At 40.3% G+C, this 41,243-nt stretch carries 38 protein-coding genes, 1 rRNA gene and 1 other annotated feature; of the genes, 10 read left to right on the top strand and 29 right to left on the bottom strand.

Features of this window, described 5'->3' with window-relative positions:
* Positions 1 to 232: 232 nt before the first annotated feature.
* Entirely contained in the window at positions 233 to 1,504 is a 1,272-nt protein-coding gene (tyrS, locus tag LF817_RS17490; RefSeq protein ID WP_253937103.1) for a tyrosine--tRNA ligase, read from the bottom strand.
* A gap of 50 nt (positions 1,505 to 1,554) precedes the next feature.
* Positions 1,555 to 1,761: a binding site (T-box leader), on the bottom strand.
* 121 nt (positions 1,762 to 1,882) lie between these two features.
* Between tyrS and LF817_RS17485 the strand changes: the two genes are divergently transcribed.
* The 4 genes from LF817_RS17485 to LF817_RS17470 all read left to right on the top strand — a co-directional run bounded on the left by LF817_RS17485 (position 1,883) and on the right by LF817_RS17470 (position 7,793).
* A complete protein-coding gene (locus tag LF817_RS17485; RefSeq protein WP_253937102.1) occupies positions 1,883 to 5,176 on the top strand; it encodes a transglycosylase domain-containing protein in 3,294 nt (1,097 codons plus the stop codon).
* 144 nt (positions 5,177 to 5,320) lie between these two features.
* Complete coding sequence (locus LF817_RS17480) at positions 5,321 to 5,971, top strand: GNAT family N-acetyltransferase (RefSeq protein ID WP_253937101.1); 651 nt, start codon at positions 5,321 to 5,323, stop codon at positions 5,969 to 5,971.
* A gap of 2 nt (positions 5,972 to 5,973) precedes the next feature.
* Positions 5,974 to 6,621: an acetoin utilization AcuB family protein gene (locus LF817_RS17475; protein ID WP_253937100.1), complete on the top strand. Its 648-nt coding sequence runs from the start codon at positions 5,974 to 5,976 to the stop codon at positions 6,619 to 6,621.
* Complete coding sequence (locus LF817_RS17470; protein ID WP_253937099.1) at positions 6,618 to 7,793, top strand: acetoin utilization protein AcuC; 1,176 nt, start codon at positions 6,618 to 6,620, stop codon at positions 7,791 to 7,793. The genes LF817_RS17475 and LF817_RS17470 overlap by 4 nt, the downstream gene beginning before the upstream one ends.
* 34 nt (positions 7,794 to 7,827) lie before the next feature.
* Here LF817_RS17470 and motS read toward each other — a convergent pair whose 3' ends face one another.
* The 14 genes from motS to LF817_RS17400 form a co-directional block, all read right to left on the bottom strand.
* Positions 7,828 to 8,637 carry a flagellar motor protein MotS gene (motS, locus tag LF817_RS17465; protein ID WP_253937098.1) on the bottom strand — a complete coding sequence of 270 codons (810 nt, stop codon included), beginning with the start codon at positions 8,635 to 8,637 and terminating at the stop codon, positions 7,828 to 7,830.
* Positions 8,627 to 9,460: a flagellar motor protein MotP gene (motP, locus tag LF817_RS17460; protein WP_253937097.1), complete on the bottom strand. Its 834-nt coding sequence runs from the start codon at positions 9,458 to 9,460 to the stop codon at positions 8,627 to 8,629. The genes motS and motP overlap by 11 nt, the downstream gene beginning before the upstream one ends.
* 49 nt (positions 9,461 to 9,509) lie before the next feature.
* Positions 9,510 to 10,511, bottom strand: a complete 1,002-nt coding sequence (ccpA, locus tag LF817_RS17455) for a catabolite control protein A (protein ID WP_253937096.1) — start codon at positions 10,509 to 10,511, stop codon at positions 9,510 to 9,512.
* Between the two features lie 185 nt (positions 10,512 to 10,696).
* Positions 10,697 to 11,755 carry a bifunctional 3-deoxy-7-phosphoheptulonate synthase/chorismate mutase gene (locus tag LF817_RS17450; protein WP_253937095.1) on the bottom strand — a complete coding sequence of 353 codons (1,059 nt, stop codon included), beginning with the start codon at positions 11,753 to 11,755 and terminating at the stop codon, positions 10,697 to 10,699.
* A gap of 206 nt (positions 11,756 to 11,961) precedes the next feature.
* On the bottom strand, positions 11,962 to 12,282 hold the full coding sequence (gene ytxJ / locus LF817_RS17445) for a bacillithiol system redox-active protein YtxJ (RefSeq protein ID WP_253937094.1): 321 nt from the start codon (positions 12,280 to 12,282) through the stop codon (positions 11,962 to 11,964).
* Between the two features lie 58 nt (positions 12,283 to 12,340).
* On the bottom strand, positions 12,341 to 12,772 hold the full coding sequence (locus LF817_RS17440; protein WP_253937093.1) for a YtxH domain-containing protein: 432 nt from the start codon (positions 12,770 to 12,772) through the stop codon (positions 12,341 to 12,343).
* Entirely contained in the window at positions 12,769 to 13,212 is a 444-nt protein-coding gene (locus tag LF817_RS17435; protein ID WP_371925092.1) for a DUF948 domain-containing protein, read from the bottom strand. The genes LF817_RS17440 and LF817_RS17435 overlap by 4 nt, the downstream gene beginning before the upstream one ends.
* Positions 13,213 to 14,241: 1,029 nt before the next feature.
* Positions 14,242 to 15,534 (bottom strand): UDP-N-acetylmuramate--L-alanine ligase, encoded by a 1,293-nt coding sequence (murC, locus tag LF817_RS17430; protein WP_253937092.1) that lies wholly within the window; start codon positions 15,532 to 15,534, stop codon positions 14,242 to 14,244.
* Positions 15,535 to 15,741: 207 nt separating this feature from the next.
* Entirely contained in the window at positions 15,742 to 16,854 is a 1,113-nt protein-coding gene (locus tag LF817_RS17425) for a nicotinate phosphoribosyltransferase (RefSeq protein WP_253937091.1), read from the bottom strand.
* Positions 16,855 to 16,956: 102 nt separating this feature from the next.
* Positions 16,957 to 19,473 carry a DNA translocase FtsK gene (locus tag LF817_RS17420; protein ID WP_253937090.1) on the bottom strand — a complete coding sequence of 839 codons (2,517 nt, stop codon included), beginning with the start codon at positions 19,471 to 19,473 and terminating at the stop codon, positions 16,957 to 16,959.
* Between the two features lie 147 nt (positions 19,474 to 19,620).
* Positions 19,621 to 20,226 carry a YtpR family tRNA-binding protein gene (gene ytpR, locus LF817_RS17415; RefSeq protein WP_253937089.1) on the bottom strand — a complete coding sequence of 202 codons (606 nt, stop codon included), beginning with the start codon at positions 20,224 to 20,226 and terminating at the stop codon, positions 19,621 to 19,623.
* Between the two features lie 3 nt (positions 20,227 to 20,229).
* Complete coding sequence (locus LF817_RS17410; protein ID WP_253937088.1) at positions 20,230 to 21,048, bottom strand: DUF1444 domain-containing protein; 819 nt, start codon at positions 21,046 to 21,048, stop codon at positions 20,230 to 20,232.
* 132 nt (positions 21,049 to 21,180) lie between these two features.
* Positions 21,181 to 21,498 carry a thioredoxin family protein gene (locus LF817_RS17405; RefSeq protein WP_253937087.1) on the bottom strand — a complete coding sequence of 106 codons (318 nt, stop codon included), beginning with the start codon at positions 21,496 to 21,498 and terminating at the stop codon, positions 21,181 to 21,183.
* A gap of 33 nt (positions 21,499 to 21,531) precedes the next feature.
* Complete coding sequence (locus LF817_RS17400; protein ID WP_253937086.1) at positions 21,532 to 22,548, bottom strand: PTS sugar transporter subunit IIC; 1,017 nt, start codon at positions 22,546 to 22,548, stop codon at positions 21,532 to 21,534.
* Between the two features lie 804 nt (positions 22,549 to 23,352).
* Between LF817_RS17400 and LF817_RS17395 the strand changes: the two genes are divergently transcribed.
* The gene (locus tag LF817_RS17395; protein WP_253937085.1) at positions 23,353 to 23,793 is read left to right on the top strand and encodes a YtoQ family protein; all 441 of its coding nucleotides are present in this window, start codon (positions 23,353 to 23,355) and stop codon (positions 23,791 to 23,793) included.
* 263 nt (positions 23,794 to 24,056) lie between these two features.
* Here the strand turns inward: LF817_RS17395 and LF817_RS17390 are convergent, their stop codons facing one another.
* Together LF817_RS17390 and LF817_RS17385 are read right to left on the bottom strand one after the other, a co-directional pair.
* Positions 24,057 to 24,563, bottom strand: a complete 507-nt coding sequence (locus LF817_RS17390) for a DUF84 family protein (protein ID WP_253937084.1) — start codon at positions 24,561 to 24,563, stop codon at positions 24,057 to 24,059.
* 118 nt (positions 24,564 to 24,681) lie between these two features.
* Positions 24,682 to 25,749, bottom strand: a complete 1,068-nt coding sequence (locus tag LF817_RS17385; RefSeq protein ID WP_253937083.1) for a M42 family metallopeptidase — start codon at positions 25,747 to 25,749, stop codon at positions 24,682 to 24,684.
* Between the two features lie 147 nt (positions 25,750 to 25,896).
* Here LF817_RS17385 and LF817_RS17380 point away from each other — a divergent pair, with 147 nt between their 5' ends.
* On the top strand, positions 25,897 to 26,214 hold the full coding sequence (locus LF817_RS17380; RefSeq protein ID WP_253937082.1) for a PepSY domain-containing protein: 318 nt from the start codon (positions 25,897 to 25,899) through the stop codon (positions 26,212 to 26,214).
* A gap of 54 nt (positions 26,215 to 26,268) precedes the next feature.
* Here the strand turns inward: LF817_RS17380 and LF817_RS17375 are convergent, their stop codons facing one another.
* The gene (locus LF817_RS17375) at positions 26,269 to 27,126 is read right to left on the bottom strand and encodes a YtnP family quorum-quenching lactonase (RefSeq protein ID WP_253937081.1); all 858 of its coding nucleotides are present in this window, start codon (positions 27,124 to 27,126) and stop codon (positions 26,269 to 26,271) included.
* A 64-nt stretch (positions 27,127 to 27,190) separates the two neighbouring features.
* Positions 27,191 to 27,832, bottom strand: a complete 642-nt coding sequence (gene trmB / locus LF817_RS17370; protein WP_253937080.1) for a tRNA (guanosine(46)-N7)-methyltransferase TrmB — start codon at positions 27,830 to 27,832, stop codon at positions 27,191 to 27,193.
* Between the two features lie 267 nt (positions 27,833 to 28,099).
* On the opposite strand from trmB, the gene LF817_RS17365 reads away from it, so the two are divergent.
* Entirely contained in the window at positions 28,100 to 28,258 is a 159-nt protein-coding gene (locus LF817_RS17365; RefSeq protein WP_253937079.1) for a hypothetical protein, read from the top strand.
* A 53-nt stretch (positions 28,259 to 28,311) separates the two neighbouring features.
* Here LF817_RS17365 and LF817_RS17360 read toward each other — a convergent pair whose 3' ends face one another.
* Positions 28,312 to 29,112: a phosphotransferase family protein gene (locus LF817_RS17360; RefSeq protein ID WP_253937104.1), complete on the bottom strand. Its 801-nt coding sequence runs from the start codon at positions 29,110 to 29,112 to the stop codon at positions 28,312 to 28,314.
* Positions 29,113 to 29,277: 165 nt separating this feature from the next.
* Positions 29,278 to 30,207 (bottom strand): diacylglycerol/lipid kinase family protein, encoded by a 930-nt coding sequence (locus LF817_RS17355; protein ID WP_253937078.1) that lies wholly within the window; start codon positions 30,205 to 30,207, stop codon positions 29,278 to 29,280.
* A gap of 86 nt (positions 30,208 to 30,293) precedes the next feature.
* On the opposite strand from LF817_RS17355, the gene LF817_RS17350 reads away from it, so the two are divergent.
* On the top strand, positions 30,294 to 31,301 hold the full coding sequence (locus LF817_RS17350; protein ID WP_253937077.1) for an EAL domain-containing protein: 1,008 nt from the start codon (positions 30,294 to 30,296) through the stop codon (positions 31,299 to 31,301).
* Here the strand turns inward: LF817_RS17350 and LF817_RS17345 are convergent.
* Genes LF817_RS17345 through LF817_RS17325 form a run of 5 tightly spaced genes read right to left on the bottom strand, consistent with a single transcriptional unit; the run spans position 31,296 to position 36,355 of the window.
* Positions 31,296 to 32,198, bottom strand: coding sequence for a nuclease-related domain-containing protein (locus LF817_RS17345; protein ID WP_253937076.1), 903 nt, complete (start codon positions 32,196 to 32,198; stop codon positions 31,296 to 31,298). The two genes, LF817_RS17350 and LF817_RS17345, sit on opposite strands and share 6 nt — an antisense overlap.
* Positions 32,182 to 32,754: an RNA 2',3'-cyclic phosphodiesterase gene (thpR, locus tag LF817_RS17340; RefSeq protein WP_253937075.1), complete on the bottom strand. Its 573-nt coding sequence runs from the start codon at positions 32,752 to 32,754 to the stop codon at positions 32,182 to 32,184. The genes LF817_RS17345 and thpR overlap by 17 nt, the downstream gene beginning before the upstream one ends.
* Positions 32,751 to 33,932 (bottom strand): MFS transporter, encoded by a 1,182-nt coding sequence (locus LF817_RS17335; RefSeq protein WP_253937074.1) that lies wholly within the window; start codon positions 33,930 to 33,932, stop codon positions 32,751 to 32,753. Before LF817_RS17335 ends, thpR begins: the two co-directional genes overlap by 4 nt.
* Positions 33,933 to 33,958: 26 nt before the next feature.
* Complete coding sequence (gene pepV, locus LF817_RS17330) at positions 33,959 to 35,332, bottom strand: dipeptidase PepV (RefSeq protein ID WP_253937073.1); 1,374 nt, start codon at positions 35,330 to 35,332, stop codon at positions 33,959 to 33,961.
* On the bottom strand, positions 35,333 to 36,355 hold the full coding sequence (locus LF817_RS17325) for a potassium channel family protein (RefSeq protein ID WP_253937072.1): 1,023 nt from the start codon (positions 36,353 to 36,355) through the stop codon (positions 35,333 to 35,335).
* Positions 36,356 to 36,494: 139 nt separating this feature from the next.
* Between LF817_RS17325 and LF817_RS17320 the strand changes: the two genes are divergently transcribed.
* Positions 36,495 to 36,734, top strand: a complete 240-nt coding sequence (locus LF817_RS17320; protein WP_371925091.1) for a DeoR family transcriptional regulator — start codon at positions 36,495 to 36,497, stop codon at positions 36,732 to 36,734.
* 37 nt (positions 36,735 to 36,771) lie between these two features.
* Here the strand turns inward: LF817_RS17320 and LF817_RS17315 are convergent, their stop codons facing one another.
* Both LF817_RS17315 and LF817_RS17310 read right to left on the bottom strand, forming a co-directional pair.
* Positions 36,772 to 37,497: a pseudouridine synthase gene (locus tag LF817_RS17315; protein ID WP_253937070.1), complete on the bottom strand. Its 726-nt coding sequence runs from the start codon at positions 37,495 to 37,497 to the stop codon at positions 36,772 to 36,774.
* A 13-nt stretch (positions 37,498 to 37,510) separates the two neighbouring features.
* A complete protein-coding gene (locus tag LF817_RS17310; RefSeq protein WP_253937069.1) occupies positions 37,511 to 39,130 on the bottom strand; it encodes a putative polysaccharide biosynthesis protein in 1,620 nt (539 codons plus the stop codon).
* Positions 39,131 to 39,233: 103 nt separating this feature from the next.
* Between LF817_RS17310 and LF817_RS17305 the strand changes: the two genes are divergently transcribed.
* Positions 39,234 to 40,493 carry a BaiN/RdsA family NAD(P)/FAD-dependent oxidoreductase gene (locus LF817_RS17305; RefSeq protein ID WP_253937068.1) on the top strand — a complete coding sequence of 420 codons (1,260 nt, stop codon included), beginning with the start codon at positions 39,234 to 39,236 and terminating at the stop codon, positions 40,491 to 40,493.
* 624 nt (positions 40,494 to 41,117) lie between these two features.
* Here LF817_RS17305 and rrf read toward each other — a convergent pair.
* Positions 41,118 to 41,231: ribosomal RNA gene (gene rrf / locus LF817_RS17300) — 5S ribosomal RNA — on the bottom strand.
* Positions 41,232 to 41,243: the final 12 nt, after the last annotated feature.

The raw sequence follows: 41,243 nt of genomic DNA, 5'->3' as shown, positions 1-41,243 counted from the left end.
GTGAGACCCCGGAGAGCGAAGCTCGAGGAGGCTCAGCGCCCGCCCCCCGGAAAGCGATCCGTTTCCCGGAGCTCCTAGATTCTCATTATGTCTCGAAACTGAGTTTTCCACTAAAGGGAGCTTTAGTTTAAAAGACCATTCAACAAACAAAAACGCTTGGAAAGAAAATTCCAAGCGTTTTTATTTATTATTTATACTGTTTTTTTGAAACTATACATATCGTTTTATTAAATTAAACAGTGTAACGGATTAAAAAATATTTCTTTTTCCCACGACGGATGATTGTGAATTTATCTTCAATTCGATCTTCATCAGTAAGGTGATGCTTTAAGTCCTGGTTTCGCTCCCCGTTGATGTAGACAGCACCATTGCTTATGTCTTCCCTCGCCTGACGTTTTGAAGATGAAATACCCGCATTCACTAATAGATCGATAAGTGTCTGCTCTTTATCTTCCGTGAGGTAAGCAGGAACATCTTTAAATCCTTGTTCTATTTCCTCACCGGTCAATTCCTTAATATCCCCACTGAAAAGAGCTGCAGAAATTTTTTCTGCTTGTCTTAAAGCATCTTCATCATGAACAAGCTTTGTCATCTCTTCCGCCAATCGTTTTTGCGCGACACGTTTCTCTGGCTGACTCTTTACTTCCTCCTCAAGCTGGGCAATTTCTTCGTGACTAAGAAACGTGAAGAAATTCAAGAAGCGAATGACATCGCGATCATCAGTGTTAATCCAGAATTGGTAAAACTCATATGGAGACGTTTTATCACGATCTAGCCAGATAGCCCCTCCTGCGGTTTTCCCGAATTTAGAACCGTCCGCCTTCGTAATCAAAGGCATAGTCATTCCGTAAGCTTCAACTTCTCTTTCTCCTGCTGCCGAGCGACGGATAAGCTCGAGGCCAGCAGTAATATTTCCCCACTGATCACTTCCGCCGATTTGTAAAGTGCAGTTTTCCTTCTCATTCAGCTTTTGAAAATCCAACGATTGAAGAATCATGTACGTAAATTCAGTGAAACTGATTCCACTCTCAATTCTTGACTCGACGGAATCCTTGGCAAGCATGTAGTTAATGCCGAAGTGCTTGCCTGTATCTCTTAAAAAGTCGATTACTGTCATTTGGGATAACCATTCATGGTTGTTCCTTGCTACTGCGGAATTTTCACCCTGATCAAAGTTAAGAATTTCAGCTAATTGACCTTTTAATTTTTCACTGTAACCGAGAACAACTTCAGCAGAATTCAACTGCCGTTCTGTTGATCGGCCACTCGGGTCGCCGATCATCCCTGTACCACCACCTACTAAAGCAATGGGACGATGACCTGCTTGTTGGAACCGTTTTAGTGTTAATACAGGAAGTAAATGTCCTATATGCAGACTGTCCCCTGTAGGATCAAACCCACAGTATAGCGTAACCTGTTGTGCGATTAAATGTTTGCGGAGCCCCTCTTCATCCGTCATTTGGTTGACGAGCCCTCTTTTTTCTAAATCCTGTAAAATATCCAAATTCCTTCACTCCTTACTATTTTCTCAACGCAAAAAAGACCTCTCCCCTATAAAGGGACGAGGTCTTTTCGCGGTACCACCCTTGTTGCACACTATGTGCCACTCTGTTTGATAACGGTTTATACAACCGTCTTCTGATTCACACCAGAAGATTGCTCCCGATCGTAATTCGAAAATTATTTTATGCTGACTCACACCATCCGTCAGCTCTCTTTGCCAGGGAATAATTTTCTACTGCAATCCTTCATCGCTCATTCATTAAACTGTATACAATTAATATCATAACCCTTTTAAAAAAGCAACTTAATTTTTTAACGAATCATGTCCGTTATACGAGCATTATGTTATAATATAGGCTGTAATTTAGGAGGTTTTTTAATGGCAAACAGCCCGAATAATGGAAAAAAAATAGATTGGAAAGCTTTATGGCGGACCGGGAAAATTCAAAGATCCACTCGAATCGGCTATGATGTAGTTTGGAATGTGATTTTATTCTTTATTATTATCGGTGTGGTAGGTTTGTTTTTTGCCGGAGGTGTTGGGGCTGGATATTTTGCCTCCCTTGTGAAAGATGAGCCCACAAGATCTCAGGAGGATATGGAAGAGGAAATTTATAATTATGAAGAAACTTCCCAGGTTTATTTTTCAGAAGAAAAATTACTTGGCAATGTGCGAACCGATTTATATCGGCAGGGGGCCTCCCTCGATGATATTAGTGATAATTTGGAAGAAGCCGTGATCGCTACGGAAGATGAGTACTTCAATAATCACGATGGAATCGTACCAAAAGCTGTCCTTCGAGCGATGGTACAGGAAGCAACCAATTCTTCGACACGGACGGGTGGAAGTACACTTACCCAGCAAATCGTAAAAAATCAAATCCTCACGAGTGAGGTGTCCTTCGAAAGAAAAGCAAAAGAAATGCTTATTGCCATGCGTGTCGAACGCTTTTTTGAAAAAGATGAAATCTTAGAAGCATACTTAAACATTGTGCCATTCGGCCGAAATGCCAATGGAGATAACATAGCAGGTGCTGAGACGGCAGCAGAAGGAATTTTCGGCGTTAGTGCTGATGAATTATCCATTCCTCAGGCAGCCTTTATAGCTGGTCTTCCTCAAAATCCATACAGCTACACTCCATTTCTTAATAACGGTGAACCTAAATCTGAAGAACAGCTCCAGCCAGGATTGGATCGGATGAATGAAGTGTTGAAACGTATGAATGACGCTAATTATATAACAGATGAGGAATATGAAGAAGCACTGGAATTTGATTTGCCCGAGAGTTTGACAGAACCGAAAAGTAAGTCAAGGGACAAGTACCCATATTTAACAGATGAAGTGCAAAAGCGCGCTAAAGAAATCATAGTGGAACAGCTGGCTGTAGAGAACGGAGATTCCCTCTCTGATTTAAATGAAGATGAAGAACTTGCCGAAGAATACAGTACGTTAGCTGATCGTCAGCTCAGCTCGGGTGGGTTTAAAATCCATACCACCATCGACAAAGAAGTTTATGATGTAATGCAGGAAGTTAAAGATAATTATAATAATTATGGAAGAAACAAAGTTGTTTCAGTAGAGAATGCAGAAGGCGAACTTGTAGATATGGAAATTCCCGTCCAAGTCGGAAGTACGCTTATAGAAAACACCTCAGGTAAAATTATTGGATTTATTGGCGGGCGAGACTTCGAGGAGCAGCAATTAAACCATGCCACCCGGGCTTCACGTTCACCGGGTAGTACAATGAAGCCTTTGGCAGGTTATGGTCCTGGTATCGATATGGGTGAAATTCACCCTGGCTCTGTGTTTGCTGACGTACCTTTTGAATACCCAGAATCCACAGGCGGCGGTAAACTCAGAAACTACGGGGATGGTTATAATGGTTTCACTTCTTCTAGAGAAGCTTTGAAAAAATCGTATAACATACCAGCCGTCGAAGCGTACATGGATATTTTAGATGAAAACCCAGGTGAAAATTATTTAGACAAAATGGGATTCTCCAGCTTTAATGAAAATGATTATACCAACCCTTCATTCGTTTTGGGCACCTCTGATGTGACTAACGAAGAAAATACGAACGCGTATGCTACGTTTGGCAACAACGGGGATTTTGTAGATGCGTATATGATTGAAAAGATCGAAACCAAAGATGGAGAAACGTTCTACGAGCACGAATCTGAAAAAGAAGAAGTGTTCAGTCCACAAGCCTCATATCTTACGGTGGACATGATGAGAGATGTTCTTGATTCCGGAACTGCGGCCGGTGTATCAGGTCAATTAACAAACCCTGATGTCGACTGGGCAGGCAAAACCGGTACTTCCCAGGAGTATAAAGATGCCTGGTTCGTAGCTACTAATCCTAACGTAACTATGAGCATGTGGATGGGATATGATTTCGAAGAACAATTGGATAGCAATGGTTACAGCAGCAGAAATACCGGGCTATGGGCGGAAGTAGTCAATGCAGTTTCTGAAATCCGCCCTGATCTTATGGTACCTGAGAATGATTTCGAAGAACCAGATGGGATCGAGACGAACTCTTATTGCGCAACTTCAGGCCTTTTAGCATCCGACTTATGTGAATCTGTCGGTATTACAAAGAGTGACCTTTATATTTCCGAGTTCGCACCTTCTGAAGAAGATGACAGCTTAACTGATGGCGGTGATTTTGTTGAAATCAAAGGAAAACAATATCCTGCCGGTGATGACACGCCAAGCGAATTCATAGTAGAGGAAGGTTCGGGAGTGACCATTAAACCCGAGTTCCTCGAAGAAAATGATTTAGATACGGAAGAAAAATTAGAACATTTGCTACCCAATTCAGACGCGTGGGACGATGTTTCCCTTCCTTCTTCCGATTCCAGTACTTCGTCTAGTGAAATAGAAAACGATGGAGAAAGTCCATCGCCGCCTGGATCTGTGTCAGCCGACTCTTCATCAATCAGCTGGTCAGAGTCATCCAGTGATGATGTAGTGGGTTACAGGGTATACCGTGCTTCTTCACCTGGAGGTTCTTTTTCAAGAGTGGGTAGTACTAGAAGTACAAGTTATTCCTTCTCAGGACAAGACGGCATATATGCTGTCAGGGCTGTAGATTATTTCGGAGAGTCCTCCAGCCTCTCCTCTACAACGGAGGTCAGTAGTCCTGGCACGTCCAGTAACAGCAGCGCAACTGAGAATAATGATTCAGAAAGATCGGTTTCCTCCAGTAATGAATCTGACTCGAGCGGAGATAACTCAGGTTCGTCCAGCGATCAGGACGGAAGTGAATCTGACTCAACCGGAGATAACTCAGATTCATCCAGCGATCAGGACGGAAGTGAATCTGACTCAACCGGAGATAACTCAGATTCGTCCAGCGATGAGGACGAGAGTGAATCTGACTCAACCGGAGGTAACTCAGATTCGTCCAGCGATCAGGACGAGAGTGAATCTGACTCAACCGGAGGTAACTCAGATTCGTCCAGCGATCAGGACGAGAGTGAATCTGACTCAACCGGAGATAACTCAGACTCATCCAGCGATGAGTCTGACAGTGAAAACGAGTCGAATGAAGAAGATTCATCCTCCACTAACAGTGATGAAAGCGATAGTAACGAATCAGAGGATGATGAAAATAATGAAGAAAACGATTCTACTGAAGGCTCTGAAGATAACATCTCTGAAGAATAGTCACTAGAATAATGAAAAAATCCCTTGAAAACTCCAGTCCAAATTAAGACTGGAGTTTTTTTCCTTAGTTAATTTAAATTCTATTCTCTTCATGTATAATGAAGACTATACGAAGTTCTCATCTTTTCAATAGGTGGTGAAGCAATGGAACATGTAAAAACCTTTAATCAACAAACATTTGACACAGAATATGGTCCTATGGAAGTTCTGGGGCCTTTATCCTCAGAAGAACTGGCTCAGTATAGCTTTCATGAAAAACTGAATGCATTCCGACCTCCAGCTAAGCAATTTGAAGCGCTTCAAAGTATAGCTGACTTTGACGAAGGAAGGATTATCGCAGCAACCCACGAGCAAACAATCGTAGGATACGTTACTTATTTGCACCCTGACCCTATGGAACGATGGTCTGAAGGAAAAATGGAAGATCTAATTGAATTAGGAGCCATAGAAGTTGCTCCAGAATTCCGAGGATTTCGTGTAGGCTCTAGACTGCTGAAACTTTCCATGTTGGATCCCTTTATGGAAAATTACATTATTATTTCTACCGAATACTATTGGCACTGGGACCTTAAAGGCACCAAACTGAGTATATGGGATTATCGTAAAGTTATGGAAAAAATGATGGGCGCTGGTGGTCTTACTCCTTCCCCCACAGATGATCCAGAAATCATTTCTCATCCAGCAAACTGTTTGATGGTTAGGATCGGTTCTAACGTATCAGAAGCCTCCATTGAAAAGTTTGATGAACTACGCTTTTTAACAAGAAACCAATATCGTAAAGCCCGGGGGGTTTAACCATGTTAGTAGAAGAAGTCATGAAAACAGAAGTCCACACATTGACGCCTGACGACCCCATAATAAAGGCACTTCAACTCTTGCACGAGCATCATATCCGTCATATACCGATTGTGGATGAAAGCTATTGCGTCCTTGGGATTGTCTCAGATCGGGACGTTCGTGATGCTAGTCCATCAATTCTTGATGAGCCTTCCGAGTCGGAACAATTGAAAAGTCCTATCCATTCCATCATGACGACACCTGTTACCACGGTTCATCCCCTTGATTTCGTAGAAGAAGTAGCCTCAATTTTTTACGAGCAAGAAATTGCATGTGTTCCGGTTATGAGAAACGATAAACTAGTTGGAATCTTAACTGAAAAAGATATGCTGCACACTATGATACAGCTAACAGGAACTCATGTGCAAAGCTCTCAAATTGAAGTCAAAGTATTAAATAAACCTGGAATGTTACCTCAGGTTATGCAAGTGTTTGGAAAAAGAAAAGTAAATATAAGTTCTGTGCTCATCTACCCTTATAAACCTGATGCGAATTATAAAATTATTGTGATTCGTATTCAAACCATGAATCCTTTACCTACTATTAAGGATTTAAAAGAATCAGGCTACGAAGTGCTATGGCCGAAAATGCCGGGGATGACTTCATGAGCTGCCGTTCAAAATTCGTTTTCTCGGATGATGTATTGAAGTACAAGTTCAAGGACGATCATCCGTTTAACCAACTGAGAGTAGCCATGACGAAAGATCTCCTTGAAAATGAACATGCTTTATCAGATGAGCACATTTTAACACCGAGAATTGCCACAGAAGAGGAGCTATGTCTCTTTCATAGCAGTAAATATGTAGAAGCCGTAAAAAAAGCTGGCGGAGAAAGCTTAACAGAAGAAGAAGGATTGGAATATGGAATAGGAACTGAGGATACACCAATGTTTGAAGGGATGCATGAAGCGTCTTCTCTTTTAGTAGGGAGTACGCTGACAGCTATTGACTCTGTCTTAAACGGCGAGACTGACCACGTTCTTAATCTGGGCGGAGGACTTCATCACGGTTTCGAGAGAAAAGCCTCTGGCTTTTGTATCTATAATGATGGAGCAGTAGGCATTAAATATATACGAGAAAAGACGGATTACAAAGTACTATATGTCGATACAGATGCTCATCATGGCGACGGAGTGCAATGGGCCTTTTACGATGACCCGAATGTCTGCACATTTTCAATACATGAAACGGGCCGCTACTTGTTCCCAGGTACAGGTAACGTCAACGAACGAGGGCTGAAAGAAGGCTATGGATATTCTTTTAACTTGCCGATCGATGCGTTCACAGAAGATGACTCTTTTCTAGAAGTATATGAATACGCTTTCAAACAAATTATGGAGTTTTTCAAACCTGACATCATTATTACACAAAATGGTGCTGACGCTCATTTCTTAGACCCCTTAACCCATTTATGTTCAACTATGAAAATTTATGAAAAGATTCCTGAAATCTCTCATAAATTCGCTCATGAATACTGTGGTGGTAAATGGGTCGCTTTAGGCGGAGGCGGCTATGATATTTGGAGGGTAGTCCCAAGAGCATGGGCACAAATTTGGAATGTAATGTCTTCTGGTGTGCCTTTTCAAGGAGACTTGCCACAGGGTTGGATAAAGAATTGGCAAGCTCAATCCCCTGTTGAACTGCCTAAGCAATGGAGCGACCCAGACGATGCCTATGAGGCTATCCCCAGGAGGCAGGAAATCACCGAGAAGAACAAAAAAGTACTTGAAAGCTGCATGAAACTTATCCACAATCAACAAAAATTTGATACACACTCATAAAGAAAGAGACTTCTTTGGAAGTCTCTTTCTTTATCTATGAAGAGTATTCAGGGTCTAAAATGACAATTTCAACTCTTCTATTCTCTCTCATGTTTTCTGGAGAATCATTAGGTACTTCCGGTCTTGTATCAGCATAAGCTACAGCTGACAACCTGCTGCCTTGAAGCGATTCATTATCGCTTGTCAAAAATCTGATTACGCTTCCTGCACGAGCCGCTGACAATTCCCAATTCGAAGGATATTGGAAGGTAGAGATGGGTCGATCATCTGTATGTCCTTCTACTTCCACATGGTTAGGTACGTTTCCTAAAAGCTGCCCCACCTTACTTAAAAAGGGCTCACCTGAAGATAGTATAGTCGCTTCACCGGTTTCAAAGAGAAGCTGTTCCTGTAAAACAAGCACTACTCCCTTATCTGTTCGAGAAGCGGATATGATATCCTGAAGCTCATTATTTTCTAAAAATTCATCAACCTCGTTGAGTAACTCATCCAAATCACCTTCTGATTCTGAGTCACTTATTTCCTCATCTTCTTCTTCATTTTCGTCGGCTGCTACATTATCAGGTGTTTCAGCTGGGTCTTCAAATTCATTACTTTCTTCTCCATTTTCCTGAATTTTTGTTTGTTCAGTAGGGTAGTCATTTTCGACTGTGGAGGGATAAGAATCGAAGATCATACGGTTTCGAAAGGATTCTGCAACCGCGTCGAATTTAACTAAGTTGATTTGGGACATCGAAAACAATAATATGAAAAATACTAATATTAAAGTTATCATGTCGGCGTATGTCGTCATCCACTTAGGAGACCCCTTTGAATTTTTAGGCTGGCCTCTTCTAAGCTTCATTTGCTGTTTCCTTCATCTGCTCTTCTTCGTTTTTCTCTTTTTCCTTTGCGGCTTGTATTTTATCTTTTTCAGATAAAAAAGCGCTCAGCTTTTCTTCTAACAACTTAGGATTCTGACCAGATTGGACTCCGATGACGCCTTCGATTATGACTTGTTTTGAGAAAATTTCTTTATCCGTTCTGTTAGCAAGTTTACCGGCCATCGGAATGAATACGAGGTTAGCCAGCAGCGTCCCGTATAATGTTGTAAGCAAAGCTACTGCCATCTTTGGACCAAGTGTCTCGGGGTCGGTCAATGATTCGAGCATCAATACCAATCCTATCAAAGTTCCGATCATCCCCCAGGCAGGTGCATACTCCCCTGCCTTTTCTACTAGAGAACGCCCACGATAATGTCGTTCTTCCATTGCATTAATTTCAGCAGACATGATTTCATTAATAACTTCCGGCTCTATACCGTCTACTGCCAGCAGTACACCTTTTTTAATAAAAGGGTCATCTACTTCTTCTATCTCAACTTCCAATGCCAGCAGGCCTTCTCTACGAGCTCTCTCAGACAGTTTGACAAACAATTGGATCAACTGCACTAGGTTAGCATCACTTCTCTTAAAGGCCTCTCTGATCACTTTGAAGCTCAGTTTCAATTCTGCAAAGTTGAAGTTGACTAACAGCGCAGCTATAAGTCCGCCTATCACGATAAAAATTGATGCTATATCTATAAATGAAACCGCGCCCCCAACTCCTGCGTTAGCTACGATTCCGAACATTACCATAATAAACCCAAGAGTTATACCAATTGGAGTCAATAGATCTCGTTTCCTCATTTATCTCTCTCCCCGATTAATAAATACCATGATAGTATTTATATCGGCACTATTTTCTTTGAGTTGAGTTCCTCTCGACAATTCGGTGAGGTAATGTCACGTTTTGTTCCTCTACTTCTTCTTTGTCCATTAATTTCGTCAGCAGCCTCATAGCTACCGCTCCTATATCATACATCGGCTGCACCACAGTTGATAATGTCGGACGGATCATCGTTGCCAGCCGGGTATTATCAAAACCAAATACTTCGACATCCTCTGGAACGTTTAAACCACGGTCCTGAGCACCATGGATAACACCCAGGGCCATTTCATCTGAAGCTACAAATATGGACTGAGGTTTCTCTTTAGCACTCCACAGCTGTTCAAATGCTTCTAGTCCTGAATCATAGGAGTAGTCTCCTGTTGTAATCAAATTATCATCAACTTTCAGGCCTTTATCACGCAAAGCTTTTTTGTATCCTTCCTCTTTTTGATAATTAATTTCCGTATTCTCTGGCCCTGACACGAAAGCTATGCGGGTATGGCCATGAGAAAGAAGAAGTTCTGTAACTTCATAAGAAGCTTTTTCATAATCAATATTCACAGAAGGCGTTTCCCCTGACTCATCGATAGTTGCCGCCAAAGCCAAAGGTACTGAGGCATTCTTGAATTCACGAGTGTGATCCTCCGTTATCTTTCCTCCCATGAAAACAAGGCCGTCCACTTGTTTTCCAAGCATGGCATTAATCAAATGAAGCTCTTTTTCTTTATTCTGATCTGAATTACTCAAAATAATATTGTAATTGTACATAGTGGCTATATCTTCAATTCCCCGAGCCAGTTCAGCAAAGAATATACTGGAGATATCAGGTATTATCACACCTACGGTTGTAGTTTTTTTACTAGCAAGCCCTCTCGCTACTGCATTCGGGCGATAACCCAGACGTTCTATGGCTTCGTGTACTTTCTTTCTCGTTGCAGGCTTTACATTCGGGTTTCCGTTTACTACACGAGAAACAGTGGCCATGGAAACATTTGCTTCTCTTGCTACATCATATATTGTTACATTCATACTGCATCCTCCTTCGTCGATTGACAGACTACATATTTGATAAAATAATCATACGATAGTTATTCTCGTTCCGCAATGTTCGACTATTTATACTTCTATATGCATACCTTACCTATTATAACGGATTTTCATTCAACAAAAAAATAAGTCAGGCTGATTTAATAGCCTGACTTTGAAATAAATGCTTATTTCTTAAGCTCTTTCATGAAATTCTCAAAGGTTGGGATATCCATTTGCTGAGCTGAATCGGACAATGCTACGGCTGGATCAGGATGTACTTCAGCCATTACACCATCTGCACCTACAGCTAATGCTGCTTTTGCTGTCGGGAGCAGTAAATCTCTTCTACCCGTAGAATGTGTTACATCCACAAGGACAGGCAAGTGAGTTTCTTGTTTAAGAATAGGGACCGCTGAAATATCTAATGTGTTACGAGTCGCTTTTTCGTAAGTGCGGATTCCTCTTTCACACAGGATGATATTCTCGTTACCTCTTGAAATGATGTACTCTGCTGCGTTGATGAATTCAGAAATCGTGGCAGAAAGTCCTCTCTTTAAAAGCACGGGTTTGTTAACAGAACCTGCCGCTTTCAATAATTCAAAGTTCTGCATATTTCTTGCACCAATTTGAATAACATCGAGATACTCAACAGCTTTTTCTATATCTGCAGGGTTTACTATCTCACTCACTACTGCTAAGTCATGTTCATCCGCTGCTTCCTTTAATATCTTAAGGCCTTCTAACCCAAGGCCCTGGAAGTCGTAAGGTGAAGTTCTCGGTTTGAAGGCTCCTCCACGAAGCAGCTTGATTCCCTGTTTTTTAACTGCTTCAGCTACTTGAGATACTTGCTCATAGCTCTCAACCGCACAAGGTCCCATAACAAAGTGAGGGTTGCCATCACCGATACGATCTCCTTTAATGTCAACGATCGTATCTTCAGGCTTTTTCTTACGGGATACAAGCAATGCTTTTCTATGATCGTCTTCTTGAAGTTCAAGACCTGCTTTGAAAATTTCCTTGAATAGAGAAGTAATCGTAGAGTCCTCAAATGGCCCGTCATTTTTCTCTGTCAACTGATCAAACATGACACGCTCACGAACTGGGTCAAAACGATTCATCCCTTGCTTTTCCTTGATCTGACCGATATCCTTTACCAGTTCACCGCGTTTATTGATTAAATTCAAAAGCTGCAAATTAACCTCTTCAAGCTGACCGCGCAGCTCGTCTAATTGTTGATTACTCATATTTAGTCCTCCTAAAAGATGTGTGTAAAATATTATGTTTATAATTCAAAGATAATTAGGGACAATTATAGCTAAAATAATGGAAGTTGTCACCCTTTTAAGGGATATTCATTGAGATTTATTTTTTAAAAAGTATAAAAGCTTTCTTTGACAGGATGTCAGCTCTACCCTTCAAAAGAGATCAGCCGTTCAAAAATGAACGGCTATTAACTTGATACGGCTTTTAATACATCCGTTTTTATTTGGTTGTGGCTGTCATGCCATTTCACTTCTTTGTCTTCAAAATATAGAGCCTGAGGAGATTCATGGCGTACATTAAACTCTTCAGCGATAAAATGACTGAGTTCTCTCGATTCTTGCACATGAAGGACATAACAGACAGCAGAGGTTTGCTCACTGAACTGATCGAACTCTTTTTTCGCCATGGCACTAATCGGGCACGTGAGACTATGTTTCAGCAAAAAAAATCTATCTTCCGATTGATTCACTTTATTAAACTCTTCCTTGCTATTTACTAAAATACTCATTTTCCAGCTCCTTTACTTATATTAAAAAAACAGAGGCCCGTAAGCCTCTGACGTAAGATTAAATATTGGAAGATGATGTCGAGCTTTGTTGTTTTTCAAGCTCCTGAGCAGCCTCTTCAATTGCTTCGGCTACTTCTTGGGCAGCTTTTTCAGCTTCTTCATCTTCATTGCTCTTATAGCTTTTAACCTTTTCTTGTATACCTTTTGTAGATTCTTTCACCTTAGAACCAAGTTCTTGGGATTTTTCGCCGACGTTTTTAGAAAGTTGTGAAGAAGATTCAACCGCGCGGTCTTTCCACTCTCCAGCGCGCGCTTTCCACTCGCTTGAACTTTCGTTGATATTACCTCTAAGTTCACGGCCTGATTTTGGTGCAACAAGTAGAGCGACTACCGCACCTACGATACCTCCAATAAGGGAACCTAAAACAAAATCTCTTCCTGCCGTACTGTTCTCCTGGTTTTCTTTAGTTACTTGATTAGTTGTACTCATAATACCTTACCTCCTGTTTGATTTACGTCTTCTTTCCTAGCTTTTTTCCACAAGTTAATCGCCACCTGCCCCCACTTCATGGCTTGAGCCGCTGAATCTGTGTGATTGTGAGCAGAACGAGTTAAACCTTTTGATATGGAGCGTATGGAGTGGTTAAATTCTTGAACAGTTTCACCGATTCCTTTCACACCGTCTACTAAAGGGTTCAAACTTTGTGACTTTACACTCACATCTTCTGCTAATTTGTTCGTCTTATTTAGTAATGCGGTCGTTTCCAGGGTGATGCCCTCCATTTGCTTTTCCACCCCTTCAAGAGTATCGGCTACATTATTCATTGTGCGGCGGACCGCCACGAGCGTTCTTGCAAGAAATATAACTAAGACACCAAATGCAAGAGCCGCAATTAAAGCTGAAACGTACAAGATGATAACCATATCCATGGTAATACACTCCTCCACATATGTATTTACCACATTAGTATTTACCCAAAACAGTAAATTCTAAACTTATTTGGGTATTAAATTTAATATTCGATAAGAAAAGAAGAAATCCTTTTTATTTTTAACTCTATATAAAAATTTTGTAAATTATCACATAAGCTCTCTTTAGTGGAAAACTCAGTCTCGAGATGTTAGAGCCGTTTCCGTGACTAATAATAGTGCTTGAAGGTCCGGGAAATCACTCGCTTTCCATGGGCGTATGGTGAGCTTCCTCGGGCTAACGCCCTGTGGGATCTCACCATGTACTGTTCTCCCAGCTCTTACACGTAAATTAGTCTAGAGCCTTAAATCAGTCCATAAATCTTATGGGGGACTATCCAGCTCCAGCGCTTAGCGGCTATTGAGACTTCCTTCACTTCTGTACGATAAGTCAACATCGAATCACTCCGTTCTTCGTGTCTCCTTTATCTCCGTCAGCTCAGTCCAGTCCATACGCCGTTGAACGAAGCGCTTCCGCTTTTACAAAAGGGGTCTCGCAATTTCCCGGACCTTCTTGCTTTTGTGAGGAGAGCGGAATCAATTTATCCGGATCCACTTTAAAAAATAATTACTCTTGAGTGATAACCAGCGAGACTGTGGTATGCAAAAATGTTTAGAACTACCTTAACGTGCAGGTTTTATAACTAAAATGCTATAGCCATACCACTGAACTTTAAGATTTCGAGAAGCACAACTTTAGTAAGGGCGGCGGGGAATGGTGAAGACTCCTGTGGGAAGAGAGTGCTTGGTGAGATCCCGCAGGACGGGACGTCCGAGGAAGCTCACCGCGCTCCTACGGAAAGCGAGCCATTCCCCGCCGCCCTGATCCACTCACCACATATCTCGAAATCAAGTCTTCCACTATCCGCCATATTGTTGAATAACACTTTATTGGAACACTGAGTCAACGTTTATTAGAAATAATAAAGAAAAAGCACGGGAAACATCCTCGCGCTTTTTCATAGACTATAATCGTTTAACAGCTATTCCTCAGCTAATTTCTTCATAAGCATCCTGGAATTTCTGTATATCACCTGCACCCATAAACAACATGATACCTTCCTCATGCTCTGAAAGGTGATCTGTTTCAGCTACGTCCAAAATTTGTGCCTGAGGAATAAGTTCCTGAAGGTTCTCTATCGTAAGCTTTCCGCTATCTTCACGTGCAGAGCCGAAAATATCACATAAGTAAACGGCATCAGCAAGCTTCAGACTTTCAGCGAACTCTTTCAAGAAAGTTTTAGTCCTCGTATAAGTGTGCGGTTGAAAAATAGCTACGACTTCACGCCCTGGATATTTTTTTCTGGCAGAGTCAATTGTGGCTGTAATTTCAATGGGGTGATGAGCGTAATCATCCACTAACACTTGTTTTTTCCAATTTTTTTCTGTGAAGCGGCGTTTCACACCAGAGAAAGATGATAATTTACTGATCTGTTCGATCGTCATCTCCTCATAGTGACAAATAGCCACTACGCTTAAAGCATTCAACACAGTATGGGTTCCAAACTGAGGAATAGTGAAGGTTGCGTAAAACGTATTTCTCACAAACACATCAAAGGTAGTGCCATTTTCATCTTCTGTAATATTCTGTGCCTGGAAATCATTCGTATCAGCCAGTCCATAATATAAGACAGGTACATTCGCCTGAATATGCTGCAAATGTTCATCATCACCGCAAGCTATGATTCCTTTTTTCACTTGTTTTGCCATCTGCTGAAACGCTTGGAATACATCTTCTATGCTCGTGAAATAATCAGGGTGATCGAAGTCAATATTTGTCATGATTGCATAATCTGGATAATACTCAAGGAAATGTCTGCGGTATTCGCAAGCTTCAAACACAAAATATTGACTATTTTCATTTCCTCTGCCTGTTCCGTCCCCAATTAAATAGGATGTAGGATAATTTTCCTTAAGAACATGAGAAAGCAGGCCGGTCGTTGAAGTTTTACCGTGAGCACCTGTTACAGCAATACTTGTGTATTGCTTCAACCATTCACCAAGGAACTCATGATAACGATAATAAGGCAGACCCAATTCCTTCGCCTTAACAATTTCCTCATGATCGTCTTTGAAGGCATTACCGGCGATGACCGTTAAACCTTCCTGGATATTTGCGGCGGAAAAAGGCATCACTTCGATGTTCTGAGCCTCTAAAGCAGCCTGCGTAAAGAAATATTTATCTATATCTGAACCTTGCACACGTTCTCCAGAATCATTCAATATTTGTGCTAAAGCACTCATTCCTGTTCCTTTTATACCAACAAAATGGTAAGTTGTCATAAAAACCGAACCTCCAAAATAAAGTGGAACACTTTAAGTATTATATGTATTGATTCTTAGCATGCGAATGCTTCTTATACATATTCATAGTTTCGTCAATCAATAATTAATTTTACCATGTTCTCCGCTCAAGAAAAAGCGCAAAACGACATGAAGCTTACTCCCTTTAAAGATTCCAAAAAGAGCAAGCTTCTGCTATAACATTCTTTAATTTCCACTAAGATAAGGTACCTTTTCCAATCGAGGATTCGGTTTATAACGTCGTCCTTCCTTAGCCTCGTGATCTCCATTCATGATCACGTTATCTCCAGTAAATCCGATACCGATCTTAAGAAGGCTCCCTCCTACGCCGTACATGTCTACAGGTACACCGAGCTTTTCAAAAGAACGTATCCGATCTTCTGTAAATCCGCCACTTACTACGATCTTTACATGTGTAAACCCTTCTTCATCCAGCGCACGTCGCAAAGCGAATACTAGTTCAGGATTTACACCTCTCGGATCAAAAGTCCCCATCAAATGCTGGTTTCTTAAAAAGTATTTATCCACAAGATTACGAGACGTGTCGAGCCGCACGCCTTTTAATTCGTCTCCGAACTCCCTGGCTACCTTTAAAGAGTCTGTGATCACATCGTTATTATAATCAACCAGTGCCATCAAGCTGTCATTAGGATATTGGCTTTGATACGCTTTGGAAGCAGCTACTACGTCTCCCCTAAACATTTGGATCAAGGCGTGAGGCATCGTTCCCATACCCTGTTTTCCCCACCATTCGTTCATAGCTTGAGTAGCTTGTGCCGTAGAACCTCCTATAAAAGCGGAGTAACCATCGCCAGCCTGCTGGGTGAAGTGGTCGTCACGATCTCCCATAAAAATAATCGGCTTTTGCTTGCCAGAGGCCCTTGCAGCTTTAACGACATTATACACATTCGTAGCCACAGAAGTCCTTCTAGCTAATATTCCATCTATGATTCCCTCTAAATAGCCGAAATACTGGTACGGCCCAGTTATAGTCAATACGGTTTCGTAAGGTTCGATTTTATCTCCATCTTTAAGGGAATGAATCTCCAGTTCCTCGGGATGGTCCGAGAACTCATGAATCAAAGCTATCGCTTCATCAGAACCGCACAGCACTCCATGATCTTTCTGGAAAAACTGCATGGTAACGATATTGTCCTCTAAATGATTCTCAACGATTTCTTTAGTCTTTAAAAAATAAACCGCTGAGAACCAGCCTTCTTTTACTCGTTCATCAAATTTGAAAGTGGTATTCGTTAAACGAGATATTTCTCCATTTAACTTTCTTTCTATTTCCTTCATGACGTAACTCCTTAGACATTTAGGTTCAATCGCCCATTAATATATTCTTTGTTTATCATATAGAATCGGGAAGTATTTAACAAGCCCTAACTCTATTCTACTTTAACGCACCATCATTTCATCAACTTGCTGCTTCGTTAATAGGATATCTCTAGGTTTACTGCCCTTTGATTCAGATATGATACCGTAGTCAGCCATTTGATCGATTAAACGGGCCGCTCGATTGTATCCGACTTTGAAACGGCGTTGAAGTAAAGAAGCACTTGCTCCGTTATGCTCAAGGACAAAGTGGACCGCTTCATCAAAAAGTTCGTCCGTATCTTCCTCACTTGAGACTTGATGGAGTAACTCTTCCTGTTCGAACAAATAATTAGGCGGAGCTATTTTTTTGACATACCCTGTAATTCTTTCAATTTCTTCATCCGACACGAAAGCTCCTTGTATTCTCACAGATTGCCCTGAACCATTTTCGATAAAGAGCATATCGCCTTTTCCTAAGAGTTTTTCTGCACCGCCCGTATCAATAATCGTTCGAGAATCGACTTGAGAAGATACACTAAAAGCAATACGCGTAGGAATGTTCGCTTTAATTAGCCCTGTAATTACATCAACTGATGGACGCTGGGTAGCAAGAAGCAAGTGAATGCCACAGGCTCTTGCCTTTTGAGCAATCCTGCATATGGCATCTTCCACATCCTGCGGCGAAACCATCATTAAATCGGCCAGTTCATCAATGACGATGACGAGGTAAGGGAGCTTTTCCGATGATCTTCCTTGTTGAATCATTTTTTCATTGAACCGTTCAACATCTCTTGCGCCTTCAGCTACAAATTTCTCATAACGTTCTTCCATTTCTTTCACAGCCCACTTCAACGCACTGGTAGCAGCTTTCACATCTGTAATCACAGGAGATACAAGGTGCGGCAGTCCGTTATAAGGAGCGAGTTCGACCATTTTTGGATCAATAAGCAGGAATTTCACATCATCATGATGAGCTTTATAAAGCATGCTAATAAGAATAGTATTGATACATACACTTTTACCTGATCCCGTTGCACCTGCAATAAGCCCGTGGGGCATTTTCTTCAAATTGGTCACGACAGAATCTCCGCCGATATCAAGTCCAAGTCCCACGGAAAGAGGTGAGGACTCCTTCGTAAACTTGTCAGATTCAAAAATTTCCTGAAGACCTACCATTTCAGGGTGACGGTTCGGTACTTCGATTCCTACCGCCTGCTTCCCTGGAATAGGCGCCTCAATTCGAATATCGCGAGCAGCCATACTCAGTTTTATGTCATCAGACAAATTAGTGATTTTACTCACCTTCACGCCTGGTTCAGGCTGGACTTCAAACCTGGTTACAGACGGTCCCTTCATGGCGTGGACTACTTTTGCTTTCACATGGAATTCACGAAGGGTAGTTTCAAGTCTCTCCATCTGTTCTTGAACCCATTGATCGTCATCACTCGATCGTTTAGCCTTATCATTCAGCAAATGAAGAGGAGTGGCATAAGTTTGCCGTTTTCCTTCAGCTTGTTGATGGATTTTGCTTTTTTCAGTTTCAGAACCCTTATTTAGAGTTTTTTTTTGATCGCGCGTTCGCTTATCTCTGGGGGTCATCACCACATTGAACGGAACACTTTTCCTTTCCGAATTCCGCCCTCCTGAAGGTCGGGTAGGTTTGTTTTCTTTTCTTTTTACAGGTTCAACTGCAGTCTTACTTTCTCGGTCTGATGTAGAAACTTCCGCCGGCTCAGGTAACGGGACAACATCTGCTGTATTACTCTCTGTAGTTCTCTCTTCCTCCGCAGTAGGGTGAGCATCAACATCTTCAACATGCTCCTCGGTAGTCGCCTCCATAGCCGACAGTTCTCTTTCACCTCTTCCCTCTTCTAGCTCAACTTTTTTTTGAGAAAAAGACGTAACATCCTCTGATTCTTCATACAGTTCTTCTGCTGTTTCATTAGCGAAAGGGTGTTTTTCAAAAGAAGTTTCTTTTTCGCTTTCCATTTGTGAATTAGAACTTGCTTCTTCGTTTTCTTCACGCTGACTTTCTTTATCGACTTGCTTGCTCGATTCAATTTTACCCAATACACGCTGACGTACTCTCTGCCAATGCTCTTCGTCGTATCTGGCCTGCTCCATAATTGAAGTATGGGTAGACTTATCATTCATTTCTGCAAGTTCCTCGAAGTTAGTAGCAGGCTTAGCTCTTGGATGATAGCCGTATACAGGTGAAGGAACATCCGACGGCGTAAATGGTTCAGGAGAAACGGCCGGTTTCTCTTTTTTCTTATGATTCACTTCTTCCTTATCCCAACTCCTGTTCCTTTTTCTGCGATAAGATGGTTTGAATTGATCATCGTCATCCATAGGTTGAGCACGTTTTACCCTCCTGGTTTCATGCTCCTGCGAATCACTTTGTTCTTCCTGAGTGATTCTGTCTGGAATGACAGGGAAACGGAAATTCCCCTGCTTTGGATATTTATAAGTCATTCTTGTATTAGCATGGGACTCTTTAGCCTCTTGCTCCCTGGACACACTCTTCGTGTTGTCTGAATAAGTTTCTTCCTGATCGTCAAAAAGATTTTTGAATTTATTCTTAAAATTATTCCACATGTTTTCTCACACTTTCCTTTTATCTCTATATAAGTATTGTTATATACCATTTTAACAGGTTTGGCAGAATAATTGGTTTACATTCTATTTAAAATAAATAAAAAGAAGCAAAGGACTTAGTTCATAAGTTCTCTTTGCTTCTATCAGCTAAAGTTCAAACGGCTTCCCAGGCTCTTGATTACCTTCTAAAACAAGAATCCCTTTCTTCTCAGAGGCAATGTCCAGACCCAGCTCTTTAGCAGAGCAAATCATCCCGCTTGAAGGTACTCCCCTCAATTCAGCGTCTTTAATATTCATGCCGCTTGGCATTGTGGCACCAACTTTTGCTACGACCACATATTGTCCTTTATCGATATTAGGGGCGCCACAAACGATTTGTAAAGTTTCTTCTCCAACATCCACCTGGCAAACGCTCAGTTTATCTGCATTTTCATGCTGCTCTTTCTCTTTGACGTAACCGACCACGAATTTAGGTGTAAGGTCAAAGTTTAAAGAGTCATCCAAGTTATTTTCCTCGAATAAACGTTTCACTTTGTTCAACAAGTCTTCGGTCAGTTGGATCTTCCCATGTTCTGCAAGCTGGAAGTGAGCTGATGCATTAAAAATATTGTAACCAAGAATAGATCCGTCTTGTTGATCGCTAATTCTTACAATATCGCCTTTCCTTTCAAAAGTCGTAGTCAAACGGCCGCCTTGTTTTACAGGTACGATAAGCACGTCGCCGACACCTTGAGGATTATAAAATACGTCCATTTCTTAATCTTCCTTTCCTTTTTCCTTTGGTTTTTTCTGAGCAAGTATAAATATAGGTTCTAACGTTTTGTCTTCATACAAGAAGGATAAAGAAGTGACCGGCACGGTACCCTCCGCAAAAAACTTCATAGCCATTTGAGCTAAAATATCATAGCCTTCAGGGTTTTTGATATCCGCAAAGATAATAACATCTTGATGAGGAATACTGACCGCCAGTTCCCCCTCACACTCAGCTTTAAGCTTTTCAAGAAGTACTTCGTTTAATATTCGGCTGGCGTCATAGCCATCTTGAGTCGAGTGGAAATAAAAATCGTTGCCATATACCGTATCTTTCTTCATATCTACAGGGAGAGAACGCACATTAAAACTCGCAATTTCCTTCATACGTTCTATGGACCAGTTTTCTTTCTCAACCATTTTTTCGTCAATCAGTTGATAAGACTTACCTAAATCTAACGCGTAATAAACTCTTGTTTCTGCAGTATGCTCCGTATGAACAAGCTTTTTTCCATCCTCTGTTTCAGTAGGAAAGGAACCGGCTCGAATGACAGGGATGATGTTTTTCTCTTTGCCAGTCAATTGGTGAGTTTCGTTCATAATGCGCAGCGCTTCCTGAACGTGATCCTCCAATTCGTCCAAAGCAGGTTCACCGCGATTTTCATATTTAGCTACTACATTAGGAAGCGTAATCGTTATTCCTTTACCTGATTCCTTCCATTCTATACGGAAGGTATCTTTATCACGGTTGAAGATTGTTTTCCATTCATCGTTTTGAAGACGATCCTCAAGCATTTTTTTCATTTTGATACTAGTCATTTTCATTGCTGATGTTCCTCCTTTATAAATGGAAGAAGTTTATTCCGCTGTCTATTTTAGCACATCTTCAAGACAGAAACTAAAAGTAAGGGTGTTTTATATTAGAAACAAGAAAACAAGCTGTGGTTCCACAGCTTGTTACAAATTAATGCTATTCATAAAATCTTCTATTTCTTTTTGTGTTTTTGCTTCTTTACTTACAAACCGACCTACTTCTTCACCTTCGTCGAAAGCCAGAAAACTCGGTATGCCGAATATATCATTTTCCGCACATATGTGAATGAACTGATCGCGATCTACATATACAAATGTCCAATCACTGAATTCACCTTCAACTTCTGGAAGGATCGGTTCAATAATCCTGCAATCCGGACACCATTGTGCCGAAAATAGCAGCACTGTTTTCTTATCGTTAATCAATTCTTTTAATTGGCCATCTGACTCTAAAGTAATCATGGAACCACCTCCGCCTGCTATTTTAGCACAACTTTATTCATAATCAATTTTCATGTCTCCAGGTTGAATCCATCCTTTATTTCTGAACCATAAGGCAATAAGAAAACTAATAACAGCTGGCCCGATGAAATGAAGAAATAATATAGCCAGCGCTACTTCCATAGAAAAACCAAGAGTTTCAAAAGTCATAATCTGACCAACGAGACCACTTGTCCCCATTCCAGCCCCAGGCGCGTTATTTTCTAATTGCAGCCATACGCTTGCAAAAGGAGCGAGTATCGCACCAGCAGCAGTAGGAGGAATAAGGATGATTGGTTTTCTAACAACGTTCGCAACTTGAAGCATAGAAGTTCCAATGCCTTGAGCGATGGCCCCTCCAATCCCATTATCCCGGTAGCTTATCGTTGCAAAACCGATCATTTGCGCCGCACAGCCTACTGTCGCTGCGCCGGCAGCTATGCCATCTATAGAAAGCATAAACGCAATGGCTAAACTTGATATTGGGGCTGTCAACGCAAGCCCCATCAAAACAGCTACAATGACCCCCATAATGAATGGCTGCTGAAAAGTGGCCCAATTAATAATCTCCCCCAATCCTGTCATGAAGCCGTTAATAGGAGGACCAATAAATGACCCTACTACAAAACCAATGACTATGGTCGTAAAAGGCGTAAGGATGATATCAATTTTCGTTTCTTTACTGATGACTTTCCCGAATTCTGTTGCAATTAATGCAGACACATAACTTCCTGCAGGACCTCCTAATTCCGCACCGAAAGCTCCACTGAATAATGCAGCAAAAATGACGAGGGGTGGAGCTTTCAACCCATAAGCAATCGCTACACCGATGGCCCCGCCCCATATTTTAGTATCCATGGCGAATTTGCCCATCTCTTTTAAGTGATCTAAATTCGTCTGGTTTCCGATGGTTTCGATAATTAACCCGATAATCAAAGATGAAAACAAACCTAACGCCATATAACTAAGCGCCGTTATGAAATATGCATGTACGGAAATATGTACTCCTTTTCTTTCTAAAAACCTTCTCATAGCGTAACCTCTCCTCCTTATCGACGTATACATATTACATTATAGTTTTACATGTGTAAATACACTAGTTGCGTTTCAATAATAAATCTTCCCATTCCCTTTGATTTATTAAATTTTAATTTCGCTTTTATAGTAGATCTTTAGATGCACTTAAAGGTAAACCGAGTGAAGAATATTGTGAACAGGCAACAGCATCCATATCAAAAGTTATAGAATCAGCAAATACATATAATAAATCTTTCTAATGAACATCATGAAATTACAAGTCTATTCAACCAAAATTCCGATAGAGCTAGAGGTAATGAGAAAGAACTTGAATCTCACGTAAGCAGCTTTTAATTACTCACCTTCACAGAAAATGAAAGGATGAAGAAGTTCATTAATGAATCGAGTGGAAAATTAACAGACCTCATGGAATCTGCTGAGGGCCCAACCTTGGAAAGTCAGCTTTTTGAAATGAAAATAGCGGAATAAAGCTTTCTTGAGGACCCTTCTACAGAAAACTTAGGAAGTAAATCCATCGCATTTTGGACTTGTTAGGGGGATAAATAAACAAGTCATTAAAGTTCAATAATCTGTAGATGGAGTAGAAAATGTTTAAAGAAGATTGAAAATAAATGATTTTACTCATGAAGAATTAATAGATGAAGTGTTTATAAATGCAAAGGTTACGAGAGAAGGTTAAAATAATACTTATAAAAGCAGACTTTCATACTGACCATACTGACCTAAATGTAAATGATTGGACAGATTTACTAAAATATGAACATACTGAACTAAGAATATTTAGAGGAGGCTATCAATATGGAATTGACTATTTATTTGGCAGGCCAGATCCATGATGACTGGAGAAATGAAGTTAAAAAAGCGGCTGAAAACCGAAATCTTCCTGTTAATTTTGTAGGACCGCAAGAGAATCATGATCGTTCCGATCAAGTGGGAGTTGATATATTAGGGGAACAGCCTAATAAATTCATGACCGATGATGCAGCTTCGTCCATCAATAACTTCAGAACTAAACTTTTACTCGAAAAGTCTGATGCAGTCATAGCTCTCTTTGGTGAAAGCTATAAACAATGGAATACAGCTATGGATGCTGGATTGGCCATCCAAGCGGGTAAACCAATTATTCTCATTCGGCCGGAATCACTGATCCATCCTTTAAAAGAATTATCCAACCAAGCAACAGTCACTGTTGAAACTATCGACCAGGCCCTTGACGTGCTAGGATATGTATACGAATGACTGCAGATGGGGGATATACACAAAGCCTTTTTATGTAAGAATACGATATTCTAGATGAAAACAGTTAAAATTCACTCATAAAAAATCGCTCCTTTTCGTTTAGTGTTAAGTTGAATGGCTTACATTAAAACGAGCGGAGCGATTTTTATATAAAGGATTTTTTATCATAGTTTTTCATATAGATCACGACAGTTGAAGACTCGATTACGAAACAGAGGGGGGCATTACCGTAAAAACCATAGGCGTTTAGAAACCACCGTTTTCTAGTTCTGGTTATCATGCTCCCACTGCCCTTTTAATAACTTGACGACATGAGAGAACATTTCCGCTCTTTTTATTTGACCTTTGGTGAAAACACCGATAGCTCCTTCGTCTTTACTGACATTTGCTTTCTTTGCGTATACGTCCATCAGTTCACCTAGTTCACGGCCCGTTTCTAATCCTTTTTGAATTTCTTCCGGCAGCGGTATTCTTGCTCCACTGGCTCGATACAAGTTTTCTTTTCGATCGACAAGGGCGCCCCAATTACATAAAAATAGGTCCCCGTCAATTTCCATGACTCCCCCCTCGAGTCCGATGCCGACTTCGCTTTTTTTCATAAAAGCACATTCTCGTGCACGATTGACTGCTCCTTCAAGTGTTTCTTCGTCAGAAAAAGGCTGAGCTGCAACTTTAGACTCTACCTCTATACCTGTCACATCATCTTGAAAAAAAACTTCCTTGACTGCCTCAACTTTCGTTGGATTCAATGAACCTATATATACCTTCACTAGCCATCCACCTGCCTCTACCCAATTTCTTAATTTTATCTCCTAAGGAGTCTTTGATTTTTTGTTTGTTTATCATAACACAAAGCCGCACAGGATATCAGCCATGTGCGGCATCTTATCAAACTTTCGATTTGATGTAATCTACTGTATTCTGGTCAGTGGACTTCACTAAGCGCACAATCAGTTCTTTAGCTGCTGCATAATCATCAACATGAATAATTGAGGAAGAAGTATGGATATATCTTGAGCAGATACCTACAACAGCTGAAGGGACTCCATCGTTCGTAATATGAACTCTGCCCGCATCTGTACCTCCCTGAGAAATAAAGTATTGATAAGGAATGTCATGTGTTTCTGCAGTGTCTAAAATAAAGTCTCTCATCCCGCGATGTGTGACCATAGACTTATCCAAAATCCGCAGCAAAGCTCCTTTTCCAAGCTGTCCAAACTCTTTATCATCACCGCTCATATCATTGGCGGGAGAAGCATCTAACGCGTAAAAAACATCTGGATCTATCATCTGTGAAGCAGCCTGTGCTCCTCGCAACCCTACTTCTTCCTGTACAGTGGCTCCAGAATATAACTGATTAGAGATTCTCTCGTCTTTCAGCTCTTTCATTAATTCAATGGCCAAACCGCACCCATATCTATTATCCCACGCTTTAGCTAAGATTTTTTTCTCATTTGCCATCGGTGTGAATGGGCAGACAGGAACAATTTGCTGACCCGGCTTTATTCCAATAAGTTTTGCATCTTCTCTATCATCTGCTCCGATATCAATAAGCATGTTTTTAATTTCCATAGGTTTTTTTCGCTGCTCAGGTGTAAGGTTGTGCGGAGGGATCGATCCAATAACACCTACCACTGGTCCTTTATCGGTAATGACCTGGACGCGCTGGGCAAGAAGTACTTGACTCCACCATCCGCCTAACGTCTGAAATCGCAGCATCCCGTTTTTTGTAATTTGTGTCACCATAAAGCCTACCTCATCCATATGACCAGCCACCATCACTTTAGGACCCTTGCCTTTTCGAACGCCAAAAACACCTCCAAGTCCATCCTGAATCGTTTCGTCTGAGTATTTATCTAACTCCTGTTTCATGAAATTCCTGACAACATGTTCATTACCTGGAGCTCCAGGCAGTTCTGTAAGCGTTTTAAAAAGATCTTTAGTTACTTCATTCATTTATGTACATCTCCTTTTTTCCATCTTCTTATAGTTTATCGAAAAATAGCCTCGTTTTCTACAATAGAGATTAAAGGTTTTAATTTCCCTTTAAACGGTAATTCTAGTATACTGATAGATAGTATATTGATTAGAGGTGAGTGAACTATGAATTGGAAAAAGGTTGCAATAGCTGCAGGTGTTGGAGCACTCGCAGGCTATGTCGTAAAAGAACAAGTAGCTAACAAACAAGGCGTCACTCCAGAAAAAGCTCTGAAAATTGCCAAAGAAGCTTTTAAGAAACAAGGTCCGATCAGTGGTTCTTGGATCTACATGAAGCCTGAAGAGTTAAACAAAAATGGTATCAATTATGATGTTTACCGTGGAGGCATTTCTAAAAATCAAGATGGAGAAACCTCACAATTTGAATTCTTCATTGATTCCGAAACAGGTACTATCATCGATGTAACTGAACAAACCGCGTAAACGTCATATGAAGCATAACGATCCCCCGTCCTTTAAAACAGACGGGGGATCGTTTTATTTATCATAAACGGATGGAGCTTTAGTTATACGGTCAACTACTTGACCTTCTGCATCATATTTTATTGCTCTATAAATCGCATCGTGGTAAAAAATGTACCATGCGCTATTTTCATAACCATAAGCCATCCACTTTTGTTTTTCGTGCACAGAAGTCACTGGATAGTCATCAAAAGCTAACGCCCAAAGTGGATTCTGATGAGCATGGGTCGGCATGATGTCCGCCATGTGAACGAATGTTTCTTCCTCTCCTTCAAACAAAATGATTGCATGACCGTCACTGTGGCCGCTCGTATGAATCATTTTCAATCCTTCAGCGATTTCCACTTCGTTCTCATACGTATGTACATCTGTCTCGATTGGTTTCCAATTATCTTCCCAATATGTATTCGCCGAGCGAATATTAGGATGTTTCATTTCTTTCCATTCCACAGACTGTACAAAAATTTTGGCATTCGGAAAAGTCGGAGTCAGCTCACCGTTTTTCCAGGTGGTCAATCCGCATGCATGGTCAAAGTGAAGATGGGTCATACAAACGATGTTGATATCTTCAAGAGACAAATTTAGCTCAGAGAGATCACTTGCCACATTGGATTCTTCTTTAATACCGAAATTCCTTCTTTGTTTATCGGTCACTTTTTCATTGCCGATACCTGAATCGATCAGAATGTTCAAACCATCGATTTGCAGAAGGATTGGATCAGTCCGAAGTTCAATTTGGTTTTTCTCATTGACAGGATACTTTTTGCTCCATAAGGCTCTCGGTACTACACCAAACATAGCTCCCCCATCCAAGTGGGTCACCCCGCCATTCAGCCAGGTGAGCTTCGCACGATCTATTTTCATACTTTCCATAACTTATCCACCTCCGTGTTATGTTCATAGTTTAGCACAACACAACAGATGATTGTAAGCGTTATCAGGACTTGAACCTTGCTTTACATCTATAAATCGGCTGACCTTTTGCTGCAAATTTCTCTTCATATTCTGTCGGTACGTTCAAAGGGTCCTCTACTGCATGTAAGTCCAAATTCACTTCTTCAATAATCATTCCGTATTGAGAAAAGCTGGCAAGCGAGTATTCAAACAAACCTCGATTATCTGTTTTCAAAGTCAGCTTTCCATCATCTTTCAATACGTCTTCATACTGTTCCAAAAATGCTGAAAATGTCAGTCTGCGTTTTTCATGCCTCGTTTTAGGCCACGGGTCTGAAAAATTCAAATAGATATGATCTATTTCGCTTGTACCGAACAAATCACGTAAATCTGCTGCGTCTTCATTTATTAAACGAACATTGTCCGTTTCAGCATCCAGTACTTTTTTCAAAGCACCTACAATTACACTTTTCACCCTTTCAAGTCCGATAAAATTATATTCTGGGTGTTGTTTCCCCATTCCTGCTATAAATTGGCCCTTTCCAGAACCAATTTCTAAATGTAATGGCTGTTCTTTTTTAAAATTAGCCTGCCAATTCCCTTTAAAATCAAATGGTTTTTGAACAACTACATGATCATTCTCCTTCATGTAATCGTCTGCCCATGGTTTATGTCGTAAACGCATGTACTCGTCCTCCTTTTTCACCTTGTAAATCTTATCACGAAACCTTAGTTGTTAAAAGTTTTTATAAAATATGAAGGATATCGATGCATTCGGCCTTATATTTGCTTATATATAACCATTCGTCAGTTTTACATACTATGATTACTTGAAGTGAGAGGTAGATGGTTAATACAAGGAAAATCGGGTGTTGGGTTGTAAGCGCTTTCTGGTTTAAGATTATCTTTGTGCAATCATATACTATTCATTTTAGGAGTGAGTTGTAAATTTATGAATCTTTTCCGTCAAACAATTGATGTAAGTGTAGTAGCCGTTTTCTCTGTACTATTTGCAGGTTATGCGGTGTTTATATATCCATTTGAAAAATTAAATGAAAAACTCAGTTCTGAAGTCCGAGAGAAAAAAGTAAAATATGCTACATTCTCATAAGGCTAAGAAATGGACTAAAAAATGCGTTGCTGATTATATCGGCAACGCATTTTTTATATATTGATTTTATGACGTGTCATCATATCGTATAACTTTTGGATCCTTCGGTCTGCTTCAACATGTTCACCGCGCATCATATGCCATTGGATGAAGGACAGGGATTGAGAAACGGCATACCATTTCATTCGCTGGAATAAGTGATCATCAGCTGTTACACCATATTGCTTCATCCAACTATCCCAGCTTCCCTTAGGTATATAGGTGTGTAACAGCATCCCCAAATCTAAAGCAGGATCTGCAACCATGGCATTATCCCAATCAATTAGATAAAGCTTTTGATCAGAAGACAGCAGCCAGTTATTATGGTTCGTATCACAATGACATACAACGTGATGATCGTGTGCGACATGCATTACGTTTTTCTCTAGATATTTGACTGCATGATGCACTTCAAAGCGAACGTTTATGTGCTCTAACAACTTTTGATTTTCTTTGATATCCAGTAAAATTTCTTCTGGGGTCAGCGGGTGCTTGCCTAGCCTCATCAGCATGTCTAATAGTTCACTGGAATGATGGATTTTACTCAATAAAGAGGCCACTCTTGGATGCTGCATTTCTTCAGTAGTAAGTTCTCTGCCTTCAAGCCACTCTTGAGCAGTAATTACGTCTCCATTCTCCAGCCTTTTGGTCCAAACGAGCTTAGGTACAATGCCTTCAGCAGAAAGAACGGCAAGAAATGGGGAAGAGTTACGCTTTAAGAATAGACGTTTCCCTTCATTTTGAGCGTAATATGCTTCTCCTGTAGATCCTCCTGCAGGAGTAATTGTCCAATTTTGACCTAGTATATGCTCCAACCAATTCACCTTCAATTCCTCAAATCTCTCTGTGAGGGGCTCACGTTTTTTTATAAATAAGTATAACGCACTTTCCTGCAAATCTGTAGCCAATACTACACCGTTCGATAAAACACCTTCCCATAGAGTAACTCAAATAACAACAACCTTTCAAGCAAAACATTTCTAACCTATTAAAATCGTGCGTGGATGTTGTGACTTTTCGATCTTACATTCTTTGTACTTAAGCGTTTGACCGTCGACCTGGAAGACCCCTTGTTCTTTCACTTTCAAAGTAATGGAGCGGCCTGTTACTTCATGAACCTCTTTTAATACTGTATGTTTTCCTAAGAATACCGATAAAAAAAGCAAAAGGATTTTCCATTTTGCTAAAGGCTGTATAATAATCACGGAAAAAGAAGAATTATATATATCTGCTTTAGGCGCTATTTTCATTCCTTTTCCGAAAAAAGGGTGATTAGTAACCGTAACTAAAGTAATGCGTTTGTATTTGACTTTCTTTCCATCAATTTTCATTTCAACAGCTATGGGATTATATTGTTTTAAAACTTTGGCCAATCCCACAACGTAATGCAGTGAATCGAGTCGAAACTTTTTTAATTCAGCTCTGAAAATTGGATCATTCGATATATGAACAACCTCACCATCCAAACCTGCCCCTATACTGTTTAAAAAGCACCTTCCCGTATGACCTTCCCCTCCATGTTCTATAATTAAACCAGGATAGATAGACACCCGATCGGGATGATCTATAATGTGGCGGAACAGCTCCAACCCTTGTTTCTGAATTCCTATTCCTCTTGAAAAATCGTTTCCTGAACCAGCGGGGATCAAGGCAATCGGTATTTCATGGTGTTTACTAAGACCATTTATAACTTCATGAATAGTTCCATCTCCACCTATTACAATGACAGCCTTAATTTCCTGATAGTGAATCGATGCAATCGATTGTATTAGTAATTCCGCATGTCCTTCGTATTCCGTATGGAACGACCGACATTTATGCCTCTTAAACCTTTGGTCTTTCTGAATGGAGTCATAAACCTTTAAAGCTTTACCATTTCCAGCTTTTGGATTTGTTAAGACGATATACATAAGTCAATTCTCCTATTTAACAGATCATATTATTATACAAATATGGTATTATATTATTATACTATTAAAAAAAGGGAGGAATTAGTTTGGGTGCAGATTGCCAATTTTGTGGAACGTCAGTACTTTTACCTGAAAAAGGAGCTGTAATAGTCAGCAAAAATGCTCGTCAGGAAGTTTTTCGGCTGCCTGTCAGTTATGAAGATCAGGAGGCTCTCATTTACGATTATCAAACCTTGGCTGAGCTTTTGGAAGCTATGGGCGATAACTCTATGAAAAATAATGATTGGGTACATATACTTAACAAAGAAAGCTCGCAGTCTTTTCCAATCTCCATAGGGAACTTATACGAAAGGTTAAAACATCCTGATTTAGCTGCCATAATTCACAAGGAAGATTTCACAGCCCACTTACAGCCCATTATCGAGGTCACTACTAATGAGATTTTCGGTTACGAATCTTTATTGAGAACTTCCAGTCAGGAAGTGAATCCTGGTCAGCTGTTTTCATTTGCCCATCAGTCAGGTCTTCATTCGATGTTAGACCAAAAAGCTCGTCGAGCGGCAGTGAAAGCAAAATCTAAATATATAGAAAAAGGCAAAAAGGTCTTCATCAACTTTCTGCCTTCAACGATTTATGTTCCTGAATTCTGTTTAAAGCACACGTTTCAAATAATAGAAGAATTCAATATCGACCCTGCGGACATCGTTTTTGAAGTAGTGGAAACGGAAAAAATTACAGACGTTGCTCACTTGAAGTCTATCTTTGATACATATAAAGCATCTGGTATGAAAGTAGCTTTAGATGACGTTGGATCTGGTTATAGTACCATCGAAATGTTGTCCTTGCTAAAACCTGACTATGTAAAAGTAGACCGATCTTACATTAAGGATTGTCATATTAATGAAGAGCATCAATCATTTTTAAACGAAGTGATTGGACGGGCAAACCACCTCGGCATCAATGTGCTGGCTGAAGGAATTGAAAAAGAAGAAGAATGGACTTGGCTCCAATCTGCAGGCATTCATTTTGGTCAAGGTTATTACTTAGGTCGTCCTAAGGAAATTCCTGAAAAAGAAGCTATTATCCCCTCATAAGGTTTCTTCTGAGTCCACGTCCCATTCGGGCCTTTTCACAGCAACAGTTTTTGTGTGTTGAAGCAGCTTTTCCGCTGCCCGGAGCTGATCATGTTTTAATGGTGTGGTCAGCTTCCTTTTTTGTTGAAGCCACGCCTCCAGTGAATGCTCGTCTACGAAAGTCGTCAAATAAGGTTCCTGGACGGCTGTTATAGTTGAATGTGGAGCAAGCAGTACGTGTTTGAATGTGCACGAAAGGCCATATTTTTTTATTACACTTCTCAAAAAGGTTTCTGTCCTTTTCAATCCAAGCAGAGGATTTTTATATCTGCGCTGCACTTCCTCACTCTCTATGTACCATTGGTTATGAGCATCGGAGTACAGGCGATCAGCTTTTTCATCGATAATTTTAACAATTTCGATTTCATAGGGACCGATAAGGAGAATTTCGGCTTCCATTGGAGCATTCTTTACTTCGACTACGGGCTTATACATGACAAAATAGTGATCGGGAAGACGCTGGAGCAATAGTTTTAGATGGCTGTCTTTTAGCAGTTTCTGATCAATGAATGATTTTTTGAACATCGTCGTACTTGCCCATTTGATTTGGAAGGGAAATAACTCATCCAGAAAATACTGTTTTAAATTTTGTTCATTTTCAGGTATCCATCCCTCTTCCTCAGGATCATCTTCACTTATCGCCGGTTTATTTCTTTTAAAACGCCATGACCACTTTGACTTCTTTCTCTCATGTTGCTCTTCAGGCTCATTTTCAGTAGTTTTAAATTCGCCCTTCTCCCATAGTTCTTTCATCTTCACCCAGTTGTTCTGTTTAAGACGAATATATTTAGACGGATACTGATACATATCAGTTTCATACCTGGAAATGTAATCAAACAACTTAATGAGCTGAGCCATCCTCCATTCCTCCCCTTAACCTTATTTCACTGATACATTCATACTTTGCTTCTCGCTGAGGGTATATTTTATACAGATGAAATTTGTTTATAGTCATAATATATGAGTCAATCATGATGTTTTCTTTATTGAAAATAGGAGAAACGCCTGCGATATGCTTCTTAGCAAGTGTAACATGAGGTGCATACTTTCTTTTATCAGGGGGGGAACCAACCAAACTTGCAGTAAGCTCTACTTTTTCCTTCATTTTCATCAGAGGATTGTTTAAAGACACTTCTGCAAAGAAAACTCTAGGTTTCTTTTCATCTCCGAAATACCCTGCCGGGCCAATCCTCACTTGGAAAGCGCTCGGCCAATTTTCAGCATCCAGTTGTTTCACCCATTCCTCCACTTCTTCAAGACTACTTGCCCCTAGAAATTTCAGAGTGATGTGAAAATCCTCGGGATGCGTCCAAACCTTGTAGTCCATGTGTTTGCTCAAAACTGCCTGCCATTCTTCCATCTTAAATTTCAACTCATTAGAGAGTGGAATCCCTATAAAATAATGGGAAGTCATGTAGCGAACTCCTTTACTTCAGAACTTGTCCATTTACGGACTAATAATATCAATAACATACCGATAAATGACATGAACGAAAAGAAACCATACATGCCATTCACATTCCAAACATCAATCAGGACTCCTCCTATAAAGGTAAAGAATGCATTCCCAATTCCATTGCCGACCGCTGAGTAAAGCCCTACTGCAGTAGCCCTCACCTCTTTTGGTGCCAGTTCACGCACGAGGATCAGAGCTGCAGGAATATAAAGACCCACAGATATACCTTGAGCAATAGTAGTAACATAAACCACCGTAGTCGACGGATCAAAAAAATAAAGAAGCCATCTAGCCGCAGAAACAGTACTTCCTATCATAATTACCTGGATGACCCCTAATCGGTCTATTACTGATTGTGAAAACTTCATAAACGGTGCCTCGCTGCCAGCCGCTAATAAAAAAGCTACTCCAATTCCCGCCAACGTCCCTCCGACAGCTAATATAAAAGTACCGAAGTAATAATTGTTAGCTAAAATTGGCCCGAATATTAGAAAGTTAGAAACTAAAAATAATAAAAAAGGTTTCTGCTTTATTAATGTGGTCATTCCAGAACGAAAGGATACAGTTACCTCATCAGCACTCTTAGGAAACCGAAAAAGTACAATAAATGAGAAGAGGAGAGCGATAGAAAAGAAATAAAAAATCCAACTTAAGGATTCTGTCGACTCTGTCACCCTTCCTAAAACGAATACAGCCACCGCAAACCCTACAGCTCCCCACAGCCTAATATTCCCGTATTCTTTTCCGTTTTTCTGAACAAAAGCTAAGCTCAAACTATCCGACAAAGGTACAATCCCTGATTGAAAAATAGCAATCGCTGCGATCCCCGCCAGTAAGATGGGAAAGATCTGCAGTATAGGATAAAATAACCCTAGAACTGCAGCAATAGATGCAGCGATCATCAAAAGGATTCTTGGTTTCCTCGTATAATCACTGAGCATCCCCCAGATCGGTTGTATGAAAATAGTGATTATGGGAAGTGCAGCGATCACAAGACCGATCTGTGTATGTGTCAGCCCTTTTTCTTCCTCCAAGAAGACAGAGAGCAGGGGGAAAAGAGAGCCAAAAGCAAAAAATGTAAAAAAGTAAAAGCTTTGGATATATCGATACGTTTTATCAGGCGCAACTTCTTTCATTATAATGTACCTTTCTGCTATCACAATTATTTAGTCAACTCGTATATGGAGCGAGCATAGATCAACATCGCTTTTTTCATATCTTCCATTCTTACATGTTCATTTTTTTGGTGGGCAAAGTCAGGACTGTCTTTAAAAAGAGCACCAAAGGCTACCCCGGAATTCAATGAGCGTGCATATGTAGCTCCCCCCATTGATAACGGCTCCGCGCTCTCGCCGGTCACATCATTATAAACTTTCAGCAATGTTTGGACATTAGGATGTTCCTTTTCAATATATAGTGCTTGTAAGTGGTCATGAATGATAAGTTCTGCCCCCTCTTTACTTGCGAGTAGTTGGAGTTTCCCTATAACATGATCAGACTCATATGTTACAGGGTAGCGGATATTAACACCTGCTTCACACTTCTTGCCATTCACCCAGTGTACAGATCCGAGATTACATGTTAACACTCCTGAAGGCTCATCATGAATTGCACAGTCAATTCCCTCGCCAGTTACAGAATGGAATGAAGCGACCAGCTGTTGCACCGCAGCTTGATGTTTTTTGTTCAAACCGGCTTCTAAGAGAAACTCCAAAAGGTAAAGAGCTGCATTTACCCCTTTTTCCGGTGTGCTCGCATGAGCCGCTTCTCCATTCAATGTCAAATGAATAAAAGACCCTTCTACAAAGAAATCTCCTGTCACAGCTTTTTCCTTTAAAAAGTTGTTGTACTTAGAACTAACATCACTGGATAAGTGCAAGACGGCTTTCGCCACATCAGGAACCATATTCAATCGATCTCCACTTGTAAAAGAATGAACATAATCTGTATGCTCGTACGCTGCTGGAAAGTTGATGTAAGCATCAATCAACCCTTTTTCAGCATGAATGACGGGAAATGAAGCGTCCGGAGAAAAGCCGAATTCAGGCATCTTTTCATGCTGGAAATAATGCTCGATCCCCTTCCAGTCCCGTTCCTCGTCAGTTCCAAGGATGAGACGGACTTTCTTCTTAGGAAGAAAACCTTGGTCTTTTAACATTTTCATAGCCATATATGAAGCCATTACCGGTCCTTTGTCATCTTGGACTCCACGTGCGTAAATCTTATCTTCCTTCAACACGGGTTTAAACGGATCGGTCTCCCAACCGTCACCTGCAGGCACCACATCTAAATGACCAAGGATACCAATTATTTCTTCCCCTTGTCCAAATTCAATATGGCCCGCATGACCGTTTACGTTTTTCACAAAAAAACCGTCTTTCTCTCCAAGGTCAAGAATATAATTTAAAGCATCATCTATTGGTTTTCCATATGAAAACTGCGAACCTTTTTCATACACGCTCGGAATTTCAAGTAAAGGAAAAAGCTTTTCAACGTATTCTTTTTGATAACGCTCAGAAATCGATGCAATATACATTCACTGGCTTCCTTTCCTTAGCAGCTTTTTATAGGTTTCATCGTCGCAAATAACGTACAACTCGGCTTGATCTGTCAGCTCTTCGTCTAAACGGCGGTTTACGTTTAAATCATTGCGGTCGGCAATTAACGTGGCCCCTTCTTTTAATAAATCTTCAAAGGCATCACGAAAAGTAGTCCAATGCTTTTGAGTCGGAACGTAATAAAGGTCATCGCCTACAGAGCGACTTAGAAGCTGACTGAAAATCCCTGAAACGCCTTTACGAAATGCGGAGCGAACAGCCAGAGAAGAGATGGTTTCATTGGATACAATAAACTCATTAACTTGGGCATGCTGGAAATTCTTTATGTGCCGTTCTTCCATTACTTCCACAACAGTATGAACGTGAGGTGCCGAGGATTCGATGGTAGAAGCTATTAATAATGTCTTCCCATCAATCATCTGCCCGCTTCCCAGCGTGTCATCTGCAAATACCAATACAGCCCTGGCCTTTTCCAGATTGGCTTTTTTTAAAGTTTCTGCATCCGAGGCGTCCCCTTTAATATAATGGATATTCTCAGATAAAAGTGGTGCTTCTTTTAAAGTGTCGATAATGATAATTTCCGTTTGCTTATTCGTCCCTAATATCTCATCAATTGCGAATCTAGCTTTTTGAGACCACCCTATAATGATGAAATGCTTCATTTCTTTATACACTATATCACCCTCTATCCTTCTTTTTCTGAATACAGCAAATCCATCAATGATTTTTCCAATAACAACACCAATAAGTCCGATACCTAATACATATAATACAATAGCTATTAGACGTCCTGCTACGCTTACCGGATAATAGTCTCCATATCCAACAGTTGTAACTGTCGTCATCACCCACCAGAAGCCATCAAAATAATTCGGGAAATTCTCTTTCTCGACAAATACGATTAAGATAGAAGATAAAATCACAAGTAATGCACTTGAAATAAACAAAAAATAATTGTTAATTTTCACCATTTTGTTAAAAAGTCTTCTTAATATCAGCAAACTGGCAGCCCCCTATTTTAAATTATTGTAAATTTCGTGAATAATCTGTTAAATCAATCACAAAGTCTGGCTCTGCATATATTCTTCATGTAAAATGATAGTATCTTCAGAGATTCACACGCACCACAAATTCCTACGAATGAGAATAAGGAGTGGTTTTTTGAATCATCCATCATCCCGTATGTTAAATCGAATTAAAAGTGTGTACCTGTACCTGCAACACAATGGACCGTCTACAACTACACAGTTAGCTGATGAATTCGGCCTTACGGATCGGACGATGCAAAGAGACTTGAGTGTTTTGGAATACAACGGACTAGTGTTTAGTCCTAATCGTGGGAAGTGGACAACAACAGAAAGGAAAGTAAAAATCTCATAATATGTAAAGGAACACCCAGAACATGTCTGGGTGTTTTTTATTGATCTAATTTTGTGATGTCGAACAAGTATGCCATTTCCTCATCATTTAATTCCCTGTACTCTCCTAATTCCAAGCTATCATCAAGCTCAAGTTCGCCAATACTTAGCCTTTTCAGATAAGTCACTTCTTTTCCAACAGCTTCGAACATCCGCTTGACTTGATGGAACTTACCTTCTGTTATCGTCAATACTATTTCTGATTGCTCCCCCGCATTCAGAATTTCCAAATCAGCCGGCTTCGTGACATACCCGTCATCCAGAGTTACGCCATAAGAAAATTTCGAGATATCTTCTTTCGTCACTTCCCCCTCGATATCGGCAAAGTAAGTTTTGCCGACATCTTTTTTAGGAGAGGTTAAACGATGTGCTAACTGTCCATCATTGGTAATTAGCAGAAGTCCCTCTGTATCTTTATCAAGACGCCCTACCGGAAAGGGATTAAAGACTTTGTCTTCCGGCTGCAAAATATCGATTACAGTCATATCGTGAGCGTCCTCTGTTGCTGAAAGCAAATCACCAGGCTTATTAAGCATCAGGTAAATATACTTTCTGTACTCTACAGTCTCTCCATGCACAGTGACAAGATCGGCTTCTGTATCAACGTGGGTTTTCGGACTTTTTTCAGCCTCGCCATTTACTCTTACACTGCCGCTTTTTAATAGGTTCTTCACTTCTTTTCGTGTTCCGTAGCCCATATTGGCGAGAAGTTTATCAATTCTCATACTGTTCCCCTTTCTATCTTCGTTTTAGAAATTTATCTAAAACTTTGACTCGGCCGCCGAGTATTCTTTCCAGCAACGTAGTTTGGTAGGCCATCCATAAGTAAAGCAAACCCCCAAGACCTGCACTGATGAGCAAGATGAACAATGCAGCTAAGCGGTTTTCAATTGGATCCCATACAAGGCCTAATCCCAATTTTATAATCCAAACAGTAACAGCCATAATAGCTGTAAGGATCATGATCAGCAATGTTCGTTTAAATACTGCTTTGTATGAAAATTGAATAGCTCTTTGAATTCTCCAAAGGTTAAGGATTACAGCTACCAGAACCGCAGTTCCTGTTGAAATGATAGAGCCTTTTGCACCGAATAGCACAATAAATAATGAGTTAGTAGCCAATTTAATGAACAATCCGGCACCTAAACTTACTAAAGCAAAATTTTGACGATTGATTCCTTGTAAAATCGCTGCCGTCACTGTATATAAAGCAAAAAACAATCCTACTGGAGCATACCAGCGCAAAAGCCCGCCATAATAATCTACATCCTCAACGCCATAAAAGGATCCGAACGCCTCGTAAGAAAGGACCGCGAGACCCACAACTGCTGGAAAAATCAGAAGGGAGATAATTTGTAATGCCTGATTGATCTGGTGATTGAGCAGTTTCATGTTTTGTTTTGTAAAAGATTTCGTAATTGCAGGCAATAAAGCTAGCGAAAGACCAATACCTAGTGTGACCGGAATAATTACTAGCTTATGACTTAACACATGTATAGCAGATAGTGAAGCACCGGAAATCTCAGATAAGCCTGCAGAAGCCATAGCCTTGTTAAAAGTAAACTGATCAATCAACTGGTACAAGGGTGTAGCAATACCTACTAAAACAAATGGCCCTGCGTAACTGATCAACTCTTTGAACATAGATTTCTTAGAAAGATCGTACTTATATTCCTGAGCAGCCAGCTGCTTATCTAAATAAGGTTTGCGTTTCTTCCAATATATAATCAGTACAAACAATGAAGCAATTCCGCCTATGAATGCAGCAAACGTTGAAAAACCTATAGCAGTGGACAGGCTTCCTTCCAAAACATAGAGGACTACATAAACGGAAACAAGCAGGAAAACAATTCGGACAATCTGTTCTACTACTTGGGAAATTCCTGTCGGCGCCATCGACTCATTCCCCTGAAAGAAACCTCGGATAATACTCATACTAGGTATGATAAGTAACGCAAAAGCTACCATACGGATGACCATAGCTGTATCATCTACAGACGCGCTCGTATTTTCATCCGATAAACTGAAACGTGCGATGGGTTCTGCGGTTAAAAACATAATTAGAAATGTAATAATACCTGTAATCCCCATCAACTGCATGCCAGACTTAAACATATCACGGCCGGTTTGATAATCTTCAAGAGAATTATATTTGGAGACGAATTTTGAAACCGCCATCGGAACTCCAAGTGTAGATAAACTTAATAAAATGTTGTATGGTGTATAAGCATAGAAATAGAGTTCCATGCCTTCAGGTCCGACCATCTGTTCGAACGGGACCGTATAGATCATTCCCAGGAATTTCGACAAAAATGTCGCACCTGTCAAAATCATGGTACCTTTTAGTATTTTCGACATAATTTGATATTCACCTTCAATTTTTTAGAGTCAACTTTGTCTATTTTATCATAAAAATGCAAATAACATTGGAATTTTAGTGTTTAAAGAAAGGAAGTAAAGAATGGATTATCAAGTCATTGTTATAGGAGGAGGCCCTTCTGGACTGATGGCCGCAATAGCAGCCGCTGAACAAGGGGTGAAAACACTCCTTCTTGACAAAGGGAAAAAGCTGGGCACTAAACTGGCTATTTCGGGTGGAGGACGATGCAATGTGACGAATCGCCTCCCAGAAGAAGAAGTGATCAAACATATTCCTGGAAACGGTCGATTTTTATACAGTCCTTTTTCAGTTTTCAACAATTATGACATTATCGATTTTTTTGAAAACCTCGGAGTAGGCTTAAAAGAAGAAGATCACGGAAGAATGTTTCCAGTCAGCAATAAAGCAAAAGATGTGGTGAATGCCCTTCTATCCAGGTTAGATGAATTGAAAGTTGAAGTGCGGACAAACACTCCAGTAAAAGCCGTCCATTATGGAGAAAAATCCCATCAAGTACTTCTCAGTTCAGGGGAAAAGCTTAGCACCCAATCGATTGTACTTGCTGTAGGGGGGAAAGCAGTACCTTATACAGGATCAACTGGAGATGGTTATGCGTGGGCGAAGAAGGCAGGGCATACAATAACAGAACTGTTCCCTACAGAAGTCCCTTTATTGTCTGATGACCCATTTATAAAAAATAAAACACTTCAAGGTCTCTCTTTACGTGATGTCGGGGTTTCCGTACTCAACCACAAAAACAAAAAGATTGTTACCCATACAATGGACATGTTGTTTACACACTTTGGCTTATCTGGCCCAGCAATTCTACGATGTTCTCAATATGTAGTTAAAGAATTTATGAAAGGTCACCGCCCTGTAACTATAGAGATCGACTGCCTTCCTGAAGAAAAGGAGAACGTGCTGTTAGAAAAATTGCAGAAGGGACTGAAGGAACATTCTAAAAAGTCGTTTAGGAATGTAGTCAAAGGTTTAGTTCCGGAAAGGCTGATAGACTATCTGTTATCGACCCTAAAGATAGATCATGAAACTAAAGCAGCTAATATATCGAATCAAATGCTGAGGGACTTTGTTTTGCACTTAAAGCATTTCAGAGTGAATATTCATGATTCCCAACCCATTGAGAAAGCTTTTGTCACAGGCGGGGGCGTATCGATTAAAGAAATCATACCAAACACAATGCAGTCGAAATTGATGGACCGGTTATATTTCTGTGGGGAAATCCTTGATATCCACGGCTACACAGGCGGCTATAATATTACCGCGGCAATGGTTACTGGCAGGGTAGCAGGTATCAACGCGGCTTATGAATCTATGGGATGAAAAGAATTTATGTGCTTTATACTGCGAGCCAGGAGATTGTACGAGAAAGTTCTTGACAATCTCCTGGCTTTTTACAAACCATTTAAAAGATTAAAATAATAAAAAATTGTAGAGAAAGCAAAGTACTCTACAAACAGCGGAGCAGCTAAGGTCTTCTTGATTTTTTTTGAGAATATTCTTTTTCTCTGCCCAACTCTTTATTCAGCAAAAACTGCATGTCTTCCCGATCTTTTTCTGTAAGGACACGATCTCTCTCATCCCAGTCTAGACTAAATATAATATAATATCTTCTTATCCTTTTAAAATAAATGACAGAGTAGGGAAATTCATCAAAATAGCCTCTCACCATTTTTCTGCCAGAGTAACTCCATCTCCTCAGTTGAATATTAATCACCCCGAACATATATTCTGTTTTTTAGTATAAAGGGTATAATCAAATTACTCAAGAAAATGAAATCGTAAAAACTACACTCCTTGTTAAATTATAAAAATGGTAGGTTTTTTATAAAATAGTTTAATAACTTCTACTATGAAAAAATGCGAACTTGTAATTTAACAGATTGTCTTTAAGATAATAGGAAACAAAAAAACCTTAGAAGCATTAGCTTCTAAGGTTTCTAATTGACGTAGCAGCGTCCTACTCTCACGGGGGTAAACCCGACTACCATCGGCGCTGAAGAGCTTAACTACTGTGTTCGGCATGGGAACAGGTGTGACCTCTTCGCTGTCGCCACTACATCGTTGATTGAG

The sequence above is a fragment of the Halobacillus sp. A1 genome (genome assembly GCF_024189295.1).
GTDB lineage: Bacteria > Bacillota > Bacilli > Bacillales > Halobacillaceae > Halobacillus_A.
This window is presented reverse-complemented; position numbering and strand designations above follow the sequence as displayed.

What these genes read in the sequence shown, in the direction of transcription:
- motP (WP_253937097.1), bottom strand. Translation starts at nt 9,460, where the DNA reads ATGAGGAAACGAGATCTATTGACTCCAATTGGTATAACTCTTGGGTTT.
- LF817_RS17485 (WP_253937102.1), top strand. Translation starts at nt 1,883, where the DNA reads ATGGCAAACAGCCCGAATAATGGAAAAAAAATAGATTGGAAAGCTTTA.
- LF817_RS17470 (WP_253937099.1), top strand. Translation starts at nt 6,618, where the DNA reads ATGAGCTGCCGTTCAAAATTCGTTTTCTCGGATGATGTATTGAAGTAC.
- LF817_RS17365 (WP_253937079.1), top strand. Translation starts at nt 28,100, where the DNA reads ATGAATCTTTTCCGTCAAACAATTGATGTAAGTGTAGTAGCCGTTTTC.
- LF817_RS17355 (WP_253937078.1), bottom strand. Translation starts at nt 30,207, where the DNA reads ATGTATATCGTCTTAACAAATCCAAAAGCTGGAAATGGTAAAGCTTTA.
- ytpR (WP_253937089.1), bottom strand. Translation starts at nt 20,226, where the DNA reads ATGGACGTATTTTATAATCCTCAAGGTGTCGGCGACGTGCTTATCGTA.
- LF817_RS17315 (WP_253937070.1), bottom strand. Translation starts at nt 37,497, where the DNA reads ATGAGAATTGATAAACTTCTCGCCAATATGGGCTACGGAACACGAAAA.
- LF817_RS17410 (WP_253937088.1), bottom strand. Translation starts at nt 21,048, where the DNA reads ATGAAAATGACTAGTATCAAAATGAAAAAAATGCTTGAGGATCGTCTT.
- ccpA (WP_253937096.1), bottom strand. Translation starts at nt 10,511, where the DNA reads ATGAATGTAACAATATATGATGTAGCAAGAGAAGCAAATGTTTCCATG.
- LF817_RS17480 (WP_253937101.1), top strand. Translation starts at nt 5,321, where the DNA reads ATGGAACATGTAAAAACCTTTAATCAACAAACATTTGACACAGAATAT.
- LF817_RS17425 (WP_253937091.1), bottom strand. Translation starts at nt 16,854, where the DNA reads ATGAAGGAAATAGAAAGAAAGTTAAATGGAGAAATATCTCGTTTAACG.
- LF817_RS17345 (WP_253937076.1), bottom strand. Translation starts at nt 32,198, where the DNA reads ATGGCTCAGCTCATTAAGTTGTTTGATTACATTTCCAGGTATGAAACT.
- LF817_RS17435 (WP_371925092.1), bottom strand. Translation starts at nt 13,212, where the DNA reads ATGGATATGGTTATCATCTTGTACGTTTCAGCTTTAATTGCGGCTCTT.
- LF817_RS17440 (WP_253937093.1), bottom strand. Translation starts at nt 12,772, where the DNA reads ATGAGTACAACTAATCAAGTAACTAAAGAAAACCAGGAGAACAGTACG.
- LF817_RS17420 (WP_253937090.1), bottom strand. Translation starts at nt 19,473, where the DNA reads ATGTGGAATAATTTTAAGAATAAATTCAAAAATCTTTTTGACGATCAG.
- LF817_RS17320 (WP_371925091.1), top strand. Translation starts at nt 36,495, where the DNA reads ATGAGAATAAGGAGTGGTTTTTTGAATCATCCATCATCCCGTATGTTA.
- thpR (WP_253937075.1), bottom strand. Translation starts at nt 32,754, where the DNA reads ATGACTTCCCATTATTTTATAGGGATTCCACTCTCTAATGAGTTGAAA.
- murC (WP_253937092.1), bottom strand. Translation starts at nt 15,534, where the DNA reads ATGACAACTTACCATTTTGTTGGTATAAAAGGAACAGGAATGAGTGCT.
- LF817_RS17395 (WP_253937085.1), top strand. Translation starts at nt 23,353, where the DNA reads ATGGAATTGACTATTTATTTGGCAGGCCAGATCCATGATGACTGGAGA.
- LF817_RS17385 (WP_253937083.1), bottom strand. Translation starts at nt 25,749, where the DNA reads ATGAATGAAGTAACTAAAGATCTTTTTAAAACGCTTACAGAACTGCCT.
- ytxJ (WP_253937094.1), bottom strand. Translation starts at nt 12,282, where the DNA reads ATGAGTATTTTAGTAAATAGCAAGGAAGAGTTTAATAAAGTGAATCAA.
- LF817_RS17405 (WP_253937087.1), bottom strand. Translation starts at nt 21,498, where the DNA reads ATGATTACTTTAGAGTCAGATGGCCAATTAAAAGAATTGATTAACGAT.
- motS (WP_253937098.1), bottom strand. Translation starts at nt 8,637, where the DNA reads ATGAAGCTTAGAAGAGGCCAGCCTAAAAATTCAAAGGGGTCTCCTAAG.
- LF817_RS17375 (WP_253937081.1), bottom strand. Translation starts at nt 27,126, where the DNA reads ATGGAAAGTATGAAAATAGATCGTGCGAAGCTCACCTGGCTGAATGGC.
- LF817_RS17335 (WP_253937074.1), bottom strand. Translation starts at nt 33,932, where the DNA reads ATGAAAGAAGTTGCGCCTGATAAAACGTATCGATATATCCAAAGCTTT.
- LF817_RS17400 (WP_253937086.1), bottom strand. Translation starts at nt 22,548, where the DNA reads ATGAGAAGGTTTTTAGAAAGAAAAGGAGTACATATTTCCGTACATGCA.
- LF817_RS17305 (WP_253937068.1), top strand. Translation starts at nt 39,234, where the DNA reads ATGGATTATCAAGTCATTGTTATAGGAGGAGGCCCTTCTGGACTGATG.
- LF817_RS17310 (WP_253937069.1), bottom strand. Translation starts at nt 39,130, where the DNA reads ATGTCGAAAATACTAAAAGGTACCATGATTTTGACAGGTGCGACATTT.
- LF817_RS17380 (WP_253937082.1), top strand. Translation starts at nt 25,897, where the DNA reads ATGAATTGGAAAAAGGTTGCAATAGCTGCAGGTGTTGGAGCACTCGCA.
- LF817_RS17475 (WP_253937100.1), top strand. Translation starts at nt 5,974, where the DNA reads ATGTTAGTAGAAGAAGTCATGAAAACAGAAGTCCACACATTGACGCCT.
- LF817_RS17450 (WP_253937095.1), bottom strand. Translation starts at nt 11,755, where the DNA reads ATGAGTAATCAACAATTAGACGAGCTGCGCGGTCAGCTTGAAGAGGTT.
- pepV (WP_253937073.1), bottom strand. Translation starts at nt 35,332, where the DNA reads ATGTATATTGCATCGATTTCTGAGCGTTATCAAAAAGAATACGTTGAA.
- trmB (WP_253937080.1), bottom strand. Translation starts at nt 27,832, where the DNA reads ATGCGTTTACGACATAAACCATGGGCAGACGATTACATGAAGGAGAAT.